Source organism: Flavobacterium niveum, from assembly GCF_055231775.1.
This window is the reverse complement of sequence record NZ_JBUYSX010000004.1, coordinates 288,358-346,028: the sequence shown is the minus strand read 5'-3', so window position 1 is coordinate 346,028 and position 57,671 is coordinate 288,358. Positions and strand designations below refer to the sequence as shown.

Here is a 57,671-nt window from a genome sequence, read left to right as displayed (position 1 = left end):
GTCCTGGGCAGGCTGTGCGCTTGCAAGGAATGGTAATGCCAATAATACAGAAGCAATAAACTTTTTCATAATTTGTAATTTGTTTTGCCCAAATATACAAAACCGAAATAAGGTTTACCAAGCCCTAAACAGAAATTAAGAATTACCACGCTTCAAGCCTGTAGGCACTGTCCCAAAACATATATTCTAAACGGCTGGCATACACAAAAGCTTCAGTCATCTGTTCACGTTGCAATGGCGTAGCTTTAGAAGCCGCAATATCAGTAAGCATTATGGCCTTTTCCACTAACAACCCAAAATCCTCCCCTGCGTAAGTAGCTATCCATGTTTTATACGGGTTACTGTCGGTTTGGGCAATGTTCACAATATAATCCCCTACCGCTTTATAAATCCAAAAACAGGGCAACACCGCCGCCAGCCCCACACAGGCATCGGCACCGTAGGCCACGCTTTGCAGGTAACTGATATAATGGTGGCACGCAGGCGAAACAGGCACACGCCCGGCTACACCAAACTCCTTAAAGTACGAATCGTGCAGGGCGCGCTCTACCACAACGGCCCCTTCTGCAAAACGGATGTATTGCAGCATGGCATCCACATCATCGAGCTTTGCCCCGGTTACGGCAAGCGCTTTGGCAAAATGCTCCAGGTAGTGTGCATCCTGTTGCAGGTAGTATTTAAATTTCTCTACATCAAGTGTCCCTTCAGCCAGTTCGGTAATAAAAGGCATCGCAGTTATTTTATGGTAAACGGGCAGTGCAGCCTGCCAGGCGGTTTCACTCCATTTCATTCTTTATGAGTTTTTCAGGGTTAAAAAAATGGTTCAGCGGCCCGTGGCCTGCACCGGTAAGCACATCGGCACCAGATACTATGGCATTATGTACGTAGTCTTGTGCCTGCCCTACCGCATGTGGCAATACATATCCACGTGCCAAAAAAGCCGCTATGGCACTACTCAGCGTACAGCCCGAACCGTGCATGTTCTGCGTATCTATTTTTTCTGAGGTATAGGCTATAGGTTCACCGCTCCCCACATACAAGAGTGAGGTCAGTTGCGCAGTGGTGAGGTGTCCACCCTTTAACAGCAATGACCTGCAACCCAAGCCTAATATCCTCGCGCCTGCGGTATGCATTTCGTCTACCGATGAAATAGGCATACCGGCAAGCAGCGCAGCTTCGTCAAGATTTGGGGTAATAAGTGTGGCAATGGGAAACAGTTTTTCTACCAAAGCCGCAACGGTTTCTTCCTCAATAAGCCTGTGACCTGAGGAGGCTATCATCACCGGGTCGAATACCACCGGGATTTCTTGATAATCTGCCAGTACGTTAGCTATGGTTTCCACCAAAGCAGGGGTATGCACCATGCCTATCTTTATGGCATCGGGGCGGATATCTGTAAGTACAGCTCCAAGTTGCGCCTTTACAAAATCGAGCAGCACACTGTGGATGCCCGTAACGCCAAGGGTATTTTGTGCCGTAAGCGCCGTAATGACGCTGGTACCAAAACAGCCCAGCGCCGAAAATGTCTTAAGGTCGGCTTGTATGCCTGCCCCACCCCCTGAATCAGATCCGGCTATGGTAAGCACCACTGGGTACTTATATTTTCTTTCAATCATTGTTTTCAATTTGTTTTCGGATTTTCATTGCCGCAAGCTTAGGGTCAGCCGCAGCGCAAATAGCCGATACCACCGCAATGCAATCGGCTCCGGCTTTTATTACCGCATGGGCATTATCGGCATTCATATTGCCAATTGCCACAAGAGGTATATCGGTAAGGCTGCGTATTTTCTCAATACCGCCAAGCCCCCATTCGGTAACGGTATCGGTTTTGGTAGCTGTACTAAAAACCGGGCTTACACCCAGATGGTTTACATATTGCATTTGCCTGCTATCCAACTGCTCTAAATATTCCACTGACCAGCCTAAATGTTGGCACTCCGGCCACAGCCGTATTACTTCTTCAGGAGGGAGGTCGCTGTTACCCACATGCAGTCCGGCGGCACATACTGCCATGGCAACTTCTATATTATCATTGATGATAAGCGGTACGTTATAGGTATCAAGCAGTGCTTTAAGTTGGCGTGCTGTTTCGGTAAATGCTTCAGTGGTTTTATGCTTTTCGCGAAGCTGCACCACATCTACCCCGCCCAACACAGCCTGTTCAGCTACCCAAAGCAGGTTGCGCCCGGCACAGGCTTCTTCGCTTATTACCAGGTACAGTTTAAACGGAAACGGATGCACTGTGCTCAACGTTAACGTGTGCTAAAAATTCTGCTTCGGTAATATTGTAGAGCTTGTCCAGCAGGTTTACTTGCAAGCTTCCCGGCCCGGCCGATTGTTTTTCGGCAAGTTCGCCTGCAACGCCTAAGAATGCCATCGCTGCTACAGTAGCCTGAAGCGGGTTGGCGGCATCATTAGCCACGAAAGCACCAATGAGTGCCGTAGCGCTGCATCCCAAACCGGTAACTTTAGTCATCAGCTCATGGCCGTTTGTAAGGAATACTTTTTCTTCTCCCGAAACCACAACATCAACCGCACCTGAAATACACACCACCGAACCGAAAGTCTGGTTCAGCCACAGAGCCGCCTGTACTGCTTCGGTACTCTGGTGCACGCTGTCCACACCCTTGGTTTTTGTTTGTGATGCTTTTGCCAATGCCATAATCTCAGAGGCATTACCACGGATAACGGTTGGCTTGTAATCCAGCAACTTCGCTACGGTTTCATCGCGGTAGGCCGTAGCCCCCGCCCCTACCGGGTCGAGTACCCAGGGCTTGCCTAAATTATGTGCTTTTGCAGCAGCCTTCAGCATGCTTTCTACCCAGTATTCGCTCAGGGTGCCTATGTTTATTACGGTAGCGCCGCAAATAGCTACCATATCTTCCACTTCGGGGTGGGCATGTGCCATAATGGGTGATGCCCCGGCGGCAAGCAGCGCATTTGCAGTGTTGTTCATCACCACAAAATTGGTAATATTATGTACTAAAGGTGAATTTTTCTTTACAGAAAGGATGGATTGCCACAGTGACTCTTTCATATTTTGATGGTTTTAAACGTTAAAATATGGCTATAGAGCCTCCCGGACAGAAGACAGATGTAGTATATGCTACGCTTTTCCCTACGACGGTATCAGCCGTGTCAGGTTCAAAGGGACTCTCTCAATTCTTTACAGAATACCCCTAAAGCCGGAACGAAGATAGGCAATTTTGTTTCAGGTTTAAAGTTTCAGGTTCAAAAGTTGTGGCAATAAAAAAAGGGCCGAAGCCCTTTCATAGAAAAAAATCAGGAAACTAAAACTATTATTAAAAGCTGTTATCACCATCAAGCAGGTTGCCCAGGCCGCCAAGTATGCTGCCTTCGCCACGCTGCTGGCCACCACCCTGCGGTGCGGCTGCGTATATCCTTCCGGCAAGGCGGCTGAACGGTAGCGATTGTATATACACCACGCCCGGCCCCTGAAGGGTAGCGTAGAATAAACCTTCGCCCCCAAAAAGGGTATTTTTTATACCGCCTATAAATTCTATGTCATAATTTACCGAAGGCGAAAAGCCCACGATACAACCGGTATCTACTTTAAGCACATCGCCTGCTGCAAGCTCTTTGCGCGCCAGTGTACCACCCGCGTGTACAAAGGCCAGCCCATCGCCTTCCAGCTTCTGCATTATAAAGCCTTCACCACCAAAAAGGCCTCGGCCTAATTTGCGTGAAAATTCTATACCTACCGAAACACCTTTTGCCGCACACAGAAATGCATCTTTCTGGCAAATGAATTTACCTCCAAACTGTGTAAGGTCCAATGGCACAATTTTACCCGGATAAGGCGAAGCAAAGCTTACCTTACGTTTGCCGTGCCATTGGTTAAGGAACACGGTCATAAAAAGGCTTTCGCCTGTAAGCAGGCGCTTGCCCGCACTGAACAGCTTGCCCATAAAACCCGAATCCTGGTTGGTACCGTCACCAAAAATGGTTTGCATCTGTATGCCGGTATCCATCATCATAAAGCTTCCTGCTTCGGCCACTACGGCTTCCTGCGGATCAAGCTCTATTTCTACATATTGCATTTCTTCCCCAAAAATCTGGTAATCTATTTCGTGTGAAGTCATTTTTACTGTTTGTTGATTTTAATGATTTGCAGTATTAGACTATCATTCGCATAAAATGTTACACGCTTTTTTCAGGCTTGGGCTGTTTTGGGTACTATAGCCGTTTGTTTCACCCTTACGCTACCCGACGCAAAACTGTGCGCTATACCTGCGAAACACCCCCAGGTAAAATACCAGGTGAGCTCGGTAACCGGAATATGCCCCAGCACGCGTATGCCCAATGGTGTGTGTGCCAGCAGCCAGTAGCGGTCCCAATAGCCGGTATTAAGCAAATCAAATAAAAATGCATACACCGGCAGTATTACCACCAGCATTAGCACCCCCGAGAGTAGTGCCTGTACCAGTAAATCAGGACGCAGGGCCAGCATAAAGGCTGTAAAAAATATAAAACAGGCACAGCTTACTACTATAGAGTTGTAGCCGAGTACTATATTCAGCACCATCATGGCGGCTACACCGCACAAAAACATAACCCCGAAAAGCTTGCGGCGGTTTTTGGCCCGCTTTTCTGCTATGCCGGGAAAAAACACCCTGTACACACTTACTGAAAGCCCGGTAACGGTGAAGCCAAACAAAAAATCTTCAATGGAAATAACGGTATTACCCAGCAGTGACGGAGGGTTCCAGTAGTCTTTAAAATACCAGTACTCGGCTATGAAACCGGCCAACCCGCCCATGACGCTTGTTTTCAGCATCATTTTGCGCAGTGAGGGTTTCAGCAGGTAAATAACAGCCCAGGGCAATAACAACAACGCCCCGATAAGCAGATAAGTAATGGTATCCATAGGCCCGCAGGTTTTGTGTATTGGTTAATTGCTTTCGCCTGCACGTAGACTTGCAAACGATGTAGCCATCACCAAATATAGCAAAAACTTTTAATAACCAATACATTACACAAAACTTAGCTTACGGATATATACCGTCTTTATAATACCATTGCCCGTTTATATTTTCGAAAAACGAACGTTCGTGGTGTACCTGTGGGCGAAGGGAAGCATCAAGATAATAGGCTTTAAACTCCACAATAGTATCTTTTGCAAAAAGCACTTCAAGCTTTACCCAATGGCAACTTTTGGCCCAGGCAAGTATGTCCTTCTTATTATGGTGCCGCCTTTCTGAAGCGGATGTAGTATTGTAAATATAATCGGCGTTGTGCAATGTATAGGCCGAGTAACGGCTCCGCATAAGTGCTTCAGGTGTTTGTGGCAACGCCTTGCCGGTTATATAGGGTTCGCAGCAATCGGCAAAAGCCCCACCCGAACCACAGGGACATATAGTTTCCATATGGGTTTGTTTTTGGTAAAATTACTTTTTAGCTAAAAAAATTGCATGCCCGTGTAACAAAAAAGGATATTCCGCGTCTATTGTTTTGAGTTCAGTCATCAAAATCAATTTACGAAGAAAAAGGTAACGGCCACGGCCGGAATGAAAAAAGAAAAAGTACGAAAAGATTTTACCCTCGCGTCCTGCGGGGGTTTTTCTTTTTAGGGCCTCTCCCCAACCCTCTCCAAGGGAGAGGGAGCAGCTTCACTCAATCGAAGCATCTTATATATAACAGCGATTTCGTTATTACCAAAGTAAATAAAAAGGGAAAGGGCGGACGCTACCATACGTCCACCCCGGATTTTTACAAAATATATAAATTACTACTGTTGGATGCATCTTAAAGCCGGCAGGATTCGACCTGTGAGAATCCTGGCAAAAATTTAGCGAAATTTTTAACGGGCGGAAAATCCTGAATTCTACATCCATGCCGGCTTTGAGGATAAACTGTAATACCGTCTATTTTTAACTCCACTTAAAAACTGAAACCCGGAAAGCTTTTTACTAAAAAGCCATACATTTATTGTTATATCCCGTTACAAAGGTGCATTAAACACACAGCCCTACAGCGGTAGAAATTACCTGATTTTAAAAATGGGGTAAAAATACCTACAACAGAAAAGCCGGGATTAACCGGCTTCACATTTATGAATTATGTTTTAATTACTACCGTATCATCGGCAATTCTTCTACGCTTATAATCTGGTTTTGTATGGCATAGATAACCAGTCCGGCAATGTTCTTGGCTCCGGTTTTGGCAAACAGGTTGTTCTTATGCCCTTCGGCGGTACGCTGGGTTATATAGAGTTCGTCACCTATTTCCTTAGCGGTCTTTTGCATACAGATAAGGCGCAGCACTTCCGTTTCACGTTCCGACAGCAGTTCTTCCTGTTGTAGTGCAGGGCGTGGTGCCTTACCCGATATTTGCCCACGCAGGGCTTCCAGCTGTTCGTCTTTAAAATAGTAGCCTTGTCGGCTTACGGTGCGTATAACGTCCAGCAGCTCGGCAGGCGAAACCCCTTTTGGCAAAAAGGCCGCTGCACCGGTTTTCAGCAAAAAGCCCGTAAACCCTTTCTGGTAATGCGATGATACTATAACCGCCCTCACCGAAGGGTATTCGGCCTTCAGGTATTCGGTTACAGCTATACCGTCCATACCATCCATACGCAGGTCCAGCAATACAATTTTAGGGAGTACGGCTGCATCTTTCAGCGCATTTATAAGTTCTTGCCCGCTCGTTGCGGTAAACAGCACTTCTACATCGGGGCAACCATCAAGGTAGTTGGCCAACAGGCTTACAATAAGTGCGTCGTCGTCGGTAATGGCTACTGGTATTTTCTCCATGGTGGTTATGATGGTATTGTAACAAAGTTAACAATACCGATGATAGCTTCAAAGGGGCTAAGCACCTGCTGCGGACGATTTTTCTTAAATGTCACCATTTTTCCTACGTAAATCCGGGCAAATACGCACATTATTAAACATTTACAAAAAAACAGCCCTGTTGATTTTTTATGATTTTTTTAAGAATTGAAAACTGAAAATATCGCAATAATAGTGGTGAAAATCAACAAATTCGCGAATACAGGCAAATCCAATTCTTAAAAAATTGGCATAAATACCTCAAAAAATGTATTAACCTTTTGCCAATAAAACTGCCCTTGTACCCCTGCCCGGTTTTGACTTTATGCGGCAATGCCCGCCAAGGTACTGTGCCCTCATTTCAAGGCTGCCAAGGCCAAGGCCGTTTTTAAGCAAAGAGACATCAAAGCCTTTACCGTTGTCGGCTACGAGCAAAGCCATACTGGTTTGCGTATGCCTGAATACTACCTTTACATGGGTAGCACCGGCATGTTTTATGGTATTGGTTATAAGTTCCTGTACTATACGGATGATTTGTATTTTGGCCTGTGGCGAAACTTCGGCAGGTGTACGCACATCGTCAATAAAATCTATGTGTAGTTTTTGCCTCCAGGGTTCCAGCAGGCCGTCTAATAGTTCGGCTACAGAGGAAAACTCAATAAGCGGCGGCATCAGGTCGTGCGATATACGGCGGGCTTCGGCTATGCTGTCGCCCAACATCAGTTCTATCTCTTGTGGGGTTTGTGCCAGCTGCGCCTTCATACGTATCACGCTGAGCTTCCCTATAAGCCCGTCGTGCAGGTCAGTGGCTATACGGTTCCGTTCCTTTTCCTGGGCAAGGAGGCCGGTTTCCAGCAGTTTCTTTTGGTGTTCTACTTCCTGGCGGGCCTGGCGCAAATTTGCCTCGGTCATTTTCTTATAACCCGTGTGCATAATCTTTACCACAAAAAGTATTATGGTAAACACCAAAACCATTACAATTGCTATCCAAAGGGCTATTACCTTTGGGTCCTGCCATTTTTCCATGCGTCCGTATGCTTAAAAAAGAAACTTACTGCAAAAATAGTGAATTTAAATTTTTAGAGGATAGCTGTCAGTACCACATCAGTATATCTTTTTAGTTAAATTTTAACTATTAGCATGTACCGGGCTTACGGCGTTGCGCAATATACGCACGGTTAAAAAACCGTAAAACCCCATCACTGAAAGTGTATAGGTCATCCAGAAGATAAACTTAACATTGGTAGGCGCATTAACCATAAAGTTAAACGGCAGGAAGAACACCGTACTGAAAGTGAAGTACATTATTACCGCAATATTGAACCAAAAACCCTCGTAAGTAACGCCCGCCCCTTTGCCCGACATGGTATCATTTAGCACCACAAAGGCCATACCGAGTACTACAAGGTTTTCAGCTACCTTACTGTAAGGCTGGTACACATGTGGATTGGCCGTATGCAATGTGAAATAATAAATAAACTCTATAATTATGAGCAATGACGCTGCAACAAACGGAGGCAGGAAAATGCGCCTAAACTTTTTCTGCAAAAAGAAGCGACGGTAAAAATATGCGAAAAAGCAAAGCTCGGTAAGTGCAAATATTGGCAGTACCATATGGTTATTACCCAGCAGCCTGCCTAACAGGGTTGCAGAGAACTCCATAGCAAGCATAAGCGCCAGGTATATAAGCAGGAACAGATGGTAACGGTCTAACCGCTTAAACAAAAACACCAAAACTGCCACTGCGGCAATAAGTGCGTAGTGGTAAATACTGACCAACGACGTGGCTATTTCAATAATTTCCATAATCTTACAGGTTTTCTACCCCCTGTATTCAAAATCATTATAACTTACGCCTGCTTTGCCAAACGTCTGTTTTTCTTAGCATTTATAATTATTTCGACAATTAAGAAGGCATAAAAGGCATATATTAGAAATACATTACATATCCAAAAATGGTATTTCAACCCAATTTTCTCATTCACCAGAAAATTAAAGGGAAGAAAAAAAATAGTGCTTAATGTAAAATTAATGAGCAGCCCCACATTAAGTGAAAAATTATCCCAACGCGATTCGTTATACGTTGTCATCTTTTCTAAAAGATAGGTGAGCGTAAAAATAATAATTACAAAATTATCTACCGTTTTAGCATACGGTTGATATTCTAACGCCGACTGCTGCTGGTAGATAATTTTGTAAAAAAATTCAAATGCTATATAAATAAGTCCTGCAATTCCAAAAACTGTAACCGTAGTATGCTTTTCTTTAAATAAATGTTTTTTGAAAAGATAAAAAAAGAAACATAATTCGATAAGGCAATATAATGGCATTATCATATGGTTTGAACCAAATGCACGACCTATTAAAATTGAAAGTAAATCAATGACTACCATCAACACCAAATACAATACAATGAACTTCCTTAATCCATCTAAACTTTTAAAAAAGAAAGCAGAGATAAGTATACCGAGTATTAAATAACCAGTTCCAAAATCCGCCAACAAAGCCGTAATAGCATATAAATCCATCAATTACAAAGTCAATAAATAAAAATTTGCAATAGATGCAGATGCCTGCATAGGAGGTATAGCATGCGCAAAATCCTCATATACTTTTACCGACTCAGGCGTCCTAAAGCTAACAATAAGGTCGGCCAGGTAGCCGGTAGTGTTGCCCAGCGTAGCATTAAGCGCCATATTAACCTGGTTAGTACCTGCGTTAAAATCTATCTGGTCTACAGCAAACACCTGGAAAACACCATCGGTAGTCTGTGCCTGCTGCGGCAGCCATGTCCTGTAATTAGCTGCCCATGCATCCATACGCGCTATGGCCACAGCACTTGGAATCTCGTTACCGCCAAGGGCACCGCTAAGTTTACACGGCTGGGTATAACGGTCATAGTCATCGCTATGTGCAGAGGTATCATATTTATCGGGTATTACAAAAAAATAGATTTCGCCGTTGTATATACCCGGGTACATATGCACCTGCACACAATCGGCTACATCTTGTTTTTCGTAATAAAAAGTACTTTTGTTCTGGAAACGTTTTACTACATAAATAATATCATCCACAATTTTTGCCCGCCATAAGTCCATGGCATCTTTAATCATTGTTTTGGTGAACGTAATTGTTACATCGTTTTGTTCCATAATTGGTTATATTTTTGGTTTAAGAAAGTTTTAACATTCGTAAAGTTAAGCGATATTTTTAAAATTACGAAACATTACGGGGCTTTAAATAAACATTTATTGTATTTATAACGTATAAAAAACACAATTTTATAATTATAACGCATAATTACGCAATATTTAAATAATCACATTTCATACTTTAATGACTATCAAAACAATAGGCAATAGCAACACCAACAAAGCCACTTTTTTTAGAAACTTTTCAAAAAAGCGCTTGTATTTTTAAAATATGGTTGTATATTTGCACTCGAAACATCGCGGGATAGAGCAGTAGGCAGCTCGTCGGGCTCATAACCCGAAGGTCACAGGTTCGAGTCCTGTTCCCGCTACTAACACAGACCCATCAGTACAACTGGTGGGTTTTTTGTTTGCCGTAAAATCAGGCAACAGTTTAAAAGCTACTTTCGAATTCTTATTCCTTGTTCTTGTAATTTTAATAATGCTAGGATTTCTGACATATCTTTCCCTTTAGCAGAACAAAAATCTATCAAATCATATTCTATTATACGTTGGATACTTTCTGCTTTATCTGAAATATCTTTAATTTTATGTAACAATTCCTCTTTTATGTTTCCTGCATTAAAATCTTTTTCGTTTCCACAGATAACTTTGTGAACTAACCAATTCCTTTGCTTCAAAAAAGCACTTAATTCATCTTGCAATAACGAACTATATAGTTTCTCGTTAATTCCAATTTTAATAGCTTGACCTAAAGTATAACTCTGGTTTTGTTTTAAAAGTCCATCCACTCGTTCTTTTGTTTCTGTGGGATTCATTTTAAGAGTAATTGAATGACTCAACGCTTGTTCAACCACTTGGGTTTTCAATAGAGCTTCTCCAAGAAAACAATACAAATTAATTTCATTATTGTTAGCTTGTATTTTTACAACATTTTTTTCCATAACTGGCATTTTGTTTTGATTAGTATCAGTAATTATCTATTTTATTAATCAAAGATACTTCTTTAGTGCGCAGTGTTTTTGCGCACTAAAAAATATTAATTCCTCATCAATTAACTTAACCGATTGCACGTATTTGTAATCCTTGCCTGCAAAATATATTTTAACAGATTAAGAAAAGAAAATCCAGCTCTACTATTCCTTCGCTAACGAATACAAGCTTTTAAAATCATCTTCAAAAGAATTTCCAACATATATTAAAATGCTAGTGCAATAATCATATAATAATCCTTAATAAGCGGGTTCAATAATTGAGTGCTTCCCGCTACTAAGCAAGCCGTTCAATATTGAACGGCTTTTTTTATGACCTAAAGTCATTACACTTTATACAAACACAACAAAGGCAGCCAAATGGCTGCCTTTGTTGTTTATATAAGTGTGTTTCTTACTTACCAAAAAGCTTGTCTTTCCACGTTTTCGGTTTGGCAACTTCCGGGCCGTAGCCATAGCCGTAACCATAGCCGTAGCCGTAACCATAGCCGTAACCATAACCATAGCCGTAACCATAGCCGGCTTTACCTCCGGTATCATTAAGCAGTATAGACATGTTAGGCAGCTTCTTCTCCCTGTACAGGGTTTCTGCAATGCTGAGCATCCTTTTATCAAGGTAATTAGCCCTTACAACGTATACAAAACTATCGGCGTATTTAGCCAGGATAAGCGTATCTGTAACAAGGCTCACCGGTGCAGTATCTACCACTATATAGTCGTACTCCTGCTTAAGCCTCGCAAACATCTCTTCTACCTTTTTACCCATAAGCAACTCGGCAGGGTTTGGTGGTATTATACCCGGAGGCATAACGTAGAAACTGTCAAAGCCTTCCTGCTTAATTATATACTCGTTAATATCAGCAGATTTAGATGAAAGGTAGTTTGTAAGGCCCTTGCTTGGTACATCTATATACTCATCAAGCTTAGGGTTACGTATGTCCATAGCTATAAGCAGTGTTTTTTTGCCGGTTAGTGCTATGGTAGCCGCAAGGTTTACCGATATAAATGTTTTACCCTCTTTTGGTATAGTAGATGTTACAAGTACGGTTTTAGCCCTGTCTTCAACCTGGCTTACCATAAATTCAATATTCGTACGTATAATCCTTAATGACTCTGCAGTGCTGGACCTACTGTGGTGGCTTACCAGTTCTTTGTTAAACTCAGTCTTAGGCACATCGCCTACAAACGGCACCTGCGTTTTCTTAATATCATTTACAGACCTTACCTTAGTATCAAGGAAACCTATAAGGTATATTACAACCAAAGGGATAGCGAACCCTATTGCAAAAGATATAAAATATATCAACGACTTCTTTGGAGAAACCGGTATAGGGCTTGCATAACCACCGTCTATAGTCTTAGAATTAGGTGCTGTAACTGCAAGGGAAATAGCATTCTCTTCTCTTTTTTGCAACAGATACAGGTACAATTGTTCTTTCACTTTTTGTTGCCTGTCTTTCTCCCTGAATTCTTTTTCCTGCCTTGGCACCTCGCCTATACGCCCCATGTAAATACCACGCTGGCGGTCAAGATCCTTTTGGGCAATTTCTACGGAGTTCTTCAGTCCTTTAAGGCTTTCGCTGATACTCATTTTTAACCCCTCTAACTGATCGGCATAAGCAACCGCCGTAGGGTTTTCAGCAGAGTTACCATCAGCAATCAGCTTATTACGGCGTAGCACCAGCAGGTTATATTGCTGTATAAGTTCAGATGCATCACCTTCAGGCACAAGGTTTGTCGGTATCACCTGGTCTACTGCCGAATTTTTATCCATGTAAGTAATCATGGATTTTATTACTTTAAGCTTGGTATCGTTAGTTACTGAACTTATCTGGTAGTTAGTCGCCGAACTGTAAAACTGAGCAATATCAGAACTAAAATCAGTAAGCATATTAACCTGCTTAAAAGACCTTACATCAGTTTCCACACTATCAAGCTCTACCATGATAGACTTTATCCTGTCGTTGATAAAGTCATCGGTCTTCTGGGCTACTTCATTTTTATCTGCTACAGCATCTTTGTTGTACTGCTCTATTAGCGTATTTAAGAAATCTACCCCCATTTGCTTTACAGGCAGGCTCATAGACAGCCTTAAAACACTACTCACCTTTTGGTTAACAGGCTCTACACCTAATGCCCCTCTAAACCTTCCGATAGCATTATCTAAAGTAGTAACCCTTACGGTAGTAAGACTACCCAAAGCAGAATGCTTCCTGTCGGCACCACCCGTTATTACCATAGTACCAAAAGTAGTTGGTATTTCCTGCCCCATTTTGTAAACCCCACGCAGTTTTTCTTCGCTATCGCGAAGCTCTACATCGGTCATTGAAATCCTTTTAAAGGAAAAAATAGTATCTCTGCTATAGAAATCTTTGGGTTTGTTATAAAAAGTCACCTTAGGCGACTCGTTATCATACACTTCCAAATCCCTTAATTTTCCCTCAACCCTGTAGGTAATATTAAGGTTTAGTGCTTTTATAGTATTACCTATAAGCGTCCTTGCTTTTAGTATTTCAATTTCATTATCAACATTACTTTTAGTACTGCTAAGTAAACCTAAATCGTTAAAAGCAGAAAGTTCTGAAGAAATGTCTCCCTTTTTATCATCTTTAATAAGTATTGTAGCAGATACACTATATATAGGCGTTGAATACCTTAAATACAAAAATGCACACAAAACTGCTATGCTTATGCTTATTATAAACCAACGCCAGTAATACATATACTGTTCCAGTGTTGCCCTAAAACTTATTTTACCGCCATCCTCGTTATTTACAGGCGCATATGTAGTATTTTCTTCCATCTTATCTCAAGATTAGTGCTAATGTAGCTAATAGTATTGATGCTGTAGATAATATAACTGTTGTGTTAGGACCCACCCCGGCAGAATTTGCCCTAACTTTATTTTGCTTCACATATACTACATCATTTTGCTGAAGGTAATAGCAAGGCAGGTTGGTTATATTTGCATCGGTAAGGTCTGCTTCGTAATAGGTTTTCACTCCATCTACATCGCGCTGTACGGTTACACTTTTTCTGTCTCCCCAAATAGTCATATCACCGGCCATGGCTAATGCTTCAGGAAGCGTAATACGTTCACTCATTATAGTAAACGCACCAGGGCGCGCTACTTCACCTATTACACTAATCTCAAAATTGATTATCCTTACATTTAAAATAGGCTTATCAATATATTTTTTTAGCTTTTGCTCTAACATCTCTAAAAAAGCTGTTTTTGTAAGACCTCCTATTTTAAGCTTACCAAGTACCGGAAAATTTATTTCCCCATTTTTATCTACAAGGTACGTTTGTGTGCGCAACTGTGGTGCAGCCTGGTCAAGGTTACCGGGTACAGACCCCGTTAAGCCCGCCGGAGGAAGGTTAAATTTTTCAACTGCATCCAAATTTTCGGCAGAAATAACAATCATCAACAGGTCGTCTGACTTTATGGTTGTTTCAAAATTTCTACCTCCTGCCCCTATAGTATCTTTTGTGTTCACATTTTGAAAATAATGTATTTTCTTAGTTGACACACAAGATGTAAACAAGACGGACACCAGAAACAATAAACCCAGTTTTTTCACCATGTTCTTTTAATATTTGTTTGTTAAATTTTTCTGCAAAAAAGAATTTCAGCACTAAATTTTAAAAAAATGCAGCTTGGCAAATATAATTTTTTAAGTTTAAATAAATAAACTGCATTACTAAAATTTTAGCAGCCACTTACACGCCGCTATCCAGTGTTTCATAATGGGAATTTGCGCTCAAAAATCCGGGCACAATTTTCTTCATCTGTCTCACTATAGCATAGTTATCATTAAGTCCACAAAGCTTTTTCAGCTCTTCCAGCGCTAAAGCAAGGGCTTCCATATCCACAGCCCCGTCAGAACTTATCATTATATTTTTGTTATATGTAGGCAGTACCTTACTATTATCAGATATAAGCTCTTCATACAGCTTCTCTCCCGGGCGCAACCCCACATAGCGTATTTGTATATCTTCCTCCGGGCGCAAGCCGGCCATTTGTATCATTTTTATTACAAGGTCGGTTATCTTTACCTGCTTGCCCATATCAAAAACATATATTTCACCGCCTTTACCCATTGCTCCAGCTTCAAGCACCAGCAGGCAAGCTTCCTTAACCGTCATAAAAAACCGGGTAATATCAGGATGCGTTACCGTAACAGGGCCTCCGTCTTCTATCTGTTTCTTTATTACCGGCACTACAGAACCGTTACTACCCAAAACATTACCAAAACGGGTTATAATATATTTTATCTGCACCGGATCGGGTTGTTGTTGCAGGGTATTGTGTAAGGCCGTTACATATTTTTCGGCAATCAGCTTACTTGCCCCCATCACATTGGCAGGGTTTACAGCCTTATCGGTACTTATCATTACAAAAGTATCAACCCCATATTGCGCAGCAAGGCCTGCCACTACCTGCGTACCGAATATGTTTACAAGTACCGCCTGCCTGGGTGCCTCTTCCATCATCTGCACATGCTTGTAGGCTGCAGCATGGTATACCACATCGGGCTTGTATTTGGCAAAAAGAGCTTCCATTGCCACGGCATCGGTTACACTGGCCAGTTCGGCATAAAAAACAGCGTTTGGTGCCAGGGTTTGCAGTTCCAGCATAAGCAGGAACAGCGGTGTTTCGGCATGGTCTGCCAATACTATGGCCTGTGGGCTGAAGTTAATAACCTGCCGTACAATTTCGCTGCCTATAGAACCGGCAGCACCGGTAATCAATATGGTTTTGCGGCTAAGCTGAGAAAAAACCGAAGTCTTGTCCAGCGAAATGGGTTTCCGTTCTAAAAGTTCTTCCAGTTGGTAATCTTTGTGCCTCATACTTTTTTGGGGTTAAAAACAGGCAACTTATTTTACACTCTCTACAAGCCCTATAATTTTATCAAACAACTCGTTAAGTGTAAGCGTGGTATTATCTACCTCTATAGCGTCAGCTGCCTTTTGCAGCGGGCTGTCTTTACGGTGGGTATCCTGGTAATCGCGGTCTTCAATATTTTTAAGCACCTCTTCATAGGTTACTTCCCTGCCCTGCTCACGCAGTTCGGCTGTACGGCGTTCGGCACGGGCAGCAGCGCCGGCACTCATAAAAAGCTTCAGCTCGGCATCCGGGAAAACAACAGTACCTATATCGCGCCCGTCCATAACAATACCTTTTTCCTGCCCCATAGAGCGTTGCTGCTCTACAAGTTTTTCGCGTACCTGTGGTAGTGCCGCTACCTTGCTAACAAGATTAGACACCTCCATAGAACGTATTTCACCCTCTACATTTTTACCGTTAAGGTATACTTCACTATGGGCTATCTCAGTATTATAAACAAACTTCAGGGTAATCTGCGGCAAATGGCTTATAAGCCCTTCGTCATCAAAATGGTTAGGCGATATAAAACCCTGCTCTATGGCATACAGGGTTACAGCACGGTACATGGCACCGGTATCTACATAGATATAATTAAGCTTTTTGGCTAACTGTTTTGCAATAGTGCTTTTTCCGGTAGACGAAAAACCGTCTATAGCTATGGTTATTTTCCTGTCCAAAATATATGTGTCGGTTATTTGTATCGTAACAAAACTACGTAAACTATTTAAAAAAATCAGTAAGCACACTAAAAATACGCCCATACTCTTCCCCACCCATTGCCGTCCCTGAAGGTAGGCAAAGCCCCGTGGCAAAAAAACGGTCGCTTACCCCATTGCCAAAATACAGGCTGCCTTTATATAGCGGTTGCACATGCATGGGTTTCCACAGTGGGCGGCTTTCTATATTTTCTGCTTCAAAAGCCTCCCTCAGCATATTGGAGGTTTTACCTCCTGCTTTATCAAGGTCGATGAGGATAACGCTGAGCCAATGGTTGCTATAGGCCGCTTCATCATAGGATGAAAAAGGTGCAATACCCGGTATGTTTTCAAAAAAACGCGCATAATTGTGGAATATCTCCCGTTTTGCAGCAACCCTTTCGGCAAGCACCTGCATTTGCCCACGGCCTATACCGGCACAAATATTACTCATGCGGTAGTTGTAACCAAGGGTGCTATGCTCATAATGCGGCGCATCGTCCTTGGCCTGTGTGGCAAGAAAAACCGCTTTATCTTTTAAGGCTTTGGTTTGTGTTACCAGCGCCCCACCACCCGATGTGGTAATTATCTTGTTGCCGTTAAACGACAGTATGCTTATATCGCCCAGCGTACCGCAGGGCTGCCCTTTATAACTACTTCCCAGTGCTTCGGCAGCATCTTCAATTACGGGGATAGCATATCTTTCGGCCACGGCTTTAATTTCGTTATGCTTATAAGGCATACCGTACAGGTGCACTGCAATAATCGCCTTAGGCTTTTTACCGTGCTTCAGGCGGTGCTGTATGGCTTCTTCAAGCAATTTCGGGCACATATTACCACTCTGCTGTTCGCTATCTATAAATACGGGGGTAGCTCCTACATAAAGCACCGGGTTCACTGATGCCGCAAACGTAAAGCTTTGGCAAAGCACTTCATCTCCCTGCCCTACTCCCAGTAATACCAGCGCAAGGTGCATGGCCGCCGTACCCGATGACAAAGCCGCCACATATCTGCCTTCGCCTAAATATTGTTCTATATCCTGCTCAAAGCCCGATACATTAGGACCCAGCGGGGCAACCCAGTTTTCATCAAACGCCTGCTGTACAAAGTGCTGCTCACCTCCCCCCATGTGCGGGGGCGAAAGCCATATTCTTTTTTGTTGTACAGGCATAGGGTTGTGGTTATTGAAAGTATTCTTCCCTGGGCATTTTACCCAAAACAGTATACAGTATCAGTTTTATATCAAGCCAAAGGCTTTGGTGTTTCTGGTAATTACGGTTGATGCGCACCTTATCAGGAAATATTACATAATCATTAAGGTACTCCGGGTCTTCGGCTGCTGCCAAAAGCGCTTCCTCATTGGCATACTTTATACTCGCAGGGCCGGTAAGCCCCGGGCGAAGCAGCAGCAATTCCCTGTCTGCCCCCTGAAGCATGTCATAATAGCCCGGCAAATCGGGCCGTGGGCCTACAAAACTCATATCGCCTATGAGTATGTTGCACAACTGCGGCAGCTCATCTATCTTATACTTCCGCATAAAGCGCCCTGTGGGGGTAACTATCTTTCCCTGCGGGGTATCTTTCATGGAACGCAGCTTGTATATCCTGAAAAGCCTGCCGTGCCTGCCCACCCGCATTTGCATAAATATACCATTTTGCCCGGTACTTACACCGGCCAGGGCAAAAAAAAGCACTATGAGCCACCCGCACAGCAATAATCCCACAAGGGCAAGGACAACATCAAACATCCTTTTGGCCATAGGCATTCTTTTACAAGAAAAAAGGCTTTAATAAGCCTTTTCTTCTCCTTTAAATATATTCCAAACGGTAAGGTAAATTATTTTTATATCCAGGAAAAAACTCCAGTTTTCCAGGTACCATATATCATAAGAAACCCTGTTTTTTATATCCAGGTCGTTTTCTATTTCGCCACGGTATCCGTTAACCTGTGCCCACCCTGTAATACCCGGCTTTATAAGCTGGCGTACAAGGTAGTTGTTTATCACCTCCTGGTATTGTGCATTTTGAATCGTCATGTGCGGGCGCGGGCCTACAATAGACATGTGCCCCATAAGCACGTTCCAGAACTGCGGGAATTCGTCAAGGCTGGTTTTGCGCAGTATACGCCCTATCGGGGTAATACGCGAATCGCCTTTGGTAGCCATTTTATTATCTGACTCCCTGTTTACATACATGCTCCTGAACTTAAGGCACCAAAACTCTTTACGGTCACGGCCAAGCCTCTTCTGCTTAAACAGCACCGGCCCTTTAGACCCCGCTTTTATCAGGATAGCCAAAATAAGGAACAGCCAGCTGCACACAAAAATCAGCACAAAAACACTAAACGCGATATCAAAACTACGCTTTATAAACTTGTTATGTGTTTCCTCCAGCGGTTCCTTACGCAGTGAAACGGTAGGGATGTTGCCAAACTGCTTAAACTCGTACCTGTTGTAAAACTGGAAGTGGAAGTCCGGTATAATCCTGATACGGATACCCGCCTTATCTACTACGCTGGTTATTTGTTCTATTTCTTCAATGGTAATGCCCGGTGTGGCTACAATAACCTCATTTACCTGGTTAGTATCCAGGAACCTGGCTATTTCGTGCTTGGTGCCAAGATAGTTACCAAGGCTGCTGTCTGAATCGGCATCATCAAAATAGCCAATAATATCATACCCAAGGTGCGGATTATTGGTAATAAGTTCTTTAAACTGTGTTGCCGAACTGCCGTGGCCCAGTATAATAACATGCCTTAGGTTATAGCCCTGCTGCCTCAGGAAAAGCACAAAACGGTTTATGATATACTTTTCTGTAGCAAAGCACACCATAAGCATGGCCGTGTATATAAATACAAAGCTTGTGGGCAAAAATGCATGTGCAAAGTAAGACACCACTATAATGGTGATTCCCAATATAACTACGCCCTTAAACGTTTTGTAAATTTCAAGCGAAAAGCCCGGCTTTACACGGTGGTCGTGAAACAGGTTATTAGAGTTACCGCTAAAAAACCACACAAAAAGCAGGATAATAAGCAGGAAAAATTTCGACTTAAGGTGGTAGGAAAACTCATCCGGCTGTACTACATACATGCTCAGGATAAAGGTAAATGCCACTACAGAAAGGTCAGCAATAAGCCTGACCAGTGAAATTTTATTGAGGTACTGTTTCATTTTAGCGTCGGTTTGATTATAAAAACTTCTTAACGATAAATGATAACACACAATACCTGGGTCATACTTGTGTTTTTCATTGAGTTATGAAAATTTAGCTTTTACTACTACAAAGGTTAAAATTTTCTGTTAAATATAACAGGTTTTATTGTCATTAAATTTACAACATTATCTTTTGCGCATTGCTTCAATATCAAGCTCAAACTTTTTCAGGATGTTTTCCTTGCTTAAAAATTGTTCGGCATACCTGCGCGCATTGGTCCTGTATTTGGTAAGGTCTGTATTAATAGCGGTGCCTATAGTTTCAGATAACGCTATGTTGTCTTCAGGCTCGCACAGCAGCCCCATATTGTGCTGGTGCATAACTGTGTAAAGCGAAGTACCCGGCTCTGCCGTAACAATGGCACATCCCCCTGCCGAAAGTATACCGGTAAGCTTGCTGGGCATAACCAGGTCTGCCGCCGATTTTTTTTGCAGTACCAAATGTACATCGGCAGTAGCCAGTAGTGCCGAAAGTTTTTCATAAGGTTGTAACGGGTAAAACTGCACATTGCTTAACTGTGCCTCAGCTACCATTTGCTGTAGTTTTTCTTTAGCCCCGCCAGATCCTACTATAATAAAGTATACATCATTACGGTGCTTGTACAGCTTAGCGGCTTCTATAATACTTTCAAGACCCTGCTTTTCACCAAGGTTACCGCTATATAACACCACTTTATCGTCCATACCTATGCCGAACTCCGCACGGAGCGACTGTTCTTTTGGCAATGGCTTAATAGCACTTTCGTCTACCCAGTTAGGAAACATAATACGCTGGTGTGGAGCTATGCCTTTTGCAGCTATTTTTTGTTCCATACCAAGGCTTATGGTAGATACTTTGGTACTCTTTTTAAGTATAAAACGCTCTAGCCCGAACATAATATTCAGGAAGGTTTTATTTTTTATCATGCCCAGTTCTTTGGCTGCATCTACCTGAAGGTCCTGCACGTGGCTTACCATAGGCACTCCTTTTAGCTTAGAAAGCATAACCGGCAGCATACCCAGGTGAAATGGCGGTGCGGCACAAAATATAACGTCAAACTTTTTTGAGAATAAGAATTTAAACCAGTATGGCAAAACCCCCATTACAAACGAAAATTCGTGGATTATCCTCTTTGCAGAACTCACCTCTTTTGGCACATACAGCGGCACACGGTGCACTTTTGCACCGTCTATAACTTCTGTAAACCACATTTTACCTTTATGGCTGGGGTGTACTTCCCATTCCGGGTAGTATGGCATGGCAGTAACCACACGCACATCGTGCCCCTGCTTAGCCAGCCAGCTGCCCATTTCGCCTGTATATTTACCTATACCGGTAAGCTCAGGGCTGTAATTGATACCAAAAATAAGAACTCTCATGCTAATCTTTTTTTCCTCAAAATTATGTTACCCAAAACCGTCTTCAGCGGTAAGGATTGTATTGCTGTTATCACCACAATTACAGCCGGGGGACCCTGAGTGGTGCATGATTTTTTCTCTCTTTACTGCTCTTTAAGAAGCTGGTCAAAATACGTTATGGTTTTGGCAAGGCCTTCCCTTAACTGTATTTTTGGCTCCCAGTCCAATTCCTTTTTAGCCAGGGCAATATCGGGCTGCCTTTGTTTAGGGTCGTCCTGAGGCAGCGGCTTGTATGCCAGCTTAGATGCCGAACCTGTAATATCTATAATGGCCTGTGCCAGTTCTAGCATGGTAAACTCGTTAGGGTTACCCACATTCACCGGTCCGGTAAAACCTTTCGGCTTGTGCATAAGGCGTACCATACCTTCTACAAGATCGTCTACATACTGGAAAGAACGTGTTTGCTGCCCATCGCCAAATATGGTAATATCTTCACCTTTTAGCGCCTGCACTATAAAATTTGAAACCACACGACCATCATCGGGGTTCATGTTAGGGCCATAGGTATTAAATATCCTTATAATCTTTACATCTACATTGTTTTGATGGTGATAATCCATAAACAACGTTTCGGCACAGCGCTTGCCTTCATCGTAGCACGAACGCAAGCCTATAGGGTTTACATTGCCCCAGTACGATTCGCGTTGCGGATGCTCTACCGGATCTCCATAAACCTCGCTGGTACTGGCTTGCAGTATAGATGCTTTTACCCTTTTGGCAAGGCCAAGCATGTTTATAGCCCCCATTACCGATGTTTTCATGGTTTTAATAGGGTTGTACTGGTAGTGTACCGGGCTTGCCGGGCAGGCCAGGTTATAAATCTGGTCTACTTCGGCATAATATGATTCGGTAACATCATGCCTTACTAACTCAAAATACGGGTTGTCCAGCAGCTGTACTATATTTTTTTTGTTTCCTGTAAAATAGTTGTCCAGGCATATAACTTCGTTTCCTTCGTTAAGGAGCCTTTCACATAAATGGGAACCTATAAAACCTGCTCCCCCGGTTACTAATATTCTTTTTTTCATTGCATTTTTCAAACACTAAACAGTTTTGAGCGCCGTAAAATTTTATAATATAAGAAAATCCCGAGCACTCCACCTGTTACATTTAATATAATATCATCAATATCAAATACACCCAACCCCAGTATGTATTGTAACAGCTCTACCACCACCGGGGTTAGCAGCACTGCGGCAATTACACCCCTCTTTTTTATTCTTTTAAAAACAAGCAGCAATGCTATGGCAAATGGAATAAATACCACAATATTACCCACTATTTCGAAATAATAAAGCCACTTAGCTTTAGGGTTTCCCCATTTATAATAAAATATTTTTTCTAATGGCACTAAATTGTAGTATCGCCTGTAATCTGTTTTTATGAGTCTGTCATGAGATAAAAACAAAAGTATAAAAAGCACGGCTAAGTATAAATAAGCGCAAAACTTTACTATTTTCCCTTTATTTTCGGCAACCATAACTAACAAAGCAGCTTACTGTAAAATCCTAACCGTAGCAATCAATGCATTTAAATAGCTACAATATTTATCTAAAGACAGCCTTATATTTTAATTTTATAATTCTTCTCAATAAATTCTTTCATTTTTTGCGGGTCATTATCAGATGCTTTCTTTATTTCGTAGATTTTAGCATCTACCAGCGTCCTGTACCACCAGCCTTGTAAAAAATGCCACAAGAAACCCTCTTTACCTTCGGTAAATCCGCCTTTAAAAATGTACCTGTATACAAAGTAAACAAATGAACGCCAAAACAGCTTCATTTTAGCATACTTCTGCTTTTTTTCTCGCTTATACTTTGCATCTTCAGTAACTTCATGTTGTTCTGCCCTTTGAGACTTTTCTATAAATCCGTACTCTATATCAAGCAGGTCTATTGCTTCCCTTATAGAATAACCGTTATGTTTTTCGGTCCACCATCCTAAGGAGTTAAGGTTATGGTCTACAAAATAATTATCATACATTATGCTGGTACCTTTAGTAAGCACTATGTGTTCGTCCATCCAGCGTTCTTCGCAAAAGCCATGCTTGTAACGGAACAAACGAAGCATATTCATACGCAGCATCCCTTTGTTCATTAGCTTATTAAGGAAGTACATTTTACGTTCAAATATTATCCCTGAAACAGTATCAGGAACCGTATTAAATTTACTATGTATCTCATTAATCAGTTCATCTGTAAGATATTCATCAGCATCGAGCCTGAAAACCCAATCGCAAGTTATAGGAAGGTTATCCAGCCCAAAATTAAACTGGCGGGCATAATTATTCTCCCATTTATTTTTATACACTACAGCCCCCATAGATTCGGCAATTTCGCAGGTTCGGTCTGTAGAGAACGAATCTACAAGAAAAATCTGGCTGGAAAAGCGCTTGGCATTTTCTATACAACGTTCTATATGCTTTTCTTCGTTGTAGGTAAGTATTATTGTGGCTATATTTAACATATATAAATTTTAAACAGTAAATATTTTTATCATCCCTCCTTAATCCTACATATTTTTAACCGGACTATAAGGCACATAGATAGGCCTGCCAAATAGTAGGTTACTCAATTTTACTTTATCGAAAACAAAAGCCGCTACAAGAGACAGGGCTATTGTAAAAGAGGTATTTACAAGACTATATAATATCAGGGTATCGTCTATCTTGAAGAAGTATTTTTCAAGGAGCTTAAATCCGTTAAGAAATATAGGGTGTAATACTACAATAATAAGCGTGTTTTTACCAAGGTATTTAAACACCTTTATAAATACGGTACTGACAAGGACAGCATACACATACTTTAAAAACGAAATCATAAAAAATGATGTACCTAATGATGACGCAGACCCACGGACTGTATCTCCATATATGTAAATTAATGCAATGGCAACAACAGATAAAAGTGAGGCAAAGATATCGTAAGAGAAAAGCTTAAAAAAGTACCCTAAAACAATAAATATTTCATTTTCGAACAAAATCCCCTCAACCAGGAACGAAAGTGCAAAGCACAATAATCCTACAAAAACAACTTTTGAAGCAAGGTTTTTAATTTTAAACAAATCAACCAGATAAATAATAAGCAGCGTTAAAATAAGGGTGTGCAGATACCAGTAAGCACCTATAGGGCTTACAAAAACCTTTTGTACTATGGTAAAGACATCCAAAGATTCTATTCGGTTTGAAAACTTAAATCCTGCCACGCCAGCTAAGTACAACATTAAAACATAAATTATTTCGAAAATAACATACGGAATAATTAATGTACGGAATAATGTATACAACCGGTCTTTAACCGGTTTTGATGTACTTATAAAAAATCCCGAATAAAACAAAAAAACCGGCATGTGAAACGAGTATATCCAACTGGTAATATTGCTTAATGCTCCCACGTTTATGTGAAAACATACCATAAGAAAAATCATTATTCCTTTGATAAAATCTACGTCTTCAATCCTTTTATCCATATAATGGGGATATTAATTAAGTACAACAAACATTATCTAATCTGTTATAACACGTTCTTTTAACGGCTTACAAGGCATACCACCACACACCATCCATTCGGGCATGTCTTTAGTAACAACAGATCGTGCAGCGATAACTGCACCTGTACCAATCGTTACACCGGGATGCACAAAAGCTTCGGCTGCTACCCAGGCAAAATCACCTATTACTATAGGGGCTGTTATTAGCGGATGTCCTTTTTTGGTATAATCATGGGTGCCTGCACAAATGTATGAGCGCTGAGAAATTATGCTCCTTACACCCAGGGTAATTTTGCCCTGCGTATATAAATCTACCCCATCTGCCACGCCGGCCTCATCTTTAGCCTCTAAATTCCACGGCCCCCAAATTTTCACACCGGGATATATGTGTACACCTTTACCTATTTTTGCTCCAAACAAACGTAATAAGAATGATCTCCAGGAATGGAAAGGTCTTGGCGAATATCTAAAAAACACCACATACACAACGTTCCAAAGCAAACGGAGTATCCTGTTTTTTAATGAAAATGAAGCGCCCGTATATGTATCTTGATTATGCATTATTTCTTCTTTAATTATAAATAAAATCAGGCTTAGGTAAGTTACCGGCCAGCCAGCCATAAACCTTATCCATTTTTTCTGCAGATAACTGCCAGGTAAATTCTTTACTAACCAGTTCTTTGCCCCTGTTTCCTATGGCAGCAGCTTCATCTTCAGTCAGGGCCATTAACTTCAGCACCCCTTCTTTAACACTTGCTGTATTATTTTGTATGGCTATTGCCGCATCGTGCTCAAATCCCTCCGGCAAATTACACTGCGGGGTCATTATTACCGGCAACCCCCATGACCAGGCTTCTAAAACCGTCATAGGCAGGCCTTCGCCATGCGATGGCAATATATATGCATAGGCTTGTGCGTATATATCTGATTTTTTATCTCCAAAAAGCCCCCCGTGAAATTTAACAATATTTTCAATCGCATATTTTGCAACAATTTCCTTTAATTTAACGTCAAAATTTTCTTGTGGCCAGCCTACGATGTCAATAATATAATCTTCCAGCTGTTTAGGATTTTCAGACCAAATTTCGCCTATTGCTTCAAGCAGCATATCTACACCTTTTTTAGGGTGAAGGCGGGCTAAAAACAGTAAGTGTTTTTTTCCGTCTTCCGGCACTTTTCTTTCACGCGGGCTATCAGGTATATTAATGCCGTTTGGTATTATAGCCACGGGTTTGTCTATCCCATATTCTCTTATAGCATCAAGCTCTGCTTTACATAAAGCGTGGTAGCAATCTATTTTGCCAAAAGAATTTTGTGCAAAAAGCAAATTACCCAGAATACGTTTTACTTTTCCCTGGTTTGCAATAATATACGGATCCAGCATACCGTGCGGGGTAACTACAACCGGCTTGTTAGTCCTTGATTTCCACTTAGAAATAAAGGCATGCGGATAACGCCACAGCCCGTGTACGTGAAGAATATCGGCATCAGAAGCAAGTAGCTCCTTTTTAGCCTCTGCAGAATAGAAAAAGAAATTAGACTTAGGAAATAACCTTAAATTAAAACCACCCCAATTTGGGAGTTCCTCTTGTGTATCTTCCTCTACATATGAAAATATTTCAATCTCATTATTCTTTCTAACAAGTACGCACCTGTATAAATCCCTTATTGCATCTAACAAGCCTCCCGCAGAACGGGCCACTGAACAAGTAAATATGGCTATCTTCATAAGTTACTAAATACTGTTAATAAAGTTTATGATGTTTAGATGGTATCGGGACCATGTATAATTTTGGGCAGATTCAACAGCCCTTTCTCCCATTGGTTTAATTTTATCCCTGTTAGATAAAAACCAATCTATCTTTTCTTTAAATTCCTCCGGATTACTTGCCTCAACTATAAAGCCATTTTCACCGTCTTTCACTACATCATTTACCCCGGTGTTTGTGGTACAAATAACGGGTAATCCAGATGCAAGTGCCTCCAAACCAACTAATGCTAGTCCTTCGGCCAGTGAAGGTAAAACAAAAACATGACTTTTTGCATAATAGTCTGAAACCACATCGCGGGTTACAAAACCCTCAAATTTTATATTATCATACCCTTTATAATCAAGGTATAAATCAGAAGAAGGGTCATACCCTCCGGCAATAGAAAGCGTAACCTGGTCTTTTGTATATTTAGAAACAATAGAAAGTAAGTGGTGCATACCTTTTCTCCTGTTTACCCCTCCTACAAAAAACAGTTTAAGAGGCCCCTGGTTATAATCTTTCTCAGACATTTTAAATTGGGAAACATCAACACCATAGGGTATTTTAACAATTTTATTACTCTTGCCAATAATCGGTATAATACTGTTCTTTACAAATTCTGACCCTACAAGCAAATAGTCTGACACTATAAACTCATTGCGGTAATTTTTAATCCGGTTTTCATCCCACAGGAAAATCTGTTCCGTTTTCAGTTTATCATCGCCTGTTACCTCCATATCCTTTATATAGATGTCCTTCATGTAAGGACGGCTGGCAATGGTAACATCAAGGATACATTTTATATTAGGGTTCTTTTTTTTAATAATGTCAAATGCGTCGTGCACACATGAGTCAAACATAATCAGGGCATCTACCTGCTCCTTAAGTGCGTATTTGGCAACTTTTCTGGCAAAACTGCGCTGTACTCTATCATAAAAATAGCTGCTTACTTTTTTACTTACATTTAATTTACCTAAAAGAAGAAGGAAAAGCCCCTGTAGCTCATTAAACAGTATTACTTCATCGTCATTAAGTACAGATGTTTTTCTTGAAGAAGCTTTTTTCTTACTGTCTCCTTTCAGTAGCTTTTTAAATTTAGCAGTATATGAACTTTCTTTGTCATATACTGTAGTAACAAACTTATAAAGAATCCCTTGTTCTTTAAGTGCCGTTACCAGTTGAAAAACATGCTGTTTACCGGGATGTGCTATAATTACTTTTTGTACAGGCATATTTTTATTTTAAGTGGTTAACGTGAGCCCGGGCCATACTTTCAAAAGTATTCTCCCTTATCTTTTCTAAATTATTGTTGCTTAGTTTATTTGCATATTCTTCATCGTTTAATATGCCGTTAATTGCAACCGAAAGAGCTGCCTCATTCTCTACAGGAACTATACATTCTTTATCACTTATAAGCTCTATGCCGGCCATACAATTATCGGTAGTAATTACAGGAAGGGCGTGCCCCATGGCTTCGTTAATTACAAGCCCCCAAATATCTTCTCTTGTAGGGAGTACAAATAAGTCGGCTGCTTTAAAATATTCTGAAAGTTCTTTCTTTGATTTAAAATCAATGTAATGTATGTTTTTAAGATTAAATTCGCTTTCAATCTCTTTATATAGCGCAATAGGCTTTCCTCCCACTATATATACACCAAGGTTTTCCGTATCCACATCTTTAAGGCTTCTCAGCAAAACGTCAAACCCTTTTCGTTTAATAAACTGCCCCACTGTAATAAGCATTTTTTGTTCGGGTATACCCAGTTTATCTTTTATTGCCTTCTTTTCTTCTTTATCAAGAACCCTGTCTACTATATCACTTTGCCACAGAGAGGTAAAAGGATATTTATAAATTTTGTCTTTAGGTGCGCTATAATACTGTAAATATTTACCGGAAGCCGTACTGGGGCTAAAATAGCCTTTTGCACCACCTATAAGAAATTGTTTTATTTTTTTTGTAATCCACTTTTCATTTTCATTTATAATCCCTCCGTCGGTTTCAAAATAATACGGTATACGTAAAAGCTTCATGTACAGCAATGAAAAAGTTTGGGAGAACGTATAATAACATGAAATTATACGGATATCATACTTTTTCCTTTTAAGGAAACTAAATATTTTAAAATCTATTTTCTTTTCATTTAAGTACCCCGGATCAAGAAAAACACCATTAAAGTTTTTAATGGTATCGTCATTCCAGTTAAAAGTAAGTTCCTTTGAGCGCCTGCCCTCAAAAACAACTGTAAGGTCAACAAATTTTCCTAATTCATTATAAAAGTCCACCCTATAGGGTGAAGGAAGATTAGTAAAAATAACAACTTTTTTCATTGTAAACTGTATGACTGCTTTTTGGTTTTATAAATATGGTAGCCCACTAAAGGGAGAAAAAATATGGCCAAAAATTCGAGCCTTATATATATATATTGCGGGGAATGTGTAAATATGTTTACTGCCTGTGTAAAAAGGAACATGTATACAAGAAGATATAAATCAGACACAAAAGACCACTTCCAGAATAACCCTAATAAATAACCTAAAAATATGAATTCAATAAATCCAAAAAATGAAAATGAGGCAAAAGCATCAAAATAACCGGTCATGGTAGTTACATTTTGTGTTAAAACAGGGATTATCGCATCATATTCAAAAGGCACCTGCAAACCGCTTTTTAATTCTTCGCCTACAAGAAATTTAGGTACATAATTAAAAATAAATTTATTCCAAATACCAAGCCCGTAATCATAAGAATCATTCTGATAACAAAAGTTAATCCCAATTGCGGCGTTGCCAATATCCATACCTACATCAAAATCAGTTTGGCTAAAAGAGTCTTCGAAGTTAGATGTATAATCAATGTCTCCAGATGTTTTATCTCCCAGGCCTGTGCGTATTGTTTGTATACTTGCATTAATAATCCCCCCAAACAAGAAAAGAATCAATAAAAATTTCCTTACGTGTTTATAATATTGCGGTTTAGCAAAAACAAGAATAATAAGAATATTCAACAAAAGACGCAGAGATAAATTTCTCCTACCTAAAAGCAATATAGTTTCGAGATACAAGAGGCTTGCAAGAACAACAATAATTATTGCAAACTTATCTTTCTTATTAACTTTTAAAAGGTAAAGGAGAAAAAAAATAAACCCAAGCTCTTGATAATTAGCCAGGTTAACCATAACAATAAAATTACTTTTATTTTCAAGTTCATTCATCCACACCCCCCTTATCGTAAACGCGGCAATCATACCTAATATAGATAATACTGCAACAATATTCTTAGCGGCTTTTAAATCAATATTCCTTACGGTTTGTGGCAACTTTGAATTCTTCCCAAGTCTAAAACCATATTCAAATGCAATATTACAAATGCACATTATAAAGAGTAGACTGGGCAAAAGTGAGTTATCATAATAGCTGCTAACATAAAATGATGTAAGCTGAGGAACAAATACAACAATAGAACCACACGCAATTAAGAACGGGGCCTGAAAAACCCCATATTCATACCTATAATACCTCCAGATAATCTCAAGGTTTATTAATACGAATATTATTATTAAGCATATTATCATACAGACATATTTGTTTTAAGATAGGCTTCGGCACTAATAAGGTCTTTAGGCACGCTAATTCCTAATTTCTGAAAAAAACTTAGCATATTTACATCGCCTTCATCCAGTAAGTAGGCAAGAGACATGGCATTAAAACCTAAGAAATGGGCACTTTGTACTCCACTACTTTTTATCCCTACGATACAAATATTTCTCCCAAAATTAGAATTATAATAATATTCAATCGCCAAATTTTTATCTAATTCATGTGCTTCCTCTAAAAGGCCAAGCCTTTCTTCATCTCTGGGATGGTATTTGTAATAAATTGTTAAACCGGCTTCTTTTGCAAAACTGAATACTTTACCCAGAATTTCTGAAACCTTAGATAAATCAACGTACGTATCAAGCTTATCAAGTACAAACACTATAGATTTATCATTAAGAGGCATATTGTGGTTCCCGAACAGTGCATTTAGTCCGGCCTTGTACTCTTCAACTGTTATATCTACAATCTTCTTATTTTTGAAAATATCCCTCTCGTAGCCCTTTAACGTAAGGTAGGCCGTTTTTATGTTTCTGTTGCCAGACATATAGTTCCCGTCAAAATCGTAGAACCTGCCTAATCTAAATATCGCTTTAAAAATAAATTTCCTTAAAAAGCGTGTAACGTTATTTGAGTTTAAACCATCAACTTTATCGGTATTAACAAAGTAAGGATAAATACCATCTTCAAGCCAAATAAATTCTACAGATGGATTAAGCGAAAATGCTTTTTTTAGCACCCTCATTTCCTGTATGTTGCCATCACAAACTACAAAAACCTTATCATAGCTATCAGATATAAATCCATCTAACGCTTCAATGTCTTTAGGTATAGTAGAAATTTTTGCTTTCCAGGTTTTATTAACCGCCGGGTAAATACCATCCCTAAAAAGGACTTTGTTAAACACCGTTGTAAGAATTTCTTCTGTAGCAGGCTGAATCTTAAAGTCTTTAAACAAAATAAGGTTGTTTGTATCTCCCGAAAAGCGCCCGTTAGCTAATCCCGAAGCTAGTATAAGATGCAACTGCGTATGACATACAAACAGGTTCCTCATGGTTTATTTTTTTTGCATTTTTTTATTTACAAATGACAACAAGTGTACAATATCGTTCTTACCCTGAAGATAAAAATCGGCCAGGGAAATATTCAACATTTTAAAACTATTTGGTAATACATAGGCAGCCATTAAAACTTCTAACAGCAAACACCCTATAGCCACGCCCGTTAAGCCATAATAGCCCGCCAGTACATAAGAGGCCGCTACAGATATAACAGAGCAAATTGCTCCGGCTATGGTATACTTGTAAGGCTGGTTATATGCCCTGTATACCACACCGGCAAGCCACCACATAGCGTTAAATAAAATACCTATTATAAAAATATTCCATACGCTTTGGCTAACCTCAATTTGGTTTTTGGTCCATATTCCATAAAACCATAGCCCAAACAGCATTAAAAATACCACCCCGAAAAATGCTATTACAATAGCCACAATCATAGACACCCTGTAAAGCATAGCCGCTTTAGAAATGTTTTTGAGGCCTATTTCATACTGCATTTCAGGGAAAATAATAGTATCAAGCATATTTATAAGCTGGTTTACAGATCGGGTTAATGTCCTTATGGTGTTAAAAACAGTTACCGCAGCAGGCCCCAGCACTATACGTACAACAAAGGTTGTCCCCTGAAAAAATATCGCCTGCCAAACAGGCGACATTAGGTAACCTAAACCCTTACTTGTTATAGCTTTAATATCATCCTTTTTTACTTTGCCTATTATTCCTTCTTTAGCAAAACTGATAAGGGTCTTTGAATATAAACCATATCCTAAAAGGAAAACAACAGTTACAACCAGTTGAGATAATGCATAAGCAATAATACCATACCCCGCAAACAATACTGCAAAGCCGGCAACTATATTAAAAAAAGACTGGAAACTTAAAAGATTTATACTTAACGATGCCCTACGTGCTGCACGGTAATACGCTTCAAATAACTGTACATAAAAGGCCAGTAAACGGGCAAGTATAAGTATAGAAACCGCCCATATGGCCTCATTCTTATCTATAAGTGATTTATCAAACACATTAAACTCTGCCAAACCTATCATCAGGGCAGTGCTTATAAACAATCCGCACAGTACAACTATGGTAATAATCCTGAAACCGCTTTTAGAAATATCGGCAGCTTCCTGTTTCTCGCCACCGGCATAGCGAAGCACAAAATAATTTGCAGCCGCTGTACCGAAACCAAGATCTGAAAGCACAAATATATTAGGCACAATGGTAAGTGTAAGCCACTCACCATAATAATCTTTTCCCCAAGCGGTTATAAAAAAGGGGATAAGAATTAACTGTTCTAATACCTTAACTCCTTTTTGAAATACAACAGCTATACTATTCCCTACAATTTTCTTTTTTAAGGACATTAGTAAATTAAATTTATTTTATTATCACAATATTATCCTATATTCAGGGAAGTATAATCTCATCTAAATTCTAAGGCTTTAAAGTAATCAGCCTGACTCTTTAAAACACTACAATTAGAAATTAAAATCTGATATATAATTACTGGATTTCTCCTTTAGCTTAACATTATTATACCCCATAAAATGTATTCCATTTTTGCTGGCTGCGTCAAAATCATTTAACGAGTCACCTATAAGTACCGTTTCATTTTTATCGTAACCATAAGTCTCTAAAAGCCCCTCTACAAGTTGTGTTTTTGGGGTGGGAGACCCCTGTATAGACAAAAAATACTTGTCTATACCTAACTCCTTGCAAATATGGTTTAGTTCCTTACCGTCAGAGCCAGATACAATGTGCATTTTAAATGATCCATGGTTGTTTTTAATAAAGTCCAGGCTATCGTTAATAAACAAAGTTTCATCAATTAACAAATCAAGCATTATTTCAGAAAACTTTGCCGCAAGTTCATTTACCTGTTCTTCGGTAATAGACTCCTTCCTTATCTGTTCATAAAAATACCTGAATTTAACATAGCGCGACAGCCCCCCATTTTCTTGGTGGTAAGCTACAAGTTCGGCCACCTGTTCTTCAGGAAATGATTCTAAAACTTTTATAAATCCCTTATCCCTGACAGGCATGGAGTCCATAATAACACCGTCAAAGTCCCACAAGATATTTTTATAGTTAGATAACATTATGAATTGAGTTTAGCTATTACTTTTTCTACATCTTCCGGGTTATCTACAGCCACAGAATCGTCAGACAGTTCTATCATTTTTACATCGTAGCCTAATTCCAGGAACCTCAGGATTTCTATATCTTCTTCGGCCTCTAAAGGTGTTTTACCTTCGGCCTGCGAAAACTTAACAAGGCTGTCTTGCGGGAATGCGTAGATGCAAACCTGCCTCCAGGCTTTAACAAAGTTGCCGCTTTTATTCCCCGGGATGGCGCTCCTGGACATGTATAATAGCTTACCCGATGGTGTAAAAACCACCTTAGGTACAGAAACACTTGTATACTGCTCTGCATCGGTTATTTTACAATACCCATTAAGTATCTCGCCATTACACTGTGGTAACAGCGCTAACATTTTTGTTATATCTTCAGGGTTAAAAAGTGGTTCGTCGCCCTGCACATTTATATAATAATCTGCTTTAATCTTAGAGGCCACTTCTGCTATCCTGTCTGTACCGGTAAGGCAATTATCAGACGTAAGGATAACATTCATATTATGCTCGTTACAGTGGTCTACAATCCTTTGGTCTTCTGTAGCTACGTATATTAATTTATTATCTACAGCCTTAAGGCATTGCTCATAGGTGCGCTGTAACATAGATTTACCTGCCAAATCTATAAGGGGCTTACCCGGAAACCTTGTTGATTTATATCTGGCGGGTATAACAATTATAAAATCTAAATTCATAATAAACTGTATACAGATTTTAGTTCCAGCGAAGCATACTTTGTAGGAGTTATGCTGGCAATATTAACATCGTTATTGGCACTGAATAAATCAAATAAATATTCATTCTCGGCTACCAGTACCCTTTCAAGCTCTGTAATAGGAATATCAGTATAACCGTCATATCCTGCTATGTATACATTCTTAGCATTAAGTTGCAGGGCTGTTTGCAATGCAAGCGCGGTGTGCGAGTCTTTGTACTGGCCGGTAAATTCTACTGCAGGAAGTTCAAAAGCCTTATCTGCAACAACCTCCGGAACATAAGTACCCATTTTTCTTGGATATGGTGGCAGTACACACTTGCCGCTAAAGTTTCCAAGGTCTGAAAAAACCTTTTCAAGCCTGTGGCCTTCACTACCTACAAGGCAAAACAGTTGTGGCACATCTAGATCTTTGTATAGATACGCATTTTTAGAACTGGCATGTATAATTACTACATCTTCGCTGCCTTTTACAAACTCTATAATACCATCGGCATGTTCGCGGGCATTGGCACCGCCGCCTATAATTACCACATTGGTATAATGGTCTGCTTCAAATACAGGCAACGTTTGATTATCAGCCACTTTGTTTTTTTGGTTCTCCAGCGCCCTTATAATGCTGTTTAGCGAGTAGAAACGCGTGGTTACCCAATCCATAACATCTTTTTGCGGCAGTGAGTTAGAGCCCGAAATCATGTAAGGCAGGTTAGTACCCCACTGGTGTTTTTCAAGTAGCGGCTCAAAATTTGCTACTGCATCGCCCAATGCGTTAAAGTTAAGATCCTGGCCATATTTAGAGTTAAGCGCGGTAAGTATAAGTTCTGTCTTTAAGTTACCTGCTCCACGGCCCATACCCAGTATGGTAGCATCTATTATTTCGGCGCCATGCTCTATTGCCGTAAGTGTATTTATAAGGGCAAGCTCCAGGTTGTTATGTCCATGGAAACCTATAGGGCAGTTGGTATTTGCCTTAACCATTTCCATGGTTTCTATAATATCTTTAGGATATACGCCGCCATAAGAGTCTACCATATAAAAGTAGTCTGCTATGCCGTCTATATTCTTAAGTTCTGAAATAAAGTCACCGTACTGTTTCCATTTAGACATGTACATAATGTTGAAACCTACCTCAAAGCCCTGTTTCTTTATTCCTTCGGCAAGGCTTATGGCCCTGCCCAAGTTTTGCGGGTCTACAATTACACGCACCATATCTACCAGCCCCTTAATAGGAGTAGAAACTATATCAATATGTTCTGGCTTTATATCTTTTTCGTTAAGACATACCACCAGCTTTTTGTTAGATTTTTGCTTAAGGTCTTCAAGCTCATAAACGGGGCAGTAAAAATACTTACCATAATATCCTTTTAAAGGTATACTCCTGTAGCCCACCTCAAGATAATCAACAGGTAAATGGTTCATAGCTTCTATGTAACGGTCTACAAGTGGTTTATTAAAATCCCAGTTTGTATAATAACCACCATCCCTAATTGTGCAATCTAATATTTTCATAAGTTTTTAATCTTAAATTAGCTTGTAACCTTATAATCATCTACAAGGTTAACTTTATATTTTTTGGTTTTAAGCCAGTTTCGTCTTTTTTCTTCAAACCATTGGTCTACATATTTTCCGATAAGATAGGATAAGCCTATACATATTAAATAATATAAACCCAGGTGAATGCACTTTTGCAGGCCTCCTACATTTTTTACTGACAGTGCATAGAGTTGTAGCAGTGGCCAGTGCAACAAATAAATAATGAAAGACATAGACGATGCCAAAGCATCATTTTTACGGTTTATAACAGGCCTGTGAATATTATAAATAACAAACGGCAAGGCAGCAATAGCTATTAGTATATTAAAGCTTTCACGCAGTACAAAACCCATTATTTTATAATCGCGGCTTAAAACAGCTTCCCTAAACGCAGGTACACCGTGGCTTATAATTAACAAAGCAGCCACTACAAATACCGAAATTTTTGCACTGGTGTAGCTTGCCTTTAAATCCCATATATAAACTATACCACCCACAAGGAAATAAGGAAGGTACAATAATACAGATTCAACTGTAAAGACCTGCCAACCGCAATATAACCCAATGGTAATTATTACTGAAGAAACTATGAGCAGAATCAGGGAAACTGCTTTGTTTTTAATCAGTAAAAGTAATAAAGGCACTATAAGGTAAAACTGTAGTTCTACCGCTAATGACCAGGCCGGCACCACAAACCAATAAGCTTTGCCAAAGCCATTTGAAATAACTCCTATATTTGAAAGCAAAGCAGTAGTAAAATCAGGACCGGCACTCACCGTAGCAATATTCCACAGGTCAGCAAAGAGCCTGTAACATACCAAACTAAAAAAAAGCACAAGCCAGTAAATAGGGTAAAGCCTTAAAAACCTGCTTTGTATATATACAAGGTATGCGTTATTAAACTTAGAATATTTTTCGTTATACATTTTGAAAATCCAGTAACCGCTAAGCACAAAAAACATATACACCAAAGAATGCCCAAATGACAAAAACGCAACCGAATGGTAAACTACAACAAGGAGCGCAAGCAGCAGCCTAAAACTTCCTGGAGAAATATTTATAATTTTTGAAAGCATAATACTTTTTCAAATGTATTTATTACAATGCCTTTATACTAATACAATAGTTACACAAGCTTTAAGTCGCCCGCTACCATTTCCTTAACAAGACCGGCAAGGTCATACTGAGGTACCCAGCCAAGTTTTGTTTTAGATTTTGTAGGGTCGCCCAGTAGTAAATCTACTTCTGTAGGACGGTAATACTGAGGGTCTACCTGCACCACCACTTTACCTATTTCAAGTTGGTATTCAGGATTATTACATTTGGCCACTTTTGCAATTTCGCTTTCTTCAGTACCTTCAAATGTAAGCTCTACACCTACTTCGGCAAATGCCAGGCGAACAAAGTCACGCACAGATGTGGTTACACCAGTTGCAATAACATAGTCTTCAGCAACATCTTGCTGAAGTATACGCCACATAGCCTCTACATAGTCTTTAGCATGGCCCCAGTCGCGTAGTGCATTAAGGTTACCCAGGTACAGGCACTCTTGTTTTCCTTTTGCTATAGCAGCAGTAGCCATAGTAATTTTACGGGTTACAAAAGTTTCACCCCTGCGTGGCGATTCATGGTTAAAAAGCACACCGTTACAAGCATACATATTATATGCCTCACGATAGTTTTTAGTAATCCAGAAGCCGTATATTTTAGCAACACCATATGGCGAGCGTGGGTAGAATGGAGAGTTTTCATCATAAAAACCCTGTGCATTTTTATTTTCTTCAAGGCCACCATAAAGCTCAGAAGTTGAAGCCTGGTAAATCCTTGTTTTCTTTTCAAGGCCAAGTATACGAACAGCCTCCAGTATCCTTAACGTACCTATGCCGTCTACGTTAGCTACATACTCAGGCGAATCAAACGACACTTTTACGTGGCTCATAGCACCAAGGTTATATATCTCGTCTGGCTGAACTTCCTGTATAATACGTATAATGTTAGTAGAATCTGTAAGGTCACCGTAGTGAAGCTTAAAGTTCACATTGCTTTCGTGCTGGTCTTGGTACAAATGATCAATACGTTGGGTGTTAAAAGAAGAAGCCCTCCTTTTAATGCCGTGCACCATATATCCTTTTTCTAATAAAAGTTCAGCTAAGTAAGATCCGTCCTGGCCTGTAACGCCTGTAATTAATGCAGTCTTCATACGTATTGATTGTTCGTTTTATATAGTTACTTTTTTAATGTCTTTTATGTTTTCTAAAAACCACTCGTAGGTTTTTTTAACACCTTCTTCAAGGTTTACTTTATGCTTCCAGCCCAGTTCGTGCATTTTAGAAACATCCATAAGCTTACGCGGTGTACCATCGGGCTTAGTGCTGTCCCACACAATTTCACCGGTGTGGCCTACAATACGCTGTATGGTTTCGGCAAGCTCCTTAATGGTAAGGTCTTCACCGGTACCCACATTGTATAAATAATCAGGCAGCGTATTTTCCAGAGCAAATATTACCCCCTCGGCCATATCGTCTACAAACAAAAACTCACGCATTGGCGTTCCGCTACCCCAAAGGGTTACCGGAGTATTGCCATTAAGCTTAGCCTCGTGGAATTTCCTTAGCATAGCCGGCAATACATGCGATGTGTTAAGGTCGAAATTATCGTGTGTGCCATAAAGGTTTGTAGGCATAAGGCTTACATAATCTTTACCAAACTGCTTGCGTATAGCCTGGCAGGCCTTAACACCTGTAATTTTTGCTATAGCATACCATTCGTTAGTCGGTTCTAACGAATCGGTAAGCAAATGCTCCTCTTTTAATGGTTGTGGTGCAAATTTAGGATAGATGCATGAACTGCCCAGGAAAATAAATTTCTCAACATTATTTTTCAGCGCTGCATCTATAAGATTGTTCTGTATCAGCATATTTTCCATAATAAACTGGTACGGATAATCGTTATTGGCAAGTATGCCTCCTACACGCGCTGCAGCATCAATAATTACATCCGGTTTTTTTTCAGATATAAAATCCCTAACAGCTTCCTGTTCCCTTAAGTCAAGTTCAGCGCTTGTAGAGCCTATAAGATTTGTGTAACCCTTAGATTCAAGTATCCTCCATATAGCACTACCTACCATACCACGATGGCCAGCTATATATATCTTTATGTCCTTTTGCATTATAATTGGTATTTTAGTTTTAAAGGATAACACCAATAAAACAAAATGTTAAAAAAAACAAATGTAAAACTTTTTTATAATTTCTTTAAATACTAATCGATTTTTTAACTCAAACGGTTAAATTATTTTACAATAACCCTGCTACATGCTTGTAACATTATAAATTCTTTAAATTACATCAACCTTAATTCTCCTAATTTATCGATTTAAAAAATAAACCGACGGTTGTATTATTGTAAAAAATCAGTTGGCTCTAATCCCCCAAAACAAAAAAACATTGCTTTACAACAAAGCATTATTTTTAGATTTTGTCAGCACAAATTTATTAAAAACAAACCAACAAATAAATAATAAAGGTAATGTCTTTACAAAAAAAGCAAGCCTGAGGCTGCTAAAATTAAAGTACAATAATACAAAAACATAAAGTACTATTATTACAACATTTTCCGGATTTCTATTCCTGAATTTATGAACCATTCCAAACACTACTCCCTGTAAAAAGTAAAAAATTATAATACCGGGCAACAGAAAATTAGCATAGGCAAACCCGAAATTCTCTGTAGGCCATGATGACTTAGACATTTTGCCCCGCGGTATCGGCGGTTTATAATATTTATTATCTACAACTATAGACCTAAAATACACCCCCTGGTCTACTTCAGGTATTTCACTTTTATTCCCTTTGGCATTTATGGCAGCAAGCGGTGCAAAATACCCATCTAACTTCCATGCGTTATCTTTATTAAAATAATTTGAAGAAAAAACATCTATATAAACATAAGAGGTTTGATAAACGAATTTTTTTACTCCTTTATACCCTAACAAATCACCTGCACTAAAATCTTTAAAATCATTTCTAAGTAATGGAACAGCTAAAATATAGACAACAGATAAAGGTATCAAGGCAACAGTTAACAACACTGTCTTCCTGTTAACGTTAATACTTTTTACTATAAAGCTATAACCTACTGCAAGCATTGCCAAAAAAACTATAGTAGGCTCCCTTGCCCCTAACGAGTTTGCTATAAACAAATAAGTAAGCACCGACACCAATAACAAAACCTTATCTGCAATGTGTTTTGTATAAGACAGCCTAAGCATTAATAACAGCGGCACTATATAAAACAAATTTAGAAGCCCAAGTATATAATGCCCCCGCTGCAGCAAAACCCTCTCAGAAATGTGCTTTAAAAGGTAATCTACACCTCCTATACGGTTTATAAAAACACAATAAGCTGTAAGTGCAATGACATATAAAAAAACGGCCAGGTATAGCAGTGTCTTTATATTTACAGTGTACACCGCTTTTTTGGTTTCGATTTTATTCTTAAAACTCACCGCCTTTATCCCAAAAACAAGGCTGAAGTAGGCTATAGTTTGCACTAAAGTATATTTTACAAAAGCCTCCTCAATGCTTACGTGGCAAATATTTAATATCCTTCTCATAAATCCGCCAGGAAAAAAAGCCACAAACAAAATAAACGGAAGATGCTGAAATATAAACCGCAGCGTTACAAAGCGTATTGGTGAAAATAAATCTTTATCTTTTGCATGAATGTAAGAATCTGCATATATAAGCAACAACCACAAAAAACATGCAAACAACACCATACTTATTCGTTTACTTGTGCAGAAATTATTTTCTGCAGTTTATAATTTACCCCAAGCGAAATTAATCCGCCGGCAAACACCATTAAATAATCTTTAAAAATAATATAAAGCCCTAATGTACACGAAAATAATATTATCGGCACCAAATAGTATAAAATTTGGCTTATTTTAATTTGCCCAAAAAATATTCGCTGCAAAAAGACAAAACCGGCAAGGCTACAAATAAATTCGGCCATAAAAAACGCAAACCCCAGCCCCGGAAGGTAATTTACCTGCCCAAACAAGAACATCCCGGCACATATTGTCACAACCTTTATTACATTAAGTGTCAGCATCTGCCACGAAAGGTTTACTTTCTTAAAGAACTCATAGATAATTGTTGCAAAATTTTGAAACAAAATTCCCATAAACAATGCGGTTATAAGCCCGGCATTAAATACTATTTTGCCTTTCGTCCACATTTCATATATAAAAGGCAATAACGGGAAACCCACCACAATCATTAACACAATAATAAATGATGAATATACCCAAAACCTCTGCATTATTTTCACCGTATACTTATAATCCCCCAATGCATAATACTTTTGTATCTCAGGGAATAGAGGCAAAATAGAAATAAGTGAAAACCGGTAAAACACATTTGATATTACCCTGGTTGTAGCAAATACAGGCACGCTGTCTGCAGAAAAGAACCAGACCACCATAAGGTTAACACCAAGCTCATAGCCTCTTTCCACAAAAAAACTGGCATTAAGCAAAAAAGAACTCTTTATTACAGATACAGCCTTATAAATTTGTAAAAAACAAAACCTTAACCTAAACCCTAAACGTTTTTGCACATGCATCCTTATAACAAAATAGAATACTATGCTTACCAGCATAACCACTAAACAGGTATACAACAGGCTTCCGGTTATAAGTATCAGCACCAGTGTAACAAATACATCTAACACGTCTCCTAACGCCTGTATCTTCAGTGTTTCCTTTACATGCCCTAAAGGCTCAAGCAGCCTGCCCAGGAAAAGGGTTGAATAAAATAACAGCATCCTGGAAACAAAGAGAAGAAACAAACACACACCTCCATGATAGCTTTCTATATATTTACCAGAAAAGCCTGCAAATTGCGGCAGAACCCAGGGCATACACACTAAGGCCGCTAGCAGTACCTGAACTGTAGCGTAAATACCATTTGATGTTATAACAGGCTTTAAGGCTATCTCTGCATCGGCATCATTCCTGTAGGCCAGGTTAAAATGGTTAGCCGTAAAATGATAATGGCCTGATGAAATACTGGCAATAAGAGATGCAATGGAAAAAAGAACAAGCCAAAATGAGTATTGCGTATAACCTACTGCATAAATAAAAGCCGGTAATAGACATACCTGCTTTAAAAAGCTGACACAAATGCCGTAGGCACCCCATTTTACAGAGTTTATATACTCTCCTTTTGTCTTAAGCCAGTTCCAGTTCAAGCATCCCCGTTATTAAGAATTTTAGCAGCAATAGTAAAGATTAATCTATAAGTTTAGACTTATACTTTTCCAGCTGGCTGTATATGTTTTTAACCTCTTGTGCGTGCTCTTTATGCAATATAAGGTTAGCCGTAGGCGTATGTACAAATATGGTGTTTTCAAGGCCAAGGAATGCAGTATAGTTATCTGTACCTATAACCATGTTGCCCGACTCGTCTACACTATGCCCCATTTTCTTAAGGTAATCGTAAACCGAATCAAACGACCCAAGGTCAGACCACTTAAATATTGCAGGCACTACCCTTATTTTTTTACTGCGCTCCATTACAGCATAATCTATACTGATTGAAGGGATTTGCAGCGAAAGCTCTTCGTTAAGTTTACCATCAGGCGAAGCATTCCATGCAGCAAGCGATTTCTCATATACTTCTGGCTGGTATGTTTTCAGCTCATCAAGCAGTACCGACGCCTTAAAGCAGAACATACCGCTATTCCAAAGGAAATTCCCCCTGTCTATAAACTCCTGTGCTGTAACAAGGTTCGGCTTTTCACGGAACGAAAGCACCTCATCTTCTTTGTGTTCTATATAGCCATAACCCGTTTCAGGTTTGGTAGGGTGCACACCAAAGGTTACAATGTAACCGTTTGCTGCTTTTTCTACAGCCTCATCTATAGCCTGCTTATACGCTTCGGCACCTTCTATAATATGGTCAGACGGGGTTACTATAAGTATATCATCAGGCTCAGATGCAAAGGCAGCAAAGGCAATAGCTGCCGCTGTATTCCTCGGCACAGCCTCTACAACATCAAGATATTCAGTATTACAGGCTGTAAGTATTTCTTTAGAAAGGTGGCAGTTATCCCTGCTTCCTACCACAATAAGGTTACTGGCAAAAGCATTGTTCCTGTCTGAAGTCATTTCAAAAAGTGATTTTCCCCCGAAGATAGCCAGATATTGCTTTGGCCTGCTTTTCCTTGATAAAGGCCATAAACGGCTCCCTACACCGCCGGTAAGGATAACATGTGTAATTTTACTCATTAGCTATTTATATTTTATAGTACAACTGAAACCACTCCTAAATACCTGCAATGCCTTTTTAGTATCTAACTGCATGGGTTATAATAATTTATATCACGCAAGGAACTATACTTATTGCAACTTTTTTAATAGTCTGAATCTGCCAAAGCCGGTAGCTCAGCATCTTTTTCTGAAACCAGCAAATCGGTTTCTGCAAATTTCCAGTCTATATCCAGCTGGGCATCGTTATATATAACACCCCTTTCATGCTCTTTAGAATAAAAATTATCGCATTTGTAGGCAAATTCCGCCTCATCACTCAGTACTACAAAACCGTGGGCAAAACCACGCGGCACAAAAAGCTGCCTTTTGTTTTCAGCACTAAGCTCTACTGCTACGTGTTTACCGAAAGTAGCAGACCCTCTGCGAAGGTCTACAGCCACATCCAGCACGGCACCGTGTATTACCCTTACGAGTTTTGCCTGGGCAGCTTCACCTATCTGGTAATGAAGCCCGCGCAACACCCCTTTAGAAGAGAACGACTGGTTGTCCTGCACAAAATCTACATCTATACCTGTTACTGCCTTAAACGTATTTTTATTATAACTTTCGTAAAAATACCCCCGGCCATCGTTAAACACGCGTGGTTCCAGGATAAAGCAACCTTCAATTTCGGTTAGGACTATATTCATTTATTTGGTATCAATCAAAGAAAGGAGTTTCTTACCGTACCCGCTTTTTAGCAGCGGCGCACAAAGCTCCCTGAATTGTTGTTCGGTTATATATCCCATTTCATAAGCCACACCCTCTATGGCACCTATTTTAAGGCCCTGGCGCTCCTCTATTACTTCTACAAACTGCGAAGCCTGCATAAGCGACTGAAATGTTCCGGTATCAAGCCATGCTGTACCGCGGTCCAAGATACTAACTTTTAATTTATTATTGGCAAGGTAATATTTATTTATATCGGTAATTTCAAGTTCACCCCTGTGGCTTGGTTCAATGCTTTTTGCAATGCGCACCACATCATTATCATAAAAATAAATACCCGGCACCGCATAGTTAGATTTTGGCTGAAGCGGCTTTTCTTCTATAGAAAGCGCTTTGCCCTGTGCATCAAACTCGACTACACCATAACGCTCAGGGTCGTGCACGTGGTAGGCATATATAATACCACCCTCAGGGTCTATATTGCTTTGCAGCAACTTGCCCAAACCGGCACCGTAAAAAATATTATCGCCCAAAATCAGGGCCACCTTATCATTACCTATAAACTCCTCGCCTATTATAAATGCTTCGGCAAGGCCGTTCGGCTGGTCCTGCACAGCATACTGAAACGTACAGCCGTACTTATTACCGTCTCCCAGCAAATCCCTGAATAAAGGCAGGTCTTTCGGAGTTGAAATGATAAGCACATCGCGTATACCGGCCATCATTAAGGTAGACAGCGGGTAGTAAATCATAGGTTTATCGTACACAGGCATCAGTTGCTTACTTACTGCAAGTGTAAGCGGGTGCAGCCTGGTCCCCGACCCTCCGGCCAAAATAATACCTTTCATAGGCAGTATGGGTTATACCCGGTTTGTATATTGTTTATCGTAATACTTCATGTATTCGCCTGAGGTGACCCCTTTAAGCCAGTCCTGGTTGTTTAAAAACCAATCGACGGTAAAATTAAGGCCTTCCTCAAACGTAACTGAAGGTTTCCAGTTTAATTCACTGTTAATTTTCGTGGCATCTATAGCATACCTCAGGTCATGTCCCGGGCGGTCTTTCACGTAAGTGATAAGCTTTTCGCTCTCACCTTTTTCCCTGCCCAGTTTTTCATCCATAATACCGCATAGCAGTTTAACAAGGTCTATATTCTTCCACTCGTTAAAGCCGCCTATATTATAGGTTTCGTGGTTCCTGCCTTTATGGAACACCAGGTCTATAGCCAAAGCATGGTCTATAACAAAAAGCCAGTCGCGTGTATAGTTACCATCCCCATATACCGGTAGGCTTTTATTATTGATGATGTTATTAATAAATAACGGAATCAGCTTTTCAGGGAAATGGTTCGGACCATAATTGTTGCTGCAATTTGTAAGCACATACGGCAATCCGTAAGTTTCGCCATAAGCACGCACAAAATGGTCTGAAGCCGCCTTACTTGCCGAATATGGTGAATTTGGCGCGTAAGGTGTTTCCTCGGTAAAAAGCCCTTCAGTTCCCAGCGTACCATATACCTCATCGGTACTTACATGGTAAAACCTTTTTCCTTCAAAATTATCTTTCCAAATTTCTTTGAAAGCATTAAGCAGGTTAAGGGTACCTTCTACATTGGTACGTACAAAAGCCAACGGATCGGTTATAGAGCGGTCTACATGCGACTCAGCCGCCAGGTGGATTACCCCATCAAAAGCATGCTCTTTAAACAGCCCCGAAATCGCGGCAGCATCGGTAATATCAGCCTTAATAAACCTGTAGTTTGGTTTATCTTCTATATCCTTTATATTTTCAAGGTTACCGGCATACGTAAGGGCATCCAGGTTATAAATTTCATAATCAGGATAGTTGTTTACAAACCTCCTCACTACATGCGACCCTATAAATCCGGCACCACCGGTAATCAGTATTTTTTTCATTTAATACCCTCCAAAACTATTTGCCTATGGCATTAAAGAAGAAACCTATTTCTTTCAGCTTATCTGCATCAAGCAGGTTCCTGCCGTCAAAAACAAAAGCAGGCTTTTTCATATTATCATAAATACGTTGCCAGTCATAGCCCTTAAACTCATCCCACTCGGTAAGCACCGCTATGGCATGGGCATCTTTAAGCGCCTCATAAGGGTCATTGTGTACAGCAACACCTTTTGCGTTGTCTGCCTCACTACGGTTACCCAGGTAATCCAGGTCGCCATATATCTGCGTGGCTTCCACTTTAGGGTCGTACACCGCTATAGTAGCCTGCTCATTAAGCAGTTCGTCAGCCACATATATTGCTGCTGATTCACGCGTATCGTTTGTGTCTTTTTTAAACGCCCAACCAAGGAACGCTATCTTTTTGCCCGAAACCGTGTTGTAAAGCGTCCTAACAATATTAGCAGCAAAACGCTTTTTCTGGTGGTCGTTCATGATTATTACCTGCTCCCAGTAATCGGCCACTTCATTTAAGCCGTAACTTTTGGCAATATACACCAGGTTAAGGATGTCTTTCTGGAAGCATGAGCCGCCAAACCCTACCGATGCTTTAAGGAACTTAGGCCCTATACGGCTGTCCATACCTATGGCTTTTGCCACTTCATTTACATCAGCACCTGTTTTCTCACAAAGTTCAGACATCGCGTTTATAGACGACACCCTTTGCGCCAGGAATGCATTCGCCGTAAGCTTAGACAATTCAGACGACCATACATTTGTGGTAAGTATCCTTTCGGCCGGTATCCAGTTTGCGTACACCTCTACCAGTGCCTGCATGGCCTTGGCTCCACCCTCGGTAGTTTCCCCACCTATAAGTACCCTGTCCGGGCTTAGCAGGTCTTCTACAGCAGTACCTTCGGCAAGGAACTCAGGGTTAGAAAGTATCTGGAACTTCACACCGTTTCCGGTATTGTCCAGTATACTGCGTATGGCCTCGGCAGTACGCACCGGCAGTGTTGATTTTTCAACAACTATTTTATCCGTTTTTGCAACAGAAGCTATCTGCCTTGCGCAAAGCTCTATATATTTCAGGTCGGCTGCCATACCCTTACCTACACCATACGTTTTGGTTGGGGTATTAACCGATATAAAAATCATTTCGGCCTCATCAATCGCCTTCTCTATTTCCGTACTGAAAAAAAGGTTCCTGCCACGGGCTTCGGCTACAATTTTGTCAAGCCCCGGCTCGTATACCGGCAAATTATCAAGGTTATCATCGTTCCAGGCTGCTATCCTGGCTGCATTAAGGTCTACAATTGTAACCTTTATATCCGGACATTTTGCTGCTATCACTGCCATAGTAGGCCCGCCTACATAACCGGCTCCGATACAGCAAATGTTTTTAATTTTGCTCATTATAAAATGATCTTATTTACTAACTAAAGTCTACGAAATTAAGACTATTTTAGTTAACTCGAAATTTTTAAAATATTTTTTTGAAATCGTATACCACGCTCACCTCATTACATACCGATTGCAGGTTAAGCGTTTTAAATTCGCTGTGCGCCACTCCTGCAAACACGGCATCGTATTTACCTTCAGGCAGGGTTTCATGGCTTACCAACCCGTATTCATGCATTACCTCTTCAGGGTCGGCCCACGGGTCGTAAAGCGTTATAGACACACCATACTCGTTAAGCGCACTGATTACATCTACTATCTTGGTATTGCGCACATCCGGGCAGTTTTCCTTAAAAGTAATACCCAGCACCAATATATTAGCACCGTTTACCACCACGCCACCTTTTATCATTTTCTTTATCAGTTGCGACGCCACATACTCCCCCATACTGTCGTTCAGCCTGCGTCCGGCCAGTATTATTTCAGGGTGATAACCGGCTTCCTGTGCCTTTTGTGCCAGGTAATATGGGTCTACCCCTATACAATGCCCGCCAACAAGCCCCGGCTTAAACGGCAGGAAATTCCATTTGGTACCCGCTGCCTCCAGCACATCATAGGTATCTATATCCAATAGGGTGAATATCTTGGAAAGCTCGTTCACGAAAGCGATATTAATATCGCGCTGTGAGTTTTCTATCACTTTGGCAGCTTCGGCCACCTTAATACTTGGCGCCTTGTGCGTTCCGGCTATGATAACCGAGTTGTACACCGCATCTATCGCATCAGCCGATTCAGTCGTAGAACCTGATGTTACTTTTATGATTTTCTCTACCGTATGCAGCTTATCTCCGGGGTTAATACGCTCTGGCGAATAGCCTGCAAAGAAATCTTCATTAAATTTCAATCCACTTACACGTTCCAATACCGGTACGCATTCGTCTTCAGTCACCCCGGGATATACTGTAGACTCATACACCACGATATCGCCTTTCTTCAGCACCTTGCCTACCGTTTCACTGGCTTTGTATAGCGCGGTTAGGTCGGGCCTGTTGTTCTTGTCTACCGGGGTAGGCACCGTAACAATATAGAAATTACACTCTTTTATGCCTTCAATATCCGATGTAATAAAAAGGCCGTTACCACCTGCAAGGTTATCTACAAGCACCTCATTAAGTGTTGCTGCATCTACCTCAAGCGTTACGTCTTCACCTGCTTTAAGCTGGCCTACACGGTCTTGTTTTATATCAAATCCGGCCACGGGATATTTCTTTGCCATAAGCACTGCTAATGGCAGCCCCACATACCCAAGGCCTATTACTGCTATTTTCATTTTAAAAAGAAACCGGTTTTAAATTTTCCCAATACCAGCCCACAGCCTGCTGCAATCCCTGCTCCATAGAAAACTGCGGGTTGTAGCCCAGCAGTTCCTTCGCTTTATCAATGCTCGCCAACGAATGCGGAATATCGCCTGCGCGCTCCGGGCCGTATACTACCTCAACATCGGCTATGGCGGCATCAAAACCCGAAAGGTATTTTTTAAGCCCCTGCACAAGCTGGTTCAGCGTAGTACGTTCGCCATATGCCACGTTGTATACTGTATTTACGGCATCGGGGTGGGTGGCAAACAGCGCCTTTTCATTGGCCTGCACCACATTATCTATATAGGTAAAATCCCTCGAATAATCTCCTGTACCGTTTATTACGGGACTTTCGTGCTGCATAAGCATCGACACAAACTTAGGTATTACGGCAGCGTAGGCACCATTCGGGTCTTGTCTTCTTCCAAACACATTAAAGTAACGCAGCCCTATGGTTTCGAGTCCGTATACCTTACCAAAAACATCAGCATATAATTCGTTTACATATTTGGTAACAGCATAAGGCGAAAGCGGCTTGCCTATTACATCTTCCACTTTCGGCAGGTTTTTACTGTCTCCATACGTAGAAGAGCTGGCCGCATATACAAAACGTTTTACCCCTGCATCGCGGCTTGCCGTAAGCATATTCAGGAAACCGCCCACATTAACATCGTTAGTGGTTATGGGGTCGGCTACCGAACGCGGTACGGAACCAAGCGCAGCCTGGTGCAGCACATAGTGCGCCCCTTCAACTGCCTTACGGCAATCGTCAAGGTTGCGGATATCGCCCTCTATAAATGTGAATAATGGATTATCTGTAAGGTGTGCTATATTTTTTTTGTGACCCGTAGCCAGGTTATCAAGGCAGGTAACGCGGAATTTCTTTTCAATGAAATAATCGCACAAAGCAGAACCTATAAATCCTGCCCCACCGGTAATAAGCACCTTTATTTCGGAGTTTTCCATAAAAATCAATATCAGGACCGGTTGTATACTGTAAGCAGCAAATATAACCAGTAAAAATTTAACAAAGTGTTATTTATCCGTTTTGTTTCACCTCCCCACACATAAACAGCAAACACCCAGTTTTATTATATGTATTTATTACTACATGCTTTTCAGCGAGTTTTCAAACGGTACGCGATGCACTATACTGCGCCCCAGGGTTACCTCATCGGCAAATTCAAGCTCATCACCCACCGCAATTCCCCTTGCAATGGCCGATGTAACCACACCCCACTCCTTCACCTGCCGGTAAATGTAGAAGTTTGTGGTATCGCCCTCCATGGTACTGCTCAGTGCAAAGATGAGTTCTTTAACCCCACCACTGCGCACCTTTTCAACCAATGTGGCAATATTCAGCTGGCTGGGGCCAATGCCGTCTATGGGCGAAATCTTCCCCCCAAGGACATGGTATATGCCCTTAAAGAGGCCGGTATTTTCTATGGCCATAACATCGCGTATGTCTTCCACCACACAAATTACAGCTGTATCGCGGGAAGCATTGGCACATATAGAGCATACTTCGGTATCGCTTATGTTGTGGCAGCTTTTACAGTACTGTATGTCGTTCCTCATTTTCTGTAGTGCATCACTCAGCAGCTGGGTTTGTTCCGCAGGCTGCCGAAGCAGGTGCAACACCAGGCGCAGCGCCGTACGCTTGCCTATACCGGGCAGCTGCGATATTTCTACAACCGCATTTTCGAGTAGTTTAGACGACATTTCCATAACCCCGCAAAGATATAAAATTTAAACCGCAAGTGCTATTTAGCGCAAATGCTAAGAGGTTTCAAAAATTTTTAGTTGTTTTGTGTACCAAACGATAACGCATGAGCCCTATAACCATACTCTCTATAATCATTATTTACTTCGGCGTACTGATACTTATATCGCGCATTGTAAGCCGCAAGGACAGTAGTAACGATACTTTTTTTAAGGCCAACAAGAACAGTAAGTGGTATCTTGTAGCCTTCGGGATGATAGGCACGGCGCTGTCGGGCGTTACGTTTATATCGGTGCCGGGAGAGGTGGGCGCACCCAGTGGCGAACAATTTAAGTACTTCCAGTTTATACTGGGTAATGCTTTGGGCTTTATCATCATTGCCAAAGTGCTGCTGCCACTGTACTACAGGCTGAACCTTACTTCCATATACGGTTACATAGAAGGGCGACTGGGTTATTATAGCTACAAGACATCAGCCATGATATTCCTTATCAGCCGTACTATAGGTTCCGCTTTCCGTTTGTACCTGGTGGTGATTGTATTGCAGCGCTATGTATTCGATGCCTTTGGGGTGCCATTTTGGGTAACGGTGCTTATTTCGCTGTTGCTGATATTTGCCTACACCTATAAAGGCGGGCTTAAAACGATTATCATTACCGATTCACTACAAACATTCTTCCTGGTGTCGTCGGTATTCTTTACCATATACTTTATTTGCGACAGCCTTAACCTGAGCGTTCCACAGGCTTTTGAAACCGTAAAACAGAGTAACTATTCCAAAATATTTTTCTTTGAAGACTTCATTAGCAGTCGCTTCCATTTTGTAAAGCAAATCATAGGCGGTATGTTCGTAACCATAGCCATGGTGGGCCTTGACCAGGACCTGATGCAGAAAAACCTGAGCTGCAAAAACATCGGCGAAGCACAAAAAAACATGTTCACCTTTACAGGGACGTTTGTGGTTATCAACCTGTTCTTTCTGGGAGTAGGTGCGCTACTGTACATTTATGCCGCCCAAAACGGCCTTAGCGTACCGGTTGTAGACGGCAAGCCGCGCACCGACCTGCTGTTCCCGGAAATTGCGTTCCATCACCTGTCACTGATACCGGGCGTGGTATTTTTGTTAGGACTTACAGCAGCTACCTTTGCCACTACCGATTCGGCACTTACAGCGCTTACCACCTCGTTCTGTGTGGACTTCCTCGGCATGGACAAACCCGAAAACCTTACCAAAACCGGCAACGAACGCACGCGTCACTTTGTGCACATCTCCTTTTCATTGCTGATGTTCCTGGTAATTGTATTGTTCAATGCCATCAACGATGCATCGGTAGTGAGTATGATATTCAAGATTGCATCATACACGTATGGGCCGTTGCTGGGGCTGTACAGTTTCGGGCTGTTCATGAAGAAGCTCACCGTAAAAGATAAGCTGGTACCTTTCGTATGCATAGCATCGCCATTCATCACGCTATACCTGAGCCTTAACTCAACTACGTTCTTCGGCAGCTATGTTTTCGACAACGAACTGATTGTAGTAAATGCGGCAATTACGTTTGTGCTGCTGCTTTGCATTAGTAAGAAACAGGCCTCTCCCCAACCCTCTCCAATAGAGAGGGAGTAGCTTCACTCAAACTCTTAAATGCACTAATACTGGTTCGTAGACAGAAGCACCAACGTACAGGCTATTTCAGGTATAATATTGTTATCCTTTAATAACTGTATCAATTCCATATTCTCGGTACCGGGATTGAAGATTACCCTTTTGGGATTTAGGCCAATGATATAATCATAGTACGGCTTTTGGTTCATGGGGTTCAGGTAGAGGGTTATGGTATCTACCCCGTCAAACGGTGCAGCGCCTTTTTCTATTTTAATCCCGTCGAGGTCATCTTCCTTTTTTCCCATAGCTACTACGGGATGGCCAAAGCGTTGCAGCATCTTTACTGCCTTATAGGCATATCGTGTTGGCTCAGTGCTTGCGCCCATAACCAGTGTTTTCTTAGTATCCATAGCGTTTTGTTTAGCATAAAGTTACGAAAAGACCAATATATAAATAGCCATTTTAAAACAGCATTAACGCGATTATCACAACCTCTTATTCTTATTAAAATATAAAACTGTTAAAATCTATAGCTTTAATAATTTCAAGCTCATCAGATGTTAAAACCCTGTAATCATTATCAATAGATAACTCATCAATAATCAATATTACATCAGGCCTTACACCTAAAATTTTAGAATCCTGTGAGGTAATCATCCCTTTACAATAGTGCGCTTTAATAAGGGTATATGAAATTTTAATTTTTTGGTTACTAAAAAAAGAAGAACTAATCTTTAACGTAGCTAAATCAGTCATACGCGCATTCTTATCTATTAATCCCGAATTATTTACCCCGGTGGCTTCATGGTTAAATGTAGTCCGCGTGGTATATGTCGCTAATTCAATGGGATCTTTCTGGAAGCATGAAACAATATTTTGGTCAGCGAAACCATCAAACACAACCAGTTTGGTCTGTAAAAATTTTATCAGGCTCTTATCTTCATTTAATTCAAGAGCCAAATAATACGTCTTTATTTTTTCAATCTTCAAATCCCGTTTCACCTCAACCTTAAACAATAACAAATTACTCCTGTTTTCCTGGGAATAAATAGAGCAAAATGTAAAAAACAGAAAAAATAATACTCTCATATATTTAGCTTTACTACTTATCCCTATTACAAACTCATTAAGTTAACTATAAAACTTTACGGCACCGCATAACCTGAAATCACAATTTTCAATATAATGTTAATAAATGTAAAACACACAAACCAATGAATTTAATACATTTACGAAACTCAAGCTTTTAATTTTATAAAAACCTCACCTAAACCATTTTCATCTTGATAGGCTTGAAAACACTCCAATGAAAGGTGGTTTGTATGTTTTTTTAGCGCTTTCTTCAATTGATTGTCACAACGATTATTATCTAATTTAGAAACTTCAAACATATTGAATTTAAGCTGTATATCTCCAAGTTGTTTCCAATCAAATCTACTGTTCTTTTCAATCGTTACTATCTCTTGTGGCTTAAGATAAAAGAAAGGAATTTGATAGTTCTTCATCACTTCAGGGTCTGTTATTCTATTCGAGAAATCAATAATCAAGAATTTCGGAGAAACACTATTAAGGCTGTTTACATCATTTTTAAACACTAATATATCGCTTGCAGAAATGTTCTGAACAGTTACAACTCCCGTTACAAGACTATCTTTTACTTCCTTCTTCAGTTCCAAATCTACTTTAACAAAATCATTGGTATAGCTATAACTCTGTGAAAACAAAAAACACGGAAACAATAAAACCAATATAATTTTCATAATCTTAATTTTTAATCTCCTTATAAATCACACTTTTATCCCACCACCATCACGGCACATACTCGTAGTCCGCCGGAAGCAGGTCACCCGCCTTCAGGCTCCCCATATAGCCCCGGAATAAAAAAGCATCTACCGGCCAAAACAGTCCGTTTTTATCGATATAAAACGTATCCCTGTAAAAATTGAGCGTGGTTTGCGTACGGGTATCCATATCGCGCAGTATGATAAAATCACGCTTAGAATAACTGTTTACAGGCCTGCCCTTGGGCTGTAGCCCTGTTATCTTAATTGGGTTGGTATCATCCAGGAACTGCTTGTTTAACGACACCTTTCTGTACCCCGAAGAATCAGCATAAATAAAGCACTCGTGCGGGTCGGTTGGCACTTTGTCTATATACAGAGTAAACTTCTGTTCTTGCCAGTCGTCTTTAAGGAACGTACGCATCAGGTGCGTAGCCGAACCCACATAAGCGGCCTTACGCTTTTTATCTGCCGAACCTTTTTTAGACACATCGTTAAATGCCGAAGTACCTGCATAAAAACTGCGCACCATATTGTTATCGTCCAGGCTCAGGTAATTGTAATTCACCTCAAAAGCTTTCAACTCAAACATCACGTTATATTCTAACCGCCTGTTTTTTATGCGCAGTGGTTTTGATGCCCTTGCCCTTAGCGAGTTGGTTCCTTCATCGTAGTACAGGTATACATCGTCCTCGTTTTCTATAGTACAGGACGACCCGGCACGCGAGCGGCCTAAAAACTCCTTCCTGAAAACAGCCAGCATCTGCTTACGGGTAAAAGGCGGCTTATTGGTTATCACCACCTCATCCAATACAGTAACGTCTTCACGCAATACGGCTTTAAAAGGTTTGCCGTACTGGTACGGGTCTTCTATCCGCAGGGTTTCAAAACCTACGTAACTGATGATGAGCGGCGCATTGTACTTTTCCCGCAGCACCAGCCTGAAATACCCCTTATCATTGGTATTCGCAGAAAAGGTAGTACCGTCTATATATACATAAGCGCCTTCAAGCGGTTTGTTTTCGGCTTCGTCATACACATAGCCCGAAATAATGATCTGGCTGTGCAGCGTACCGCAAAGCAATAGCAACAAAAGCAGGAGTTTCCTCATGGCTTTCAAATTTTTTACTAAAATTACATTTTTAAAACGGGTATTTCAAAACGTTTTATCGCATTTGGTGCGGCGTTAACCGATAATTTACAATAACGCCTTTTATGCACGCTTATTTTTGCAGCATTAAACAACGGAACTATGATACACCAAACACCAGCCCAAATATACAAAGCACAGCAACGCGGCCTGTACGAAGACAGTACCCGCCGGTGGCATGCTACCTTTAATTTTGAATCGTATGCCGACCCGCACCGCAAACCGTTTGGGCCGCTTGAAATAGTAAATGATGAAACCCTGGGGCCACAGCAGCAGGTAACACGCTTTGCCCAACACAAATGCCTGCTGCTGATTCCGCTGGTGGGTACATTGGAATTTGTATACGAAGGCGAAACCCGCTACGCCGAACCAAACGAAGCAGTATGGCTTCCGCTGGAAGGCAGCATAACCATAAAAAATCCATACGATAGTGAGCTTATCAACTTCCTGTTTATAGAATTTAAGGAACCTTGTGGCACTGAAGCCTCCACCATTTCCATAAACCTTGAGGAGCGCAACAGCCTGAATCCTTTTTCCCTTCCCGGAATTGTGAAAGCCAAGATGGGCATTTTCGATGGACGTAGTGAAGCGCTTTACGAACCAAAGGCAGGCAACGGCATTTTCGTATTTGTTATCTCCGGTGCTTTTGAAGTGCAGGGCAGGCTATTGGAAGAACGCGACGGCCTGGCGCTCTGGGAAACCACCGAAGCCGATATGGAAGCCCTTTCGCAAAATGCTGTTATTTTATTGTTTGAAGTCCCGTTGTAAAGGGTTTACCCACACAATGCAGCTGTTTACCGCAGTGTACCAATAACCGTTTCAACCTTGCCGTTAGCCTTATATAAAATGACGCAAGGACATGGAACGGAAACAATTCTTTAAGACAATGGGGCTGGCAGGGCTGGCCTTTGCAGGACTAAAAACCCTGAATGCATGCAGCAGTGACGACGACACGGTAACCACTTCATCAGGCTCGGGCAGCAGCAGTAGCGATACCAGCTGTACGGTATCTCCAACTGAAACAGCAGGGCCTTTCCCTACCAAAAGCCCATCGACACTGGTACACACAGATATTACTGCCGACCGCACCGGGGTAGCACTGGGCATTACCATTACCGTAAAAAACGTAAATGACGATTGTAATGTACTGCAAAATGCCATTGTAGATATTTGGCACTGCGACAAGGACGGAAACTATAGCGAGTATGGTGGCACCAACATGCAGGGTACCGACTATACCAGCGTACACTTCCTCCGTGGCAGGCAAACTACCGACAGTAATGGGCAGGTAGCGTTTACATCCATATTTCCGGGGTGGTATTCCGGCAGGGCTACACACATCCACGTACACATATACAATTCGGCAGGAAATTCACTGCTCATCACACAGATTGCATTCCCCGAGGGCAGCAACAGTGCAGTAGTGCAGGTAAATTCGGCCACAGCTTATGGCTACACTAAAGGCATGAGCGGCTACACCTATAATGCTTCAGACAACATTTTTAGTGACGACACCACCGGCAGCGAAATTGCCACAGTATCGGGCAGTGTAAGCAGCGGCTTCGAACTTACACACACCATTTACGCAGAGGGTTAATTTTTTTTTAGATAAATATTAGTTGGTTAGTCATGTTCATGCCCGCCCGCCTGTTTTAGTCTCACAGGCGGGCAGGCTTTTTTTTGGTTAATCCAGGTTGCTGAACTTTACCCCAACAGCAATAGTATTGGGCAGGTAAGCCGACGGGAATTTATTCCTGATGTCTATTTTATATTCACCTTCCTGCGGCGATGCTATTTCCTTAACCACGGTATCAAGGTCGCATACATCTCCCACACAATCTGAAAGGCTTTTGCCGTTTTTATCTTTAAGGTGCAGTACTACCGGCAGGGTTTCCTTAGTGCCATCGGGCGCAGTAATATCTACCTCTACCGGTATATCGGTAAACTGGGGTTCGAACACATGCGAATACGAAATGGACAAAGTAGCAGGTTTTAAGCTACCGGGCGATTTTACATCAAAATGCACCACCTCGCTTTGGGGCCAGCGGTTGTTTTCAAAATCGTTTCTCGCACCGTTTACAGACCCGCTACAGGCCGTCAAGAGGATAAGTACCGAAGCAAGGGTAAAGAGTTTCTTCATAAATAGCAAGGTTAATTGTTACACCACATATAACGGGCTTAAAGTGTTGAATATTTGGTGCACCCAGAATATTTTTAACACAAAAAGACTCAAAATCGAAACAAAAACCAACATTCACCGCAACAAACCCACCATACACCTCAAAACAATACAGCCTTCGTAATTATAAGTAGCTTTGTAGTAAGCAATACTATCTACGCATGAAACGAAAAGACTTTTTAAGAAACAGCCTGGGCTTTTTAGGCATGGCCGTAGCGGCACCCTCCATCCTCCGGGCGGCGGGCAGTAACGGCGATACCGAAACCGAAACATTGACCACCTGTACCGTATCGCCCAGCGAAACGGCAGGCCCCTTCCCTACCATTACGCCATCAAGCCTGGTACGGACCGACATTACAGACGACCGCACCGGTGTGGCGTTTACCATCAACATTAACATCAAAAACAAAAATGCCAGCTGCAATGCACTTTCAGGTGCTATTGTAGACATTTGGCATTGCGACAAAGACGGTTACTACAGCGAATACGGCGGTACTTCTATGCAGCAGGTAAACTATACCACTGTGCACTTCCTTCGCGGCAGGCAAACGACCGATTCCAACGGACTTGTGAGTTTTACCTCTATTTTCCCGGGGTGGTATACCAGTAGGGCTACGCACATACACGTACACGTTTACAACTCAGCAGGTACATCACTGCTTATTACGCAGATTTCATTCCCTGAAGGCAGCGACAGCGCAGTAGCCATTGTAAACTCGGCAACCGCATATGGTTATACCAAAGCCCTTAACGGCTATACCTACAACGCCAGCGACAACGTATTTAGCGACGACTCAGCAGGGCTGGAACTTGCTACCGTAACCGGAAGCCTTAGCGAAGGCTACGTACTGGAACACACTATTTATGTAAATGGCCCTACCGCCGGCCTCGATGATGTAACTAAAAACGAATTTGGCATAAAACAAAATTATCCTAACCCTTTTACAGACGTTACCACCATACCCGTAAACCTGCAAATGGACAGCAGGGTAAACATTACGGTATACGACCTTACCGGACGCAGGGTGCTTACCGCATTTAACGGTGACCTTGCCGGTGGCGAAAGCACCATAACGCTAAACCGCGGCAGCCTGAGCAGCGGCAGCTACATCTATAAAGCTGTAGTGAGCAATGCCGAAGGCACGTTTGAAGAAAGCAGAAAAATGATTGTA

59 protein-coding genes, 1 tRNA gene and 1 riboswitch (2 of these 61 only partly in view) are annotated in these 57,671 nt (G+C 40.9%); of the genes, 6 read left to right on the top strand and 54 right to left on the bottom strand.

Features of this window, described 5'->3' with window-relative positions; genetic code table 11:
• The 13 genes from ACZIX4_RS12290 to ACZIX4_RS12230 form a co-directional block, all read right to left on the bottom strand.
• On the bottom strand, positions 1-69 hold the 5' portion of the coding sequence (locus tag ACZIX4_RS12290) for a hypothetical protein (protein ID WP_463335933.1). 645 nt of this gene lie to the left of the window's left edge; only the first 69 of its 714 coding nucleotides appear in the window; its start codon is at positions 67-69; its stop codon lies beyond the left edge, outside the window.
• Positions 70-142: 73 nt separating this feature from the next.
• Positions 143-790 carry a thiaminase II gene (gene tenA, locus ACZIX4_RS12285; RefSeq protein WP_463335932.1) on the bottom strand — a complete coding sequence of 216 codons (648 nt, stop codon included), beginning with the start codon at positions 788-790 and terminating at the stop codon, positions 143-145.
• Entirely contained in the window at positions 777-1,616 is an 840-nt protein-coding gene (gene thiD, locus ACZIX4_RS12280) for a bifunctional hydroxymethylpyrimidine kinase/phosphomethylpyrimidine kinase (RefSeq protein ID WP_463335931.1), read from the bottom strand. The genes tenA and thiD overlap by 14 nt, the downstream gene beginning before the upstream one ends.
• Positions 1,609-2,241: a thiamine phosphate synthase gene (thiE, locus tag ACZIX4_RS12275; protein ID WP_463336082.1), complete on the bottom strand. Its 633-nt coding sequence runs from the start codon at positions 2,239-2,241 to the stop codon at positions 1,609-1,611. The genes thiD and thiE overlap by 8 nt, the downstream gene beginning before the upstream one ends.
• Positions 2,222-3,037, bottom strand: coding sequence for a hydroxyethylthiazole kinase (gene thiM, locus ACZIX4_RS12270; RefSeq protein WP_463335930.1), 816 nt, complete (start codon positions 3,035-3,037; stop codon positions 2,222-2,224). The genes thiE and thiM overlap by 20 nt, the downstream gene beginning before the upstream one ends.
• A 61-nt stretch (positions 3,038-3,098) precedes the next feature.
• Positions 3,099-3,191, bottom strand: a riboswitch (TPP riboswitch).
• Positions 3,192-3,302: 111 nt separating this feature from the next.
• On the bottom strand, positions 3,303-4,103 hold the full coding sequence (locus ACZIX4_RS12265) for a TIGR00266 family protein (protein ID WP_463335929.1): 801 nt from the start codon (positions 4,101-4,103) through the stop codon (positions 3,303-3,305).
• A gap of 71 nt (positions 4,104-4,174) precedes the next feature.
• On the bottom strand, positions 4,175-4,888 hold the full coding sequence (locus ACZIX4_RS12260; protein WP_463335928.1) for a lycopene cyclase domain-containing protein: 714 nt from the start codon (positions 4,886-4,888) through the stop codon (positions 4,175-4,177).
• 121 nt (positions 4,889-5,009) lie between these two features.
• Entirely contained in the window at positions 5,010-5,387 is a 378-nt protein-coding gene (locus ACZIX4_RS12255) for a YchJ family protein (protein ID WP_463335927.1), read from the bottom strand.
• A gap of 705 nt (positions 5,388-6,092) precedes the next feature.
• Positions 6,093-6,770: a response regulator transcription factor gene (locus tag ACZIX4_RS12250; protein ID WP_463335926.1), complete on the bottom strand. Its 678-nt coding sequence runs from the start codon at positions 6,768-6,770 to the stop codon at positions 6,093-6,095.
• A gap of 291 nt (positions 6,771-7,061) precedes the next feature.
• Positions 7,062-7,814 carry a sensor histidine kinase gene (locus ACZIX4_RS12245; protein WP_463335925.1) on the bottom strand — a complete coding sequence of 251 codons (753 nt, stop codon included), beginning with the start codon at positions 7,812-7,814 and terminating at the stop codon, positions 7,062-7,064.
• A gap of 102 nt (positions 7,815-7,916) precedes the next feature.
• Complete coding sequence (locus ACZIX4_RS12240; RefSeq protein WP_463335924.1) at positions 7,917-8,594, bottom strand: hypothetical protein; 678 nt, start codon at positions 8,592-8,594, stop codon at positions 7,917-7,919.
• A 44-nt stretch (positions 8,595-8,638) separates the two neighbouring features.
• Positions 8,639-9,316: a hypothetical protein gene (locus ACZIX4_RS12235; RefSeq protein WP_463335923.1), complete on the bottom strand. Its 678-nt coding sequence runs from the start codon at positions 9,314-9,316 to the stop codon at positions 8,639-8,641.
• A 3-nt stretch (positions 9,317-9,319) separates the two neighbouring features.
• A complete protein-coding gene (locus ACZIX4_RS12230; RefSeq protein ID WP_463335922.1) occupies positions 9,320-9,940 on the bottom strand; it encodes a hypothetical protein in 621 nt (206 codons plus the stop codon).
• A 298-nt stretch (positions 9,941-10,238) separates the two neighbouring features.
• On the opposite strand from ACZIX4_RS12230, the gene ACZIX4_RS12225 reads away from it, so the two are divergent.
• Positions 10,239-10,311 (top strand) — tRNA-Met (locus ACZIX4_RS12225).
• A gap of 69 nt (positions 10,312-10,380) precedes the next feature.
• Here ACZIX4_RS12225 and ACZIX4_RS12220 read toward each other — a convergent pair.
• From ACZIX4_RS12220 to ACZIX4_RS12085, 28 genes are all read right to left on the bottom strand, one after another.
• Complete coding sequence (locus ACZIX4_RS12220) at positions 10,381-10,884, bottom strand: hypothetical protein (RefSeq protein ID WP_463335921.1); 504 nt, start codon at positions 10,882-10,884, stop codon at positions 10,381-10,383.
• Positions 10,885-11,326: 442 nt separating this feature from the next.
• A complete protein-coding gene (locus ACZIX4_RS12215; protein WP_463335920.1) occupies positions 11,327-13,735 on the bottom strand; it encodes a GumC family protein in 2,409 nt (802 codons plus the stop codon).
• 1 nt (position 13,736) lies between these two features.
• On the bottom strand, positions 13,737-14,519 hold the full coding sequence (locus tag ACZIX4_RS12210) for a polysaccharide biosynthesis/export family protein (protein ID WP_463335919.1): 783 nt from the start codon (positions 14,517-14,519) through the stop codon (positions 13,737-13,739).
• Between the two features lie 136 nt (positions 14,520-14,655).
• Positions 14,656-15,786: a UDP-N-acetylglucosamine 4,6-dehydratase family protein gene (locus tag ACZIX4_RS12205; RefSeq protein WP_463335918.1), complete on the bottom strand. Its 1,131-nt coding sequence runs from the start codon at positions 15,784-15,786 to the stop codon at positions 14,656-14,658.
• 27 nt (positions 15,787-15,813) lie between these two features.
• Positions 15,814-16,500, bottom strand: a complete 687-nt coding sequence (gene cmk, locus ACZIX4_RS12200) for a (d)CMP kinase (RefSeq protein ID WP_463335917.1) — start codon at positions 16,498-16,500, stop codon at positions 15,814-15,816.
• 43 nt (positions 16,501-16,543) lie between these two features.
• Positions 16,544-17,689, bottom strand: a complete 1,146-nt coding sequence (locus ACZIX4_RS12195; protein ID WP_463335916.1) for a DegT/DnrJ/EryC1/StrS family aminotransferase — start codon at positions 17,687-17,689, stop codon at positions 16,544-16,546.
• 10 nt (positions 17,690-17,699) lie between these two features.
• The gene (locus tag ACZIX4_RS12190) at positions 17,700-18,278 is read right to left on the bottom strand and encodes a sugar transferase (protein WP_463335915.1); all 579 of its coding nucleotides are present in this window, start codon (positions 18,276-18,278) and stop codon (positions 17,700-17,702) included.
• A gap of 27 nt (positions 18,279-18,305) precedes the next feature.
• Entirely contained in the window at positions 18,306-19,691 is a 1,386-nt protein-coding gene (locus ACZIX4_RS12185) for an undecaprenyl-phosphate glucose phosphotransferase (RefSeq protein ID WP_463335914.1), read from the bottom strand.
• 168 nt (positions 19,692-19,859) lie between these two features.
• Positions 19,860-21,092 (bottom strand): WcaI family glycosyltransferase, encoded by a 1,233-nt coding sequence (locus ACZIX4_RS12180; protein ID WP_463335913.1) that lies wholly within the window; start codon positions 21,090-21,092, stop codon positions 19,860-19,862.
• Between the two features lie 122 nt (positions 21,093-21,214).
• Positions 21,215-22,159, bottom strand: a complete 945-nt coding sequence (locus ACZIX4_RS12175) for a UDP-glucuronic acid decarboxylase family protein (protein ID WP_463335912.1) — start codon at positions 22,157-22,159, stop codon at positions 21,215-21,217.
• An 8-nt stretch (positions 22,160-22,167) separates the two neighbouring features.
• Positions 22,168-22,611: a VanZ family protein gene (locus ACZIX4_RS12170; protein ID WP_463335911.1), complete on the bottom strand. Its 444-nt coding sequence runs from the start codon at positions 22,609-22,611 to the stop codon at positions 22,168-22,170.
• An 83-nt stretch (positions 22,612-22,694) separates the two neighbouring features.
• Positions 22,695-23,597: a glycosyltransferase family 2 protein gene (locus tag ACZIX4_RS12165; protein ID WP_463335910.1), complete on the bottom strand. Its 903-nt coding sequence runs from the start codon at positions 23,595-23,597 to the stop codon at positions 22,695-22,697.
• Positions 23,598-23,642: 45 nt separating this feature from the next.
• Complete coding sequence (locus ACZIX4_RS12160) at positions 23,643-24,599, bottom strand: acyltransferase family protein (RefSeq protein ID WP_463335909.1); 957 nt, start codon at positions 24,597-24,599, stop codon at positions 23,643-23,645.
• 36 nt (positions 24,600-24,635) lie between these two features.
• Positions 24,636-25,241 carry a WcaF family extracellular polysaccharide biosynthesis acetyltransferase gene (locus ACZIX4_RS12155; protein WP_463335908.1) on the bottom strand — a complete coding sequence of 202 codons (606 nt, stop codon included), beginning with the start codon at positions 25,239-25,241 and terminating at the stop codon, positions 24,636-24,638.
• The gene (locus ACZIX4_RS12150; RefSeq protein ID WP_463335907.1) at positions 25,192-26,349 is read right to left on the bottom strand and encodes a glycosyltransferase; all 1,158 of its coding nucleotides are present in this window, start codon (positions 26,347-26,349) and stop codon (positions 25,192-25,194) included. Before ACZIX4_RS12150 ends, ACZIX4_RS12155 begins: the two co-directional genes overlap by 50 nt.
• A gap of 6 nt (positions 26,350-26,355) precedes the next feature.
• A complete protein-coding gene (locus tag ACZIX4_RS12145) occupies positions 26,356-27,603 on the bottom strand; it encodes a glycosyltransferase family 4 protein (RefSeq protein WP_463335906.1) in 1,248 nt (415 codons plus the stop codon).
• A 4-nt stretch (positions 27,604-27,607) separates the two neighbouring features.
• Positions 27,608-28,699, bottom strand: a complete 1,092-nt coding sequence (locus tag ACZIX4_RS12140; protein ID WP_463335905.1) for a glycosyltransferase family 4 protein — start codon at positions 28,697-28,699, stop codon at positions 27,608-27,610.
• Positions 28,696-29,688, bottom strand: a complete 993-nt coding sequence (locus tag ACZIX4_RS12135) for a hypothetical protein (protein ID WP_463335904.1) — start codon at positions 29,686-29,688, stop codon at positions 28,696-28,698. Before ACZIX4_RS12135 ends, ACZIX4_RS12140 begins: the two co-directional genes overlap by 4 nt.
• A 251-nt stretch (positions 29,689-29,939) precedes the next feature.
• On the bottom strand, positions 29,940-31,019 hold the full coding sequence (locus tag ACZIX4_RS12130) for a polysialyltransferase family glycosyltransferase (RefSeq protein WP_463335903.1): 1,080 nt from the start codon (positions 31,017-31,019) through the stop codon (positions 29,940-29,942).
• Positions 31,020-31,022: 3 nt separating this feature from the next.
• Positions 31,023-32,246: a lipopolysaccharide biosynthesis protein gene (locus ACZIX4_RS12125; RefSeq protein ID WP_463335902.1), complete on the bottom strand. Its 1,224-nt coding sequence runs from the start codon at positions 32,244-32,246 to the stop codon at positions 31,023-31,025.
• A gap of 261 nt (positions 32,247-32,507) precedes the next feature.
• On the bottom strand, positions 32,508-33,128 hold the full coding sequence (locus ACZIX4_RS12120; RefSeq protein WP_463335901.1) for an HAD family hydrolase: 621 nt from the start codon (positions 33,126-33,128) through the stop codon (positions 32,508-32,510).
• Positions 33,128-33,856, bottom strand: a complete 729-nt coding sequence (locus ACZIX4_RS12115) for a 3-deoxy-manno-octulosonate cytidylyltransferase (protein ID WP_463335900.1) — start codon at positions 33,854-33,856, stop codon at positions 33,128-33,130. Before ACZIX4_RS12115 ends, ACZIX4_RS12120 begins: the two co-directional genes overlap by 1 nt.
• The gene (locus ACZIX4_RS12110; protein ID WP_463335899.1) at positions 33,853-35,385 is read right to left on the bottom strand and encodes an aldolase catalytic domain-containing protein; all 1,533 of its coding nucleotides are present in this window, start codon (positions 35,383-35,385) and stop codon (positions 33,853-33,855) included. The genes ACZIX4_RS12115 and ACZIX4_RS12110 overlap by 4 nt, the downstream gene beginning before the upstream one ends.
• Positions 35,386-35,402: 17 nt before the next feature.
• Positions 35,403-36,485, bottom strand: coding sequence for an acyltransferase family protein (locus ACZIX4_RS12105; RefSeq protein ID WP_463335898.1), 1,083 nt, complete (start codon positions 36,483-36,485; stop codon positions 35,403-35,405).
• A 50-nt stretch (positions 36,486-36,535) separates the two neighbouring features.
• The gene (gene gmd / locus ACZIX4_RS12100; protein ID WP_463335897.1) at positions 36,536-37,609 is read right to left on the bottom strand and encodes a GDP-mannose 4,6-dehydratase; all 1,074 of its coding nucleotides are present in this window, start codon (positions 37,607-37,609) and stop codon (positions 36,536-36,538) included.
• Between the two features lie 18 nt (positions 37,610-37,627).
• On the bottom strand, positions 37,628-38,578 hold the full coding sequence (locus tag ACZIX4_RS12095) for a GDP-L-fucose synthase family protein (protein WP_463335896.1): 951 nt from the start codon (positions 38,576-38,578) through the stop codon (positions 37,628-37,630).
• A gap of 282 nt (positions 38,579-38,860) precedes the next feature.
• Positions 38,861-40,189, bottom strand: coding sequence for an O-antigen polymerase (locus ACZIX4_RS12090; protein WP_463335895.1), 1,329 nt, complete (start codon positions 40,187-40,189; stop codon positions 38,861-38,863).
• A gap of 2 nt (positions 40,190-40,191) precedes the next feature.
• Positions 40,192-41,031, bottom strand: coding sequence for a polysaccharide biosynthesis protein (locus ACZIX4_RS12085; RefSeq protein WP_463335894.1), 840 nt, complete (start codon positions 41,029-41,031; stop codon positions 40,192-40,194).
• Positions 41,032-41,059: 28 nt separating this feature from the next.
• Here ACZIX4_RS12085 and ACZIX4_RS12080 point away from each other — a divergent pair, with 28 nt between their 5' ends.
• A complete protein-coding gene (locus tag ACZIX4_RS12080; protein WP_463335893.1) occupies positions 41,060-41,227 on the top strand; it encodes a hypothetical protein in 168 nt (55 codons plus the stop codon).
• Between the two features lie 477 nt (positions 41,228-41,704).
• On the opposite strand, the gene ACZIX4_RS12075 is transcribed toward ACZIX4_RS12080, so the two are convergent.
• The 8 genes from ACZIX4_RS12075 to recR form a co-directional block, all read right to left on the bottom strand.
• On the bottom strand, positions 41,705-42,703 hold the full coding sequence (locus ACZIX4_RS12075) for a mannose-1-phosphate guanylyltransferase (RefSeq protein ID WP_463335892.1): 999 nt from the start codon (positions 42,701-42,703) through the stop codon (positions 41,705-41,707).
• Positions 42,704-42,828: 125 nt separating this feature from the next.
• Entirely contained in the window at positions 42,829-43,374 is a 546-nt protein-coding gene (rfbC, locus tag ACZIX4_RS12070) for a dTDP-4-dehydrorhamnose 3,5-epimerase (protein WP_463335891.1), read from the bottom strand.
• Positions 43,375-44,241 (bottom strand): glucose-1-phosphate thymidylyltransferase RfbA, encoded by an 867-nt coding sequence (gene rfbA, locus ACZIX4_RS12065; protein WP_463335890.1) that lies wholly within the window; start codon positions 44,239-44,241, stop codon positions 43,375-43,377. It abuts the gene before it with no gap.
• Between the two features lie 12 nt (positions 44,242-44,253).
• The gene (rfbB, locus tag ACZIX4_RS12060; RefSeq protein ID WP_463335889.1) at positions 44,254-45,309 is read right to left on the bottom strand and encodes a dTDP-glucose 4,6-dehydratase; all 1,056 of its coding nucleotides are present in this window, start codon (positions 45,307-45,309) and stop codon (positions 44,254-44,256) included.
• A 16-nt stretch (positions 45,310-45,325) separates the two neighbouring features.
• Positions 45,326-46,720, bottom strand: a complete 1,395-nt coding sequence (locus ACZIX4_RS12055) for a UDP-glucose 6-dehydrogenase (protein ID WP_463335888.1) — start codon at positions 46,718-46,720, stop codon at positions 45,326-45,328.
• A gap of 67 nt (positions 46,721-46,787) precedes the next feature.
• A complete protein-coding gene (locus ACZIX4_RS12050; protein ID WP_463335887.1) occupies positions 46,788-48,035 on the bottom strand; it encodes a nucleotide sugar dehydrogenase in 1,248 nt (415 codons plus the stop codon).
• 1 nt (position 48,036) lies between these two features.
• Entirely contained in the window at positions 48,037-49,029 is a 993-nt protein-coding gene (locus ACZIX4_RS12045; RefSeq protein WP_463335886.1) for an SDR family oxidoreductase, read from the bottom strand.
• Between the two features lie 141 nt (positions 49,030-49,170).
• The gene (recR, locus tag ACZIX4_RS12040; protein WP_463335885.1) at positions 49,171-49,791 is read right to left on the bottom strand and encodes a recombination mediator RecR; all 621 of its coding nucleotides are present in this window, start codon (positions 49,789-49,791) and stop codon (positions 49,171-49,173) included.
• 101 nt (positions 49,792-49,892) lie between these two features.
• On the opposite strand from recR, the gene ACZIX4_RS12035 reads away from it, so the two are divergent.
• Positions 49,893-51,410, top strand: coding sequence for a sodium:solute symporter (locus tag ACZIX4_RS12035; RefSeq protein ID WP_463335884.1), 1,518 nt, complete (start codon positions 49,893-49,895; stop codon positions 51,408-51,410).
• A gap of 23 nt (positions 51,411-51,433) precedes the next feature.
• Here ACZIX4_RS12035 and ACZIX4_RS12030 read toward each other — a convergent pair whose 3' ends face one another.
• The 4 genes from ACZIX4_RS12030 to ACZIX4_RS12015 all read right to left on the bottom strand — a co-directional run bounded on the left by ACZIX4_RS12030 (position 51,434) and on the right by ACZIX4_RS12015 (position 54,281).
• Positions 51,434-51,799: a CoA-binding protein gene (locus ACZIX4_RS12030; RefSeq protein ID WP_463335883.1), complete on the bottom strand. Its 366-nt coding sequence runs from the start codon at positions 51,797-51,799 to the stop codon at positions 51,434-51,436.
• A 94-nt stretch (positions 51,800-51,893) separates the two neighbouring features.
• Positions 51,894-52,478 (bottom strand): hypothetical protein, encoded by a 585-nt coding sequence (locus ACZIX4_RS12025; RefSeq protein ID WP_463335882.1) that lies wholly within the window; start codon positions 52,476-52,478, stop codon positions 51,894-51,896.
• 149 nt (positions 52,479-52,627) lie between these two features.
• Positions 52,628-53,149 (bottom strand): hypothetical protein, encoded by a 522-nt coding sequence (locus tag ACZIX4_RS12020; RefSeq protein ID WP_463335881.1) that lies wholly within the window; start codon positions 53,147-53,149, stop codon positions 52,628-52,630.
• Between the two features lie 49 nt (positions 53,150-53,198).
• Positions 53,199-54,281, bottom strand: a complete 1,083-nt coding sequence (locus ACZIX4_RS12015) for a carboxypeptidase-like regulatory domain-containing protein (protein WP_463335880.1) — start codon at positions 54,279-54,281, stop codon at positions 53,199-53,201.
• A 141-nt stretch (positions 54,282-54,422) separates the two neighbouring features.
• On the opposite strand from ACZIX4_RS12015, the gene ACZIX4_RS12010 reads away from it, so the two are divergent.
• Together ACZIX4_RS12010 and ACZIX4_RS12005 are read left to right on the top strand one after the other, a co-directional pair.
• On the top strand, positions 54,423-55,088 hold the full coding sequence (locus ACZIX4_RS12010; protein WP_463335879.1) for a pirin family protein: 666 nt from the start codon (positions 54,423-54,425) through the stop codon (positions 55,086-55,088).
• A gap of 91 nt (positions 55,089-55,179) precedes the next feature.
• Positions 55,180-55,917: a dioxygenase family protein gene (locus tag ACZIX4_RS12005; protein ID WP_463335878.1), complete on the top strand. Its 738-nt coding sequence runs from the start codon at positions 55,180-55,182 to the stop codon at positions 55,915-55,917.
• Between the two features lie 87 nt (positions 55,918-56,004).
• On the opposite strand, the gene ACZIX4_RS12000 is transcribed toward ACZIX4_RS12005, so the two are convergent.
• The gene (locus ACZIX4_RS12000; RefSeq protein WP_463335877.1) at positions 56,005-56,460 is read right to left on the bottom strand and encodes a gliding motility lipoprotein GldH family protein; all 456 of its coding nucleotides are present in this window, start codon (positions 56,458-56,460) and stop codon (positions 56,005-56,007) included.
• Positions 56,461-56,660: 200 nt separating this feature from the next.
• Between ACZIX4_RS12000 and ACZIX4_RS11995 the strand changes: the two genes are divergently transcribed.
• A protein-coding gene (locus ACZIX4_RS11995) for a dioxygenase family protein (protein ID WP_463335876.1) crosses the window boundary here: on the top strand, positions 56,661-57,671 show its 5' portion. The gene runs 6 nt beyond the window's last position; the window shows 1,011 of its 1,017 coding nt (coding positions 1-1,011); it begins with the start codon at positions 56,661-56,663; its stop codon lies beyond the right edge, outside the window.

Excerpts from the sequence above, each read along its gene's own strand:
- tenA (WP_463335932.1), bottom strand. The coding sequence starts at position 790 with ATGAAATGGAGTGAAACCGCCTGGCAGGCTGCACTGCCCGTTTACCAT.
- thiD (WP_463335931.1), bottom strand. The coding sequence starts at position 1,616 with ATGATTGAAAGAAAATATAAGTACCCAGTGGTGCTTACCATAGCCGGA.
- thiM (WP_463335930.1), bottom strand. The coding sequence starts at position 3,037 with ATGAAAGAGTCACTGTGGCAATCCATCCTTTCTGTAAAGAAAAATTCA.
- ACZIX4_RS12265 (WP_463335929.1), bottom strand. The coding sequence starts at position 4,103 with ATGACTTCACACGAAATAGATTACCAGATTTTTGGGGAAGAAATGCAA.
- ACZIX4_RS12260 (WP_463335928.1), bottom strand. The coding sequence starts at position 4,888 with ATGGATACCATTACTTATCTGCTTATCGGGGCGTTGTTGTTATTGCCC.
- ACZIX4_RS12255 (WP_463335927.1), bottom strand. The coding sequence starts at position 5,387 with ATGGAAACTATATGTCCCTGTGGTTCGGGTGGGGCTTTTGCCGATTGC.
- ACZIX4_RS12250 (WP_463335926.1), bottom strand. The coding sequence starts at position 6,770 with ATGGAGAAAATACCAGTAGCCATTACCGACGACGACGCACTTATTGTA.
- ACZIX4_RS12245 (WP_463335925.1), bottom strand. The coding sequence starts at position 7,814 with ATGGAAAAATGGCAGGACCCAAAGGTAATAGCCCTTTGGATAGCAATT.
- ACZIX4_RS12240 (WP_463335924.1), bottom strand. The coding sequence starts at position 8,594 with ATGGAAATTATTGAAATAGCCACGTCGTTGGTCAGTATTTACCACTAC.
- ACZIX4_RS12235 (WP_463335923.1), bottom strand. The coding sequence starts at position 9,316 with ATGGATTTATATGCTATTACGGCTTTGTTGGCGGATTTTGGAACTGGT.
- ACZIX4_RS12230 (WP_463335922.1), bottom strand. The coding sequence starts at position 9,940 with ATGGAACAAAACGATGTAACAATTACGTTCACCAAAACAATGATTAAA.
- ACZIX4_RS12220 (WP_463335921.1), bottom strand. The coding sequence starts at position 10,884 with ATGGAAAAAAATGTTGTAAAAATACAAGCTAACAATAATGAAATTAAT.
- ACZIX4_RS12215 (WP_463335920.1), bottom strand. The coding sequence starts at position 13,735 with ATGGAAGAAAATACTACATATGCGCCTGTAAATAACGAGGATGGCGGT.
- ACZIX4_RS12210 (WP_463335919.1), bottom strand. The coding sequence starts at position 14,519 with ATGGTGAAAAAACTGGGTTTATTGTTTCTGGTGTCCGTCTTGTTTACA.
- ACZIX4_RS12205 (WP_463335918.1), bottom strand. The coding sequence starts at position 15,786 with ATGAGGCACAAAGATTACCAACTGGAAGAACTTTTAGAACGGAAACCC.
- ACZIX4_RS12195 (WP_463335916.1), bottom strand. The coding sequence starts at position 17,689 with ATGCCTGTACAACAAAAAAGAATATGGCTTTCGCCCCCGCACATGGGG.
- ACZIX4_RS12190 (WP_463335915.1), bottom strand. The coding sequence starts at position 18,278 with ATGGCCAAAAGGATGTTTGATGTTGTCCTTGCCCTTGTGGGATTATTG.
- ACZIX4_RS12185 (WP_463335914.1), bottom strand. The coding sequence starts at position 19,691 with ATGAAACAGTACCTCAATAAAATTTCACTGGTCAGGCTTATTGCTGAC.
- ACZIX4_RS12180 (WP_463335913.1), bottom strand. The coding sequence starts at position 21,092 with ATGAGAGTTCTTATTTTTGGTATCAATTACAGCCCTGAGCTTACCGGT.
- ACZIX4_RS12175 (WP_463335912.1), bottom strand. The coding sequence starts at position 22,159 with ATGAAAAAAAGAATATTAGTAACCGGGGGAGCAGGTTTTATAGGTTCC.
- ACZIX4_RS12170 (WP_463335911.1), bottom strand. The coding sequence starts at position 22,611 with ATGGTTGCCGAAAATAAAGGGAAAATAGTAAAGTTTTGCGCTTATTTA.
- ACZIX4_RS12165 (WP_463335910.1), bottom strand. The coding sequence starts at position 23,597 with ATGTTAAATATAGCCACAATAATACTTACCTACAACGAAGAAAAGCAT.
- ACZIX4_RS12160 (WP_463335909.1), bottom strand. The coding sequence starts at position 24,599 with ATGGATAAAAGGATTGAAGACGTAGATTTTATCAAAGGAATAATGATT.
- ACZIX4_RS12155 (WP_463335908.1), bottom strand. The coding sequence starts at position 25,241 with ATGGCTGGCTGGCCGGTAACTTACCTAAGCCTGATTTTATTTATAATT.
- ACZIX4_RS12150 (WP_463335907.1), bottom strand. The coding sequence starts at position 26,349 with ATGAAGATAGCCATATTTACTTGTTCAGTGGCCCGTTCTGCGGGAGGC.
- ACZIX4_RS12145 (WP_463335906.1), bottom strand. The coding sequence starts at position 27,603 with ATGCCTGTACAAAAAGTAATTATAGCACATCCCGGTAAACAGCATGTT.
- ACZIX4_RS12140 (WP_463335905.1), bottom strand. The coding sequence starts at position 28,699 with ATGAAAAAAGTTGTTATTTTTACTAATCTTCCTTCACCCTATAGGGTG.
- ACZIX4_RS12130 (WP_463335903.1), bottom strand. The coding sequence starts at position 31,019 with ATGAGGAACCTGTTTGTATGTCATACGCAGTTGCATCTTATACTAGCT.
- ACZIX4_RS12120 (WP_463335901.1), bottom strand. The coding sequence starts at position 33,128 with ATGTTATCTAACTATAAAAATATCTTGTGGGACTTTGACGGTGTTATT.
- ACZIX4_RS12115 (WP_463335900.1), bottom strand. The coding sequence starts at position 33,856 with ATGAATTTAGATTTTATAATTGTTATACCCGCCAGATATAAATCAACA.
- ACZIX4_RS12110 (WP_463335899.1), bottom strand. The coding sequence starts at position 35,385 with ATGAAAATATTAGATTGCACAATTAGGGATGGTGGTTATTATACAAAC.
- ACZIX4_RS12105 (WP_463335898.1), bottom strand. The coding sequence starts at position 36,485 with ATGCTTTCAAAAATTATAAATATTTCTCCAGGAAGTTTTAGGCTGCTG.
- gmd (WP_463335897.1), bottom strand. The coding sequence starts at position 37,609 with ATGAAGACTGCATTAATTACAGGCGTTACAGGCCAGGACGGATCTTAC.
- ACZIX4_RS12095 (WP_463335896.1), bottom strand. The coding sequence starts at position 38,578 with ATGCAAAAGGACATAAAGATATATATAGCTGGCCATCGTGGTATGGTA.
- ACZIX4_RS12090 (WP_463335895.1), bottom strand. The coding sequence starts at position 40,189 with ATGGTGTTGTTTGCATGTTTTTTGTGGTTGTTGCTTATATATGCAGAT.
- ACZIX4_RS12080 (WP_463335893.1), top strand. The coding sequence starts at position 41,060 with ATGCTTACCAGCATAACCACTAAACAGGTATACAACAGGCTTCCGGTT.
- ACZIX4_RS12075 (WP_463335892.1), bottom strand. The coding sequence starts at position 42,703 with ATGAGTAAAATTACACATGTTATCCTTACCGGCGGTGTAGGGAGCCGT.
- rfbC (WP_463335891.1), bottom strand. The coding sequence starts at position 43,374 with ATGAATATAGTCCTAACCGAAATTGAAGGTTGCTTTATCCTGGAACCA.
- rfbA (WP_463335890.1), bottom strand. The coding sequence starts at position 44,241 with ATGAAAGGTATTATTTTGGCCGGAGGGTCGGGGACCAGGCTGCACCCG.
- rfbB (WP_463335889.1), bottom strand. The coding sequence starts at position 45,309 with ATGAAAAAAATACTGATTACCGGTGGTGCCGGATTTATAGGGTCGCAT.
- ACZIX4_RS12055 (WP_463335888.1), bottom strand. The coding sequence starts at position 46,720 with ATGAGCAAAATTAAAAACATTTGCTGTATCGGAGCCGGTTATGTAGGC.
- ACZIX4_RS12050 (WP_463335887.1), bottom strand. The coding sequence starts at position 48,035 with ATGAAAATAGCAGTAATAGGCCTTGGGTATGTGGGGCTGCCATTAGCA.
- ACZIX4_RS12045 (WP_463335886.1), bottom strand. The coding sequence starts at position 49,029 with ATGGAAAACTCCGAAATAAAGGTGCTTATTACCGGTGGGGCAGGATTT.
- recR (WP_463335885.1), bottom strand. The coding sequence starts at position 49,791 with ATGGAAATGTCGTCTAAACTACTCGAAAATGCGGTTGTAGAAATATCG.
- ACZIX4_RS12035 (WP_463335884.1), top strand. The coding sequence starts at position 49,893 with ATGAGCCCTATAACCATACTCTCTATAATCATTATTTACTTCGGCGTA.
- ACZIX4_RS12030 (WP_463335883.1), bottom strand. The coding sequence starts at position 51,799 with ATGGATACTAAGAAAACACTGGTTATGGGCGCAAGCACTGAGCCAACA.
- ACZIX4_RS12025 (WP_463335882.1), bottom strand. The coding sequence starts at position 52,478 with ATGAGAGTATTATTTTTTCTGTTTTTTACATTTTGCTCTATTTATTCC.
- ACZIX4_RS12020 (WP_463335881.1), bottom strand. The coding sequence starts at position 53,149 with ATGAAAATTATATTGGTTTTATTGTTTCCGTGTTTTTTGTTTTCACAG.
- ACZIX4_RS12015 (WP_463335880.1), bottom strand. The coding sequence starts at position 54,281 with ATGAGGAAACTCCTGCTTTTGTTGCTATTGCTTTGCGGTACGCTGCAC.
- ACZIX4_RS12010 (WP_463335879.1), top strand. The coding sequence starts at position 54,423 with ATGATACACCAAACACCAGCCCAAATATACAAAGCACAGCAACGCGGC.
- ACZIX4_RS12005 (WP_463335878.1), top strand. The coding sequence starts at position 55,180 with ATGGAACGGAAACAATTCTTTAAGACAATGGGGCTGGCAGGGCTGGCC.
- ACZIX4_RS12000 (WP_463335877.1), bottom strand. The coding sequence starts at position 56,460 with ATGAAGAAACTCTTTACCCTTGCTTCGGTACTTATCCTCTTGACGGCC.